At 53.0% G+C, this 57,671-nt stretch carries 53 protein-coding genes and 1 pseudogene (2 of these 54 cut by a window edge); 22 read left to right on the top strand and 32 right to left on the bottom strand.

The features are described from left to right. The 4 genes from rfbD to galU all read right to left on the bottom strand — a co-directional run. Positions 1-382, bottom strand: partial view of a dTDP-4-dehydrorhamnose reductase gene (gene rfbD, locus ACMHLI_RS05555; RefSeq protein WP_413528576.1) — the start only. It extends 518 nt beyond the left edge of the window; the window shows 382 of its 900 coding nt (coding positions 1-382); its start codon is at positions 380-382; its stop codon lies off the left edge, out of view. Next, the gene (gene rfbB, locus ACMHLI_RS05550; protein WP_413528575.1) at positions 382-1,467 is read right to left on the bottom strand and encodes a dTDP-glucose 4,6-dehydratase; all 1,086 of its coding nucleotides are present in this window, start codon (positions 1,465-1,467) and stop codon (positions 382-384) included. The genes rfbD and rfbB overlap by 1 nt, the downstream gene beginning before the upstream one ends. 53 nt (positions 1,468-1,520) lie before the next feature. After that, positions 1,521-2,558 (bottom strand): UDP-N-acetylglucosamine--undecaprenyl-phosphate N-acetylglucosaminephosphotransferase, encoded by a 1,038-nt coding sequence (gene wecA, locus ACMHLI_RS05545; protein ID WP_413528574.1) that lies wholly within the window; start codon positions 2,556-2,558, stop codon positions 1,521-1,523. Between the two features lie 955 nt (positions 2,559-3,513). Continuing rightward, positions 3,514-4,401, bottom strand: a complete 888-nt coding sequence (gene galU, locus ACMHLI_RS05540) for a UTP--glucose-1-phosphate uridylyltransferase GalU (RefSeq protein WP_413528573.1) — start codon at positions 4,399-4,401, stop codon at positions 3,514-3,516. Between the two features lie 462 nt (positions 4,402-4,863). Between galU and ACMHLI_RS05535 the strand changes: the two genes are divergently transcribed. Then, a complete protein-coding gene (locus tag ACMHLI_RS05535; RefSeq protein ID WP_413528572.1) occupies positions 4,864-6,453 on the top strand; it encodes a TerC family protein in 1,590 nt (529 codons plus the stop codon). 70 nt (positions 6,454-6,523) lie between these two features. Here the strand turns inward: ACMHLI_RS05535 and asmA are convergent, their stop codons facing one another. The 4 genes from asmA to apbC form a co-directional block, all read right to left on the bottom strand. Next, positions 6,524-8,374, bottom strand: coding sequence for an outer membrane assembly protein AsmA (asmA, locus tag ACMHLI_RS05530; protein WP_413528571.1), 1,851 nt, complete (start codon positions 8,372-8,374; stop codon positions 6,524-6,526). Between the two features lie 44 nt (positions 8,375-8,418). Beyond that, positions 8,419-9,000: a dCTP deaminase gene (dcd, locus tag ACMHLI_RS05525; protein ID WP_056769537.1), complete on the bottom strand. Its 582-nt coding sequence runs from the start codon at positions 8,998-9,000 to the stop codon at positions 8,419-8,421. 33 nt (positions 9,001-9,033) lie between these two features. Beyond that, entirely contained in the window at positions 9,034-9,675 is a 642-nt protein-coding gene (udk, locus tag ACMHLI_RS05520) for a uridine kinase (RefSeq protein ID WP_056769536.1), read from the bottom strand. 146 nt (positions 9,676-9,821) lie between these two features. After that, positions 9,822-10,934: an iron-sulfur cluster carrier protein ApbC gene (gene apbC / locus ACMHLI_RS05515; protein WP_413528570.1), complete on the bottom strand. Its 1,113-nt coding sequence runs from the start codon at positions 10,932-10,934 to the stop codon at positions 9,822-9,824. 163 nt (positions 10,935-11,097) lie between these two features. Between apbC and metG the strand changes: the two genes are divergently transcribed. Then, positions 11,098-13,131, top strand: a complete 2,034-nt coding sequence (gene metG, locus ACMHLI_RS05510) for a methionine--tRNA ligase (RefSeq protein WP_413528569.1) — start codon at positions 11,098-11,100, stop codon at positions 13,129-13,131. Between the two features lie 200 nt (positions 13,132-13,331). On the opposite strand, the gene ACMHLI_RS05505 is transcribed toward metG, so the two are convergent. Further along, entirely contained in the window at positions 13,332-13,619 is a 288-nt protein-coding gene (locus ACMHLI_RS05505) for a DUF1127 domain-containing protein (protein WP_413528568.1), read from the bottom strand. 168 nt (positions 13,620-13,787) lie between these two features. On the opposite strand from ACMHLI_RS05505, the gene ACMHLI_RS05500 reads away from it, so the two are divergent. Together ACMHLI_RS05500 and ACMHLI_RS05495 are read left to right on the top strand one after the other, a co-directional pair. After that, positions 13,788-15,206 (top strand): PLP-dependent aminotransferase family protein, encoded by a 1,419-nt coding sequence (locus tag ACMHLI_RS05500; protein WP_413528567.1) that lies wholly within the window; start codon positions 13,788-13,790, stop codon positions 15,204-15,206. 24 nt (positions 15,207-15,230) lie between these two features. Continuing rightward, positions 15,231-16,121 carry a LysR substrate-binding domain-containing protein gene (locus ACMHLI_RS05495; protein WP_413528566.1) on the top strand — a complete coding sequence of 297 codons (891 nt, stop codon included), beginning with the start codon at positions 15,231-15,233 and terminating at the stop codon, positions 16,119-16,121. Positions 16,122-16,176: 55 nt separating this feature from the next. On the opposite strand, the gene ACMHLI_RS05490 is transcribed toward ACMHLI_RS05495, so the two are convergent. Continuing rightward, positions 16,177-16,452, bottom strand: coding sequence for a CBU_0592 family membrane protein (locus tag ACMHLI_RS05490; protein WP_413528565.1), 276 nt, complete (start codon positions 16,450-16,452; stop codon positions 16,177-16,179). A gap of 218 nt (positions 16,453-16,670) precedes the next feature. Between ACMHLI_RS05490 and ACMHLI_RS05485 the strand changes: the two genes are divergently transcribed. The 6 genes from ACMHLI_RS05485 (at position 16,671) to ACMHLI_RS05460 (ending at position 24,617) form a co-directional block, all read left to right on the top strand. Next, positions 16,671-18,254 (top strand): ABC transporter substrate-binding protein, encoded by a 1,584-nt coding sequence (locus tag ACMHLI_RS05485; RefSeq protein WP_413528564.1) that lies wholly within the window; start codon positions 16,671-16,673, stop codon positions 18,252-18,254. Further along, positions 18,254-19,201: an ABC transporter permease gene (locus ACMHLI_RS05480; protein ID WP_413528599.1), complete on the top strand. Its 948-nt coding sequence runs from the start codon at positions 18,254-18,256 to the stop codon at positions 19,199-19,201. Before ACMHLI_RS05485 ends, ACMHLI_RS05480 begins: the two co-directional genes overlap by 1 nt. A gap of 13 nt (positions 19,202-19,214) precedes the next feature. Then, entirely contained in the window at positions 19,215-20,042 is an 828-nt protein-coding gene (locus ACMHLI_RS05475; RefSeq protein ID WP_413528563.1) for an ABC transporter permease, read from the top strand. Beyond that, positions 20,039-21,682 (top strand): ABC transporter ATP-binding protein, encoded by a 1,644-nt coding sequence (locus ACMHLI_RS05470; protein ID WP_413528562.1) that lies wholly within the window; start codon positions 20,039-20,041, stop codon positions 21,680-21,682. Before ACMHLI_RS05475 ends, ACMHLI_RS05470 begins: the two co-directional genes overlap by 4 nt. Continuing rightward, on the top strand, positions 21,679-23,706 hold the full coding sequence (locus ACMHLI_RS05465) for a CocE/NonD family hydrolase (RefSeq protein ID WP_413528561.1): 2,028 nt from the start codon (positions 21,679-21,681) through the stop codon (positions 23,704-23,706). Before ACMHLI_RS05470 ends, ACMHLI_RS05465 begins: the two co-directional genes overlap by 4 nt. A 221-nt stretch (positions 23,707-23,927) precedes the next feature. Next, positions 23,928-24,617 carry a fumarylacetoacetate hydrolase family protein gene (locus ACMHLI_RS05460; protein ID WP_413528560.1) on the top strand — a complete coding sequence of 230 codons (690 nt, stop codon included), beginning with the start codon at positions 23,928-23,930 and terminating at the stop codon, positions 24,615-24,617. Between the two features lie 20 nt (positions 24,618-24,637). On the opposite strand, the gene ACMHLI_RS05455 is transcribed toward ACMHLI_RS05460, so the two are convergent. From ACMHLI_RS05455 to bglF, 6 genes are all read right to left on the bottom strand, one after another. Then, complete coding sequence (locus ACMHLI_RS05455; protein WP_413528559.1) at positions 24,638-25,444, bottom strand: hypothetical protein; 807 nt, start codon at positions 25,442-25,444, stop codon at positions 24,638-24,640. After that, positions 25,444-25,641: a hypothetical protein gene (locus ACMHLI_RS05450; RefSeq protein ID WP_413528558.1), complete on the bottom strand. Its 198-nt coding sequence runs from the start codon at positions 25,639-25,641 to the stop codon at positions 25,444-25,446. Before ACMHLI_RS05450 ends, ACMHLI_RS05455 begins: the two co-directional genes overlap by 1 nt. 166 nt (positions 25,642-25,807) lie before the next feature. Continuing rightward, on the bottom strand, positions 25,808-27,289 hold the full coding sequence (gene ansP, locus ACMHLI_RS05445; protein ID WP_413528557.1) for an L-asparagine permease: 1,482 nt from the start codon (positions 27,287-27,289) through the stop codon (positions 25,808-25,810). 231 nt (positions 27,290-27,520) lie between these two features. Next, positions 27,521-28,369 carry a transcriptional antiterminator BglG gene (bglG, locus tag ACMHLI_RS05440; protein ID WP_413528598.1) on the bottom strand — a complete coding sequence of 283 codons (849 nt, stop codon included), beginning with the start codon at positions 28,367-28,369 and terminating at the stop codon, positions 27,521-27,523. Positions 28,370-28,457: 88 nt separating this feature from the next. Beyond that, positions 28,458-29,855: a glycoside hydrolase family 1 protein gene (locus ACMHLI_RS05435; RefSeq protein WP_413528556.1), complete on the bottom strand. Its 1,398-nt coding sequence runs from the start codon at positions 29,853-29,855 to the stop codon at positions 28,458-28,460. A gap of 22 nt (positions 29,856-29,877) precedes the next feature. Then, on the bottom strand, positions 29,878-31,752 hold the full coding sequence (gene bglF / locus ACMHLI_RS05430) for a PTS beta-glucoside transporter subunit IIABC (RefSeq protein WP_413528555.1): 1,875 nt from the start codon (positions 31,750-31,752) through the stop codon (positions 29,878-29,880). 739 nt (positions 31,753-32,491) lie between these two features. On the opposite strand from bglF, the gene ACMHLI_RS05425 reads away from it, so the two are divergent. Then, on the top strand, positions 32,492-32,755 hold the full coding sequence (locus tag ACMHLI_RS05425; protein WP_413528554.1) for a helix-turn-helix domain-containing protein: 264 nt from the start codon (positions 32,492-32,494) through the stop codon (positions 32,753-32,755). A gap of 130 nt (positions 32,756-32,885) precedes the next feature. On the opposite strand, the gene ruvB is transcribed toward ACMHLI_RS05425, so the two are convergent. From ruvB to aspS, 6 genes are all read right to left on the bottom strand, one after another. Beyond that, entirely contained in the window at positions 32,886-33,896 is a 1,011-nt protein-coding gene (gene ruvB / locus ACMHLI_RS05420; RefSeq protein WP_112164421.1) for a Holliday junction branch migration DNA helicase RuvB, read from the bottom strand. Positions 33,897-33,904: 8 nt separating this feature from the next. Then, positions 33,905-34,519, bottom strand: a complete 615-nt coding sequence (gene ruvA, locus ACMHLI_RS05415) for a Holliday junction branch migration protein RuvA (RefSeq protein ID WP_413528553.1) — start codon at positions 34,517-34,519, stop codon at positions 33,905-33,907. Between the two features lie 87 nt (positions 34,520-34,606). After that, entirely contained in the window at positions 34,607-35,128 is a 522-nt protein-coding gene (ruvC, locus tag ACMHLI_RS05410; RefSeq protein WP_056769506.1) for a crossover junction endodeoxyribonuclease RuvC, read from the bottom strand. Positions 35,129-35,236: 108 nt separating this feature from the next. Further along, on the bottom strand, positions 35,237-35,980 hold the full coding sequence (locus ACMHLI_RS05405) for a YebC/PmpR family DNA-binding transcriptional regulator (RefSeq protein WP_112164422.1): 744 nt from the start codon (positions 35,978-35,980) through the stop codon (positions 35,237-35,239). 26 nt (positions 35,981-36,006) lie between these two features. Continuing rightward, the gene (gene nudB, locus ACMHLI_RS05400; protein ID WP_112164423.1) at positions 36,007-36,453 is read right to left on the bottom strand and encodes a dihydroneopterin triphosphate diphosphatase; all 447 of its coding nucleotides are present in this window, start codon (positions 36,451-36,453) and stop codon (positions 36,007-36,009) included. Further along, positions 36,453-38,249 carry an aspartate--tRNA ligase gene (gene aspS / locus ACMHLI_RS05395; RefSeq protein WP_413528552.1) on the bottom strand — a complete coding sequence of 599 codons (1,797 nt, stop codon included), beginning with the start codon at positions 38,247-38,249 and terminating at the stop codon, positions 36,453-36,455. The genes nudB and aspS overlap by 1 nt, the downstream gene beginning before the upstream one ends. 349 nt (positions 38,250-38,598) lie before the next feature. Between aspS and ACMHLI_RS05390 the strand changes: the two genes are divergently transcribed. The 6 genes from ACMHLI_RS05390 to ACMHLI_RS05365 all read left to right on the top strand — a co-directional run bounded on the left by ACMHLI_RS05390 (position 38,599) and on the right by ACMHLI_RS05365 (position 42,787). After that, positions 38,599-39,174, top strand: a complete 576-nt coding sequence (locus tag ACMHLI_RS05390; RefSeq protein WP_413528551.1) for a hydrolase — start codon at positions 38,599-38,601, stop codon at positions 39,172-39,174. Between the two features lie 89 nt (positions 39,175-39,263). Beyond that, the gene (locus tag ACMHLI_RS05385; protein ID WP_413528550.1) at positions 39,264-40,082 is read left to right on the top strand and encodes a DUF72 domain-containing protein; all 819 of its coding nucleotides are present in this window, start codon (positions 39,264-39,266) and stop codon (positions 40,080-40,082) included. A gap of 109 nt (positions 40,083-40,191) precedes the next feature. Then, on the top strand, positions 40,192-40,587 hold the full coding sequence (locus ACMHLI_RS05380) for an MAPEG family protein (RefSeq protein ID WP_112164427.1): 396 nt from the start codon (positions 40,192-40,194) through the stop codon (positions 40,585-40,587). A gap of 123 nt (positions 40,588-40,710) precedes the next feature. Continuing rightward, positions 40,711-41,454: a carboxy-S-adenosyl-L-methionine synthase CmoA gene (gene cmoA / locus ACMHLI_RS05375; protein WP_413528549.1), complete on the top strand. Its 744-nt coding sequence runs from the start codon at positions 40,711-40,713 to the stop codon at positions 41,452-41,454. After that, entirely contained in the window at positions 41,451-42,422 is a 972-nt protein-coding gene (cmoB, locus tag ACMHLI_RS05370; protein ID WP_413528548.1) for a tRNA 5-methoxyuridine(34)/uridine 5-oxyacetic acid(34) synthase CmoB, read from the top strand. The genes cmoA and cmoB overlap by 4 nt, the downstream gene beginning before the upstream one ends. 161 nt (positions 42,423-42,583) lie before the next feature. Then, positions 42,584-42,787, top strand: coding sequence for a hypothetical protein (locus tag ACMHLI_RS05365; RefSeq protein WP_413528547.1), 204 nt, complete (start codon positions 42,584-42,586; stop codon positions 42,785-42,787). A 482-nt stretch (positions 42,788-43,269) separates the two neighbouring features. Here the strand turns inward: ACMHLI_RS05365 and cutC are convergent, their stop codons facing one another. Then, on the bottom strand, positions 43,270-44,028 hold the full coding sequence (gene cutC / locus ACMHLI_RS05360) for a copper homeostasis protein CutC (RefSeq protein ID WP_413528546.1): 759 nt from the start codon (positions 44,026-44,028) through the stop codon (positions 43,270-43,272). A gap of 121 nt (positions 44,029-44,149) precedes the next feature. Here cutC and ACMHLI_RS05355 point away from each other — a divergent pair, with 121 nt between their 5' ends. Next, positions 44,150-45,298, top strand: coding sequence for a MalY/PatB family protein (locus ACMHLI_RS05355; protein WP_413528545.1), 1,149 nt, complete (start codon positions 44,150-44,152; stop codon positions 45,296-45,298). On the opposite strand, the gene ACMHLI_RS05350 is transcribed toward ACMHLI_RS05355, so the two are convergent. Then, the gene (locus ACMHLI_RS05350) at positions 45,295-45,855 is read right to left on the bottom strand and encodes a VOC family protein (RefSeq protein WP_413528544.1); all 561 of its coding nucleotides are present in this window, start codon (positions 45,853-45,855) and stop codon (positions 45,295-45,297) included. The two genes, ACMHLI_RS05355 and ACMHLI_RS05350, sit on opposite strands and share 4 nt — an antisense overlap. Positions 45,856-46,152: 297 nt before the next feature. Here ACMHLI_RS05350 and argS point away from each other — a divergent pair, with 297 nt between their 5' ends. Next, positions 46,153-47,886, top strand: coding sequence for an arginine--tRNA ligase (gene argS, locus ACMHLI_RS05345; protein ID WP_112164435.1), 1,734 nt, complete (start codon positions 46,153-46,155; stop codon positions 47,884-47,886). Between the two features lie 75 nt (positions 47,887-47,961). On the opposite strand, the gene murJ is transcribed toward argS, so the two are convergent. The 4 genes from murJ to rimJ form a co-directional block, all read right to left on the bottom strand. Continuing rightward, positions 47,962-49,497, bottom strand: coding sequence for a murein biosynthesis integral membrane protein MurJ (gene murJ / locus ACMHLI_RS05340; protein WP_413528543.1), 1,536 nt, complete (start codon positions 49,495-49,497; stop codon positions 47,962-47,964). 167 nt (positions 49,498-49,664) lie between these two features. After that, positions 49,665-50,576, bottom strand: a complete 912-nt coding sequence (locus tag ACMHLI_RS05335) for a Gfo/Idh/MocA family protein (RefSeq protein WP_413528542.1) — start codon at positions 50,574-50,576, stop codon at positions 49,665-49,667. Positions 50,577-50,588: 12 nt separating this feature from the next. After that, complete coding sequence (locus ACMHLI_RS05330) at positions 50,589-51,242, bottom strand: DUF480 domain-containing protein (RefSeq protein WP_413528541.1); 654 nt, start codon at positions 51,240-51,242, stop codon at positions 50,589-50,591. Between the two features lie 10 nt (positions 51,243-51,252). Next, positions 51,253-51,840, bottom strand: a complete 588-nt coding sequence (rimJ, locus tag ACMHLI_RS05325; protein WP_413528540.1) for a ribosomal protein S5-alanine N-acetyltransferase — start codon at positions 51,838-51,840, stop codon at positions 51,253-51,255. A 212-nt stretch (positions 51,841-52,052) separates the two neighbouring features. Here rimJ and mdtH point away from each other — a divergent pair, with 212 nt between their 5' ends. The 3 genes from mdtH to ACMHLI_RS05310 all read left to right on the top strand — a co-directional run bounded on the left by mdtH (position 52,053) and on the right by ACMHLI_RS05310 (position 54,773). After that, positions 52,053-53,258, top strand: coding sequence for a multidrug efflux MFS transporter MdtH (mdtH, locus tag ACMHLI_RS05320; RefSeq protein WP_413528539.1), 1,206 nt, complete (start codon positions 52,053-52,055; stop codon positions 53,256-53,258). 155 nt (positions 53,259-53,413) lie between these two features. Beyond that, complete coding sequence (gene grxB / locus ACMHLI_RS05315; RefSeq protein ID WP_413528538.1) at positions 53,414-54,061, top strand: glutaredoxin 2; 648 nt, start codon at positions 53,414-53,416, stop codon at positions 54,059-54,061. 148 nt (positions 54,062-54,209) lie between these two features. Beyond that, the gene (locus ACMHLI_RS05310; protein WP_413528537.1) at positions 54,210-54,773 is read left to right on the top strand and encodes a lipoprotein; all 564 of its coding nucleotides are present in this window, start codon (positions 54,210-54,212) and stop codon (positions 54,771-54,773) included. Between the two features lie 74 nt (positions 54,774-54,847). Here ACMHLI_RS05310 and ACMHLI_RS05305 read toward each other — a convergent pair whose 3' ends face one another. The 4 genes and pseudogenes from ACMHLI_RS05305 to ACMHLI_RS05290 form a co-directional block, all read right to left on the bottom strand. Further along, positions 54,848-55,432: a molecular chaperone gene (locus ACMHLI_RS05305; protein WP_413528536.1), complete on the bottom strand. Its 585-nt coding sequence runs from the start codon at positions 55,430-55,432 to the stop codon at positions 54,848-54,850. A 60-nt stretch (positions 55,433-55,492) separates the two neighbouring features. Continuing rightward, positions 55,493-56,233: a phosphatase gene (locus ACMHLI_RS05300; RefSeq protein ID WP_413528535.1), complete on the bottom strand. Its 741-nt coding sequence runs from the start codon at positions 56,231-56,233 to the stop codon at positions 55,493-55,495. 66 nt (positions 56,234-56,299) lie between these two features. Beyond that, positions 56,300-57,241 (bottom strand): annotated as a pseudogene (gene ghrA / locus ACMHLI_RS05295) (glyoxylate/hydroxypyruvate reductase GhrA). 125 nt (positions 57,242-57,366) lie between these two features. Further along, positions 57,367-57,671, bottom strand: partial view of a peptide MFS transporter gene (locus tag ACMHLI_RS05290; RefSeq protein ID WP_413528534.1) — the 3' portion only. The gene runs 1,177 nt beyond the window's last position; only the last 305 of its 1,482 coding nucleotides appear in the window; its start codon lies beyond the right edge, outside the window; the stop codon is at positions 57,367-57,369.

Raw genomic sequence — 57,671 nt, 5'->3', positions numbered from 1 at the left:
AGGTATTCAATGGTCCTGTTGCATCATCTTCTGACCAGGGTTTATCACCGTCACCTGGGAACACGTAATCAGTAGAATAATGGACTAACCATGCACCTATTAAGGCAGCCTCTTTTGCAATCGCCTCAACACTCGTCGCATTCAACAATTGAGCGAAATCAGGTTCTGATTCTGCTTTATCAACTGCGGTATGTGCAGCAGCATTCACGATAACATCAGGTTTAATACGGCGAACGGTTTCAGCTATCCCTTCTGGATTGCTGAAATCGCCACAGTAATCTTTTGAATGCACGTCAAGGGCAATCACATTTCCTAAAGGAGCCAGAGCGCGCTGTAATTCCCAACCAACCTGACCTGTTTTACCGAACAGAAGAATATTCATTATTTACGTTTTCCATAATTCTGCTCAACCCAAGACTTGTAAGCTCCGCTTTTAACGTTGTCTACCCACGTGTGATTATCTAAATACCACTGAACTGTTTTACGGATACCAGTTTCAAAAGTTTCGAGTGGTTTCCAGCCAAGTGCATGATTAATTTTCCCTGCATCGATAGCATAACGACGATCATGACCTGGACGGTCAGCCACATACGTGATTTGTTCGCGATAGGATTTATCTTTAGGAACCAATTCATCCAGCAGGTCGCAAATAGTGAGAACCACATTGAGATTTTTCTTCTCGTTATGCCCACCAATATTATAGGTCTCCCCAATTTCCCCTTTTATAACCACGGTATAAAGTGCGCGGGCATGATCTTCTACATATAACCAGTCACGAATCTGATCACCTTTACCGTAAATCGGCAGACTTTTGCCTTCTAGAGCATTGAGGATGACCAACGGAATGAGTTTCTCTGGGAAGTGATAAGGTCCGTAGTTGTTAGAGCAGTTTGTAACAATACAAGGCAGGCCATACGTACGTTGCCATGCGCGCACAAGATGGTCACTTGATGCTTTCGAAGCTGAATAAGGACTACTTGGTGCGTAAGGTGTTATTTCAGTGAACAGCGGGAGAATCTCATCATTATTCCATTCATCAGGATGAGGCAAATCGCCATAGACCTCATCAGTTGAAATATGATGAAATCGGAAAATGTCTTTTTTCGGGCCATTGAGTTCTGACCAGTACGCACGCGCTGCTTCGAGTAAGGTGTAGGTCCCTACTATATTGGTCTCAATAAATTCTGCAGGCCCTGAAATAGAACGATCAACATGGCTTTCTGCAGCAAGATGCATCACTGCATCCGGTTGATGCGTCGCAAAAATTTGCTCAAGTGCTGCTTTATCGCAAATATCAGCCTGAACAAAATCATAGCGTTCACTGTCAGATATCATTGATATTGACTCGAGGTTACCTGCGTAAGTCAATTTATCAACGTTAATCACGTAATCTTTAGTATTGTTAATAATATAACGGACGACTGCAGAGCCTATGAAACCGGCACCACCAGTTACTAAAATTTTCATCTTAGGTATCTCTTTACACATCAAATCTAAAAATCTAAAAGACGAGCCCGCTCTTAATTCTTTCTTTCTTTAAGTGAACTCTGTCTAGCCAAGTTATTAATGAACGACACAAACGCACCAAAGCATAAAATAAATAATATCAGAACCGCTAATTGATTGTAGTTATTCAGATCAGCAACAATACCCACTACCGAAAATAAAATAGATATCGCTAACACTATTATCAATGCAGTAGTATGCCTGAATCCGTATTTCAAAAGAATATGATGTAAATGCTCACGGTCCGGTTTAAAAGGACTGTCCCCCCTGCGAACTCTCGAAACCATCACACGGATCATATCCATAAGTGGCACAGCTATGATCCATAGTGCAGTAACCGGATGTAATATTGCTGTAGTCCCCTGCGTTGCAAGAATAATTAACCAGATAACGGTAAATCCGATCAAAGTACTTCCAGCATCCCCCATGAAAACTTTAAATTTACGTCCCCACGGGATGCCTAGGTTCAGCAGGATATAAGGGATACAGGCAATTGTCAGGCAAATACACCACTGCGCAAGTTCAAAGTTATTATGTAGTGAAAAGGCTACGCCTAGCGAGGCAAAACTGACGCAAGATAAAGCACCAAGCAATCCGTCAATCCCATCGACCATATTGAAAGCATTAATTGCACACATAACGGCGAATATTGTCACTACGTATCCCAAAATACCTAAACCTACCGGGTAGCCCAGGAAAATATCACCGAGTGAAGCAAGATGTAATCCACTATACATCATGACTATGGCCACAAATGCTTGCAAAGCTATACGGGGTGTAACAGGCAAATCGTAACGGTCATCCAGGACGCCGACAAGTAATAGCAAGCTGGTACAAATGATGTAATAGCTAAAATTTGGGAACCAATCAGGCTGCAAGAAAAACAATATCCAAATAGATATGTATATTGAAACACCCCCGACCAGAGGAATATGCCCATTGTGATGTTTCCTCGCATTAGGTTTGTCTACCAACCCAACACGACGCGCAATTTTACGAGCAATAAATAATGAAGCTAACGCACTGAAAAATATTATAATATATTCTTGCATGACCGCACCATGTTCAATCGATTAATGTTTTAAATTATTTAAAGCTTTATTAATAACGCTAACTAAGCGGTGAGTTTTAAGAATTTAGTAATTGAATCAATTTTAGATTTATTTAGATTATGTTCTCAACTTAACCGAATATCGTTCTTAAGAAAATTTCCATGTTTACAGAAAACCTATCTATTTTGTTGCTTGCGGTCAGGCGCAAGTGGTTAAAAACCACGCTACCGCCCTTGGCTCACAAGCTACCAATGCACTTATCCGACATACCTAATTGAAACAAATCGTAAACCATGCACAACACCAGGCAACTATCTCGATCAACCCGTCCAACACGACTGGCAATTTTTAACCTATTTATCTTTGATAGTAACATGTAATCATCTTAAAAATCAGGCTGCACGTTGAAACTCATAAGTCAATTATGATTGTAAGCGTTGACGATATCTTCTCCTGATAAGACAAAAAATTTCAACAGAAGAATTTTGTATAATTTATTCAATAGCATATATTAAATAATTACATACATGATTCAAGACAATTTTTGAGAGCATGCGTATCTTTCCACAACAATACCTGATCAGCTACTTAAAAATCGTCAATCAAGAGTGTGATTTTCGAACAAATAGGCCAGCATGAGGATTACTGACATAGCCTAGCTCAATACTCCGCAGAACGCAGCCTTAATCCTATTTTTCGTTGGTAAATGTATGTTTTAACGACATCGTTGCTTAGATAACGTACAAGGCATTTTTGAATTCGATTTAAATGTAAGAAACATAATTACTTATAAACTGGGTAGCCGGTTATTTATTATTCCTGCGCATCATTCGATATTTATAAAGCTGCCTAGGGGGGCATTCTGACCAAGTGTATTCATTGCATAACCACTAATTTCCGCTATAAAAAAGCACCATCCAGATGGTGCTTTCCTTACAACAGGTCTTGAGCGCTATTACTCGCCTGCAAACTCTTTCAACCACGCTTTGAAAGCCTCACCCTGTGAGTTATGACGTACGCCATACTCAACAAAGGCTTTCATGTAACCCAGCTTGTCACCACAGTCATGTGAACGGCCGGTCATCGTGAAGGCTTCGACGGTTTTCTTCTTCATCAACAGGGCAATAGCATCTGTCAGCTGAATTTCGTTGCCTGCACCATAAGGGGTGATTGCCAGCAGTGGCCAGATATCTTCGGAGAAGACATAACGCCCTACTACCGCCAGGTTAGACGGTGCATCTTTACGCTCAGGTTTTTCAACGATTGCGGTCATTGGTGTACTTTTACCAGGCTCACCTTCAACCCCATTACAGTCGACAACGCCGTATTTAGACACGTCTTCTTCCGGCACTTCTTCAACCATAACCTGACTGTTACCTGTTTCTTTGAAACGGGTCAGCATAGCGGCAAGGTTGTCCTTGCGCAGATCGCTGGTGGAATCATCCATCAGGACGTCTGGCAGAATAACCGCAAAAGGTGAATTACCAATCAAAGGTTTAGCGCAAAGAACCGCGTGGCCCAGGCCTTTTGACTGCCCCTGACGCACGTTCATTATCGTCACACCCTTAGGACAGATGGACTGAACTTCTTCAAGCAGCTGGCGCTTAACGCGTGTTTCCAACATGCTTTCCAATTCGAAGGAGGTGTCGAAGTGGTTTTCAATGGCATTTTTTGAGGAATGCGTAACCAGAATGATTTCTTTGATGCCCGCAGCAGCACATTCATTAACGATGTACTGGATCAGAGGCTTATCGACGATTGGCAGCATTTCTTTTGGAATCGCTTTCGTCGCTGGTAACATACGTGTGCCCAGACCGGCAACAGGGATAACAGCTTTTAACATTGTAAAGGATACTCCTTGAAACCTATTGTGTGTAAATCCAGTTGGTTAACGTGATTAATCACAGAGAGTTCACCAGACTGAAATTGAAAATACAAACTTATTGCCGAGCACGATAATTTTCTTTACCGAGTATAGTCCCTGTCGTTTCGTTTAGGGAAACCATACTGCGTACTTCAGAACATCAAGTACATAGCCTGTCTATGTGAATACGATACCAGTAAGCAGCACCAAACGGTAAGCTAAAGACTCAAATTTAGGAATGTTGAACCTGTTCGACGATTTTATCATCACAAATTGCTGCTTTCCAAATCAGATTGATAACTCATATTTATAGATTCCCTTAGCTCACTTTGCTCAACTTATCTTAAAGTACCCTGCTGTTTTAGATTTGAATTTTCCGTGTCTGACGCCCATTATTCACCGTGCGGCAACCGCCGTGTAACTATAGGTGAAAAACGTAATATGGAATGGATCGCCGATCCGTCGATTTGGGCCGGGCTGGCTACCCTGGTAGTACTCGAAATTGTTCTGGGCATAGACAATCTAATTTTTATCGCCATTTTGGCGGAGAAACTTCCGCGCCAGCAGCGTGATAAAGCGCGCGTTACCGGGCTTTTACTCGCCCTGGTGATGCGTTTATTGCTGCTGGCCTGTATTTCGTGGCTATCTACGCTGACTCGTCCCCTGCTTACTGTGCTCGGGCATGCATTCAGCGCCAGAGATATGATCATGCTGACCGGCGGGGTCTTCCTGCTCTTTAAAGCCACCATGGAATTGAACGAACGGCTTGAAGGAAAGGATGAGGAGCAAACCCAACAGCATACGGGAGCCAAATTCTGGGCGGTAGTCGCGCAAATTGTGGTACTGGATGCCGTCTTCTCGCTGGACTCCGTCATCACCGCTGTCGGGATGGTCGATCATTTAGCCGTCATGATGGTCGCAGTTTGTATCGCCATCGGGCTGATGTTGCTGGCAAGCCGGCCGCTTACGCGCTTTGTGAATGCACATCCGACGATCGTGATTTTGTGTCTTAGCTTCCTGCTGATGATCGGCTTCAGTCTGGTCGCAGAAGCTTTTGGTTACGCGATCCCGAAAGGTTATCTCTACGCTGCTATTGGTTTCTCGGTGATTATCGAAGCACTGAACCAGCTGGCACAGTTCAACCGCCGACGCTTTTTATCTTCACGCCGTTCATTGCGTGAGCGTACCGCAGAAACGGTACTTCGCGTTCTTCGCGGTAAACATGAAGAAGCCGAGCTGGATGCCCATTCCTCCAGCATGATTGCTGACAGCGCTAATGAAGAGGATGCGATTTTCAATCAGCAGGAACGCCATATGATTGAACGTGTTCTCGGGCTTGGGCAACGTACCGTCAGCAGTGTCATGACCTCGCGGCATGATGTCGATAACCTTGAATTGAATGACCCGGTGGACGTGCTGACACAGCAAATTGCCAATAACCAGCACACCCGCATGCTGGTGACAGAAGACAGTTCGACTGACGAACCGTTGGGCGTGGTACACGTTGTGGACTTGCTCAAACAGCAACTGCTGAAGAATGAATTAGATCTTAAAGCGCTGATACGTCAGCCGCTGATCTTCCCGGAGCAGCTTTCCCTGTTGATGGCACTGGAACAGTTCCGTCAGGCAAAGACGCACTTTGCATTTGTAGTCGATGAGTTTGGTTCGGTTGAAGGGATCGTAACGCTGACAGATGTTATGGAAACGATCGCCGGTAACCTCCCGGAGTCAGATGAAACGCCAGATGCGCGCCATGACATACAGCAGTTGGAAGATGGCACCTGGATTGCCAACGGCTATATGCCGCTTGAGGATTTAGTGATGTACATCCCCCTGCCGGTTGATGAGAAACGTGAATACCACACGCTCGCCGGGCTGTTGATGGAGCATACGCAGAGCATCCCACAGGTGGGCGCGCAGATTACCATCCACGACTATCTGTTCGAACCGCTGGAAGTCAGCAGCCATCGCATTCTGAAAGTGAAAGTCACCCCGCTCAAATCGGCATCGGATAACGATTACGAAGTCTGATACGACTGCAAAAAGAAAACGGGTGCCTGCTTCAGGCACCCGTTTTTATTCCTAAGACGCTGCTTAATGGTTATTTATTCAGAAATTTTTGCACATCTTCTTTTTCTTTACTGTCTTTACGCTTATCAATCCAGTTCTGAAGTGCGCTGCGGGCGCTTTGTTCCAGCGTGCGTCTCAGTACCTGATCAACCTGCAACTGGTAACCCATTTGCGCCCACGGGCCGTAAACCCGCAAAGGAATGTCCGTCGTTTTGAGCGTATTAATCAGATTGCTGTCACCTTTCCAGCCACCTGTGACGCGGATCAGTAAGTTCATATCCACCTGCTGATCGGCCATGTCGATGCTGCCGTTCCCTTTCGCAGTAACCATCGGCGACTGACCCTCGAGATTAGTCAGCGTCAGCGTGCCATCAGCAAGTTTGCCTTCGGCTTTGAGCGTATCAATCTGGCTATAGTGATCGTAGCGCTCGAGCCCCTGTACCTTGTCGCTGCTGCGCGCAACCGCCTGCTGAATAAGCTGCTGAATATTAATACCATTCAGGTGAGCATTATCCATGGAAAGTTGTCCTTCTCCCTGCCAGCGCCGTGCGAAATCTGCAGCGGAAAGCCCTTTGCCGTTAACATCGCCTTTCAGGGAGAAACTGCCGGTCAGCGCTTTCGGTAAATCATAGGCCGCCAGAACATCACCCAGCTCGATTTTGTTCACATCCGGCACCAGGTGCACCTGAATCTGTTTGCCGGTCACGTCCATATCACCCGGGAGTGAGAATTTCCCGCTGCCCATATTGCCGCTAAAGGTAGATAAGGTGACCTGACCCTGCTGATTTTCTGCATTGAGTGCCAGATTTTGGATCTTCAGACCACGGTAAGTTAAATCAGCGACTTTCAAAGCCAGTTTGGCATTAAAGGCTTTCAAGCTGCTCAGCCCGTTCGGCTGATCGTCAACATCGCGGGCAATCACCGGGGCGGATGTCACAGAAGGCGCATTTCCCGTTGTTTCTGCCTCGGTTTTAGGCTGCCAGCCGCTGAGCGCATCGAGGTCGAGTTTATTAGCGGTTAAATCCAGCTGATAATTCGGACTAGCTCCGAGTGTGGCCGAGGCGGTGCCAGAGACCTGATTATCGTTGGCGGTTAAATCCAGCTGGCTAAGTTTGATAGTGTCGGTATCGCGCTGATAACTGGCTTGCATTGCACCGCTACCCTGCACGCCTTTAACCGGAATATCTGCACCGTTTAGCTGATAGGTAAACTTGCTGATATTCGCTGCAAAGGTCTGCGGATAATGCTGCATATCCAGTTCAGCTTTCATCGTGAAAGCGAGATCGCGCTGATTACGGTTAATGCGGCTTGAAAGCTGAACAGTTGCCTGCCGGTTAGCATCTTTATCCATCTGCATGTTGATATCGCGAACGTTGATGACATCATCATCGCCGCGTTGCCAGATAAGAAGACTGTCGACAATGCTTAATTTATCGATATCAAATTTCCAGCTCGCCTCAAGTGTCGGCGTTACCGGCGCAACAGGCGTTGGTGTGGAGGGCGCGACTGGCGCGTCAGGCTGATTTTCTTCACTATCTGGCGTAAGACGAACGACCGCATTTTTCAGCAGAACCTGCTTCACTGCGAGCTGATGAGAAAGCAGCGGCCAGAGTTTGACGTCCAGCCGCATGTTTTCGGCGCTGACCACCGGCGCTTTGGCACCCGGCGCGGTCAGCGTAGTTTGTCCGGCGATAATGCTCAGCTGAGGCCAGACATGCCAGCGCAGCGAGCCGTTGATCGCCAGCTGATAGCCGCTTTTCAATTCAACCCGTTCCACCATATATTGGCGGAAGTCGTTCGGGTTAATCAGAAACACCAGCGAAGTCATGCCGGCAATGATAACCACCAGTAAAATCACCAGTGTTGTCAGTAGTCTTCTCATGCCTTCCTCACGTTTTTATCCTGCCTGCAGATAAAAAAGCTGAATCAGTCTTCATCAATACGGCTGGCAACCGCACTTTGCTGGTCGCGATATTTCGCATCCTGGCGGCTGTTATAAGGACGCGCTGCCGGGCCGGATAACGGCTCGAAACTCAGTGCGCCAATCAGCATGCCGGGACGAAGTGCTAAGGGCAATTTGCCGGAATTATAGAACTCCAGCACGATGCGTCCCTGCCAGCCCGGATCGATGCGGTGCGCCGTGACGTGGACCATTAATCCCAGACGCGCCAGCGATGAGCGCCCGTCCAGCCAGCCGACCAGATCATCGGGTATAGAAACCGTCTCAAACGTCACCGCCAGCGCCAGTTCACCCGGATGCAGGAAGAATGCTTCACCTTCTGGCAAAACAATTTCATCACTCATCACTTTATCGAGAGAGGCGCTGACTTCGTCCTTCGGGCCACTCAGATCGATAAAACCGGCGTTGTGCCCGAGAAATACGCGAAAGCCATTGCCCAGACGCACATCTACTGTAGCACCGTTAATACGTTCTACAGGCGGACGCGGTGAAATCCCTAATTTGCCACTGTCCAGCCAGGCTTCTATATCTCGATCGCAAAGTCTCATCGTTTCTCCGGTATGTGTTCTACAGCATGGCGATTAATTGAAAAACTGGCTGATTTTTGCCTTTAAAATATCAATCGCAATCCGGTTTTTTCCGCCACGCGGCACAATGATGTCTGCGTATTGTTTGGAAGGTTCGATAAATTGCAGGAACATCGGGCGGACGGTTTTCTGATACTGCGCCATCACTGAATCCATCGAACGGCCCCGTTCGTTGACATCACGCTTCATGCGACGCATAAGGCAAATATCAAGAGGTGTATCGACGAAGATAGAGAAGTTCATTTCCTGGCGCAGACGCACGTCGGTCAGCAGCAGGATCCCTTCAAGAATGATGACTTTTTTCGGTTTTAGCGTCACCGTTTCGGCAAGTCGGGTATGTTCAATAAAGCTGTAGCTCGGCAGTTCAATTGCCTGACCTGATTTCAACGCCTGTAAGTGCTGAAACAGCAAATTGTGATCCATCGCACTCGGATGGTCGTAGTTGGTTTTGACCCGCTCTTCCATGGTCATATGGCTTTGGTCTTTATAGTAGCAATCTTCGGGGATCACCCCGATGTGCTCATCGCCTACCTGATCACGAAGTTCACGGTATAACGTACTGGCGATAAGGCTTTTTCCCGAAGCAGATGCGCCAGCGATACCTACGATGACACACTGATGGAATTTGTCAGACATAAAATTAAAGACCTGATTTGGAAGTTGGAAGGCAAACACAGATATGTGCTTTGAACGCGGCAATTATAAGTTCAAGACACTGCCTGATGCCAGCGTTAAGGCTGTGTAATCGCTGACATCGGGCAATAAATCGCTGAGTTGAGAGATTAAACTGCGCGGAAAGCGATTTCTGTCGGAATTGCATCGCCTTTCCAGAACAGTTGTGACGCCACTTTTGACGCCAGTTCACGATAAATCGTTGTAAATTCGCTCTCAGGATTCGAAACGACCGTCGGCTCGCCGCGATCCAAATCTTCACGCAGCGAGATGTGCAGTGGTAATTGCGCCAGCAGCTCACAGCGATATTTCTCTGCCAGACGCTGTGCGCCACCGGTGCCGAAAATCGGTTCGTGATGGCCACAATTGCTACACACGTGCATGCTCATGTTTTCGATAATGCCCAGCACCGGCACATGCACTTTCTCAAACATCACGATCCCCTTCATGGCATCGAGCAGCGCGATGTCCTGCGGCGTGGTGACAACCACAGCGCCGGTTACCGGAATGTTTTGCGACAGCGTCAGCTGAATATCACCGGTGCCCGGCGGCAGGTCGATCACCAGATAATCCAGATCCGGCCACAGCGTATCCTGCAACATCTGCATCAGTGCTTTGCTGGCCATCGGACCACGCCAGACCATGGCATTTTCATCAGTGACCAGATAACCAATCGAGTTGGTCGCCAGGCCATGCGCCATAATCGGCGACATATGTACGCCATCCGGTGACGTCGGACGCTCATCTTCAGTACCCAGCATATTCGGCACCGACGGTCCGTAAATATCGGCATCCAGAATCCCGACTTTGCCGCCCTCGGCCACCAGCGCCAGTGCCAGATTCACCGCCGTCGTGGATTTCCCGACGCCGCCCTTGCCCGAACTGACCGCCAGAATATTGCGCACACCCTTAATTCCCGGCTGCTCATTCGCCCGTTTCATGGTGGCGATGTCGTGACGCAGGGTCCACTGGACCGCCGATGCACCGGTTACGCGCAGCAGTTCGCCACTGGTTTCCTCTTTCAAAATCTCAAAACCGCTTTTCCAGGCGAAGGGCAGCGTCAGGTCAATATGTAAAACGTCGTCCATTAACACGCAATGATGCAATGCCTTAATGGCGTTGAGATCTTTTTGCAGGGTTGAATGACGAAAGGTGGCCAGTACGCCGGTCACTAGTGCGCGCAGCCCCGCGGGGGTGGTCTGCTGTGGGGATTGAGATGTCATCCCGGCTCCTTGAAACTGGTTATCAGACTATTTATTAAACGACTTATTCTTTAAATAGCATAACAGAAGGTTCATGCAGAGATCCCCCGTTTGTTTACGAGGGGCGGCGCTTTCGGTTAACATCAATCCCCCTGATTTCAACAACAGAAAGCAAGCTCTTACTATGGCTCAAGTCGCGAAAAAAATTTTGGTAACCTGTGCACTTCCGTACGCCAACGGATCCATCCATCTCGGTCACATGCTCGAGCACATCCAGGCTGACGTCTGGGTTCGTTTCCAGCGAATGCGCGGCCATGAGGTGCACTTCATCTGTGCGGACGATGCGCACGGCACGCCGATCATGCTGAAAGCTCAGCAACTCGGTATTAAGCCGGAAGAGATGATTGCTGAAATGAGCCAGGAGCATCAGAAAGATTTCGCCGGCTTTGGCATCAGCTACGACAACTATCACTCCACGCACAGTGACGAAAACCGTGAGCTGTCCGAGCTGATTTATGGTCGTCTGAAAGAAAACGGCTTCATCAAGAACCGCACCATTTCTCAGCTGTACGATCCGGAGAAAGGCATGTTTCTGCCGGACCGTTTCGTCAAAGGCACCTGCCCGAAATGTAAATCACCGGACCAGTACGGCGATAACTGCGAAGTGTGCGGCGCGACCTACAGCCCGACTGAGCTGATCGAGCCGAAATCCGTGGTGTCCGGCGCGACGCCGGTAATGCGTGAGTCCGAGCACTACTTCTTCGACCTTCCAGAATTTAGCGCCATGTTGCAGGCGTGGACCCGCTCCGGTGCTTTACAGGAACAGGTCGCGAACAAAATGCAGGAATGGTTCGAATCTGGTCTGCAACAATGGGATATCTCCCGCGATGCGCCTTACTTCGGTTTCGAAATTCCGGATGCGCCGGGCAAATTTTTCTACGTCTGGCTGGATGCGCCAATCGGCTATATGGGGTCATTCAAAAACCTGTGCGACCGTCGCGGCGATCTGAACTTCGACGAGTTCTGGAAAAAAGATTCCACCACCGAGCTGTATCACTTCATCGGTAAAGACATCGTTTATTTCCACAGTCTGTTCTGGCCGGCGATGCTTGAGGGCAGTAATTTCCGTAAACCGACCAATCTGTTCGTTCATGGTTACGTGACAGTTAACGGCGCGAAGATGTCCAAATCGCGCGGTACGTTCATCAAGGCCAGTACCTATCTGAACCATCTGGATGCGGACTGCCTGCGTTACTACTACACCGCCAAACTGTCTTCACGCATCGACGATATCGACCTGAACCTGGAAGATTTCGTGCAGCGCGTGAATGCAGACATCGTCAACAAAGTGGTGAATCTGGCGTCCCGTAATGCCGGTTTTATCGCCAAACGCTTTGACGGCAAACTGGCTGATAAGCTGGCTGACGAAGTGCTGTACAAAACCTTCACCGATGCCGCTGAAAGCATCGCGCAGGCCTACGACAGCCGCGAATCAGGCCGCGCCATCCGTGAAATCATGGCGCTGGCCGATCTGGCTAACCGTTATGTGGACGAACAGGCACCGTGGGTTGTTGCAAAACAGGAAGGCCGCGACGCTGACCTGCAGGCGATTTGCTCAATGGGCATCAACCTGTTCCGAGTGCTGATGACTTATCTGAAACCCGTTCTGCCATCCCTGGCTGAGCGGACAGAAGCCTTCCTTAACACTGAACTGAGCTGGGATTCCATTGCACAGCCGTTGCTGTCGCATCAGGTGAATCCGTTCAAAGCGCTGTTTAATCGTATCGAACTGGATAAAGTCGCTGCGATGGTCGATGCCTCGAAAGAAGATATTGCAGCGGCGAACGCAACCGTAGTCACCGGTCCGCTGGCGGATGACCCGATTCAGGAAACCATCACTTTTGATGATTTCGCAAAAGTCGACATGCGTATCGCGCTGATCAAAAGCGCTGATTTCGTGGAAGGTTCCGACAAACTGCTGCGTCTGCAACTGGATTTGGGCGGCGAAACCCGCCAGATTTTCTCCGGCATTCGCTCCGCGTATCCAGATCCAAAACTGCTGGAAGGCCGCCTGACCATCATGGTCGCGAACCTCGCACCGCGTAAAATGCGTTTTGGTATCTCAGAAGGGATGGTAATGGCCGCGGGTCCAGGCGGGAAAGACATCTTCCTGCTCAGCCCGGATTCCGGCGCACAACCTGGTATGCAGGTTAAGTAAGAACGTTTTTACTGACAAAAGCCCGATGAAATCATCGGGCTTTTTTTATAACTGTTGAAACATATTTGCTCCAAATACCCTATAGATTTCGGGTGTCAGGAAGGCGGCAAGTGAGAAAGTCCCCGGGAGCTTACATCAGTAAGTGACCGGGGCGCACGAGCGCAGCCAACGCATCTGACGCCCGAAAGATAACGGGTATTTCACTTCGGCCAGTTCGGCCATACGCTGCGTGGATAGTCCCTGTCGATATCCGATTTCGCCAGCCCGATATCTTTGAGTTGATCCGCACTCAGCGAATGCAAAATCTTGCGGCTGACGCGACGCTCATTCCAGCTAAACAATGCGGCATACACTTTCTTCGTCCATCCCGCTTTTTGTACTGGCATCTGTGCCGTACGCAGCGTCGCTACGCTCGTTGCACCTGTAACCTGTTCACAAACCACGTTTTCACAGCCTGCAAACTGACGTTCTTCAATGATATTTTTCATATTCTGCCCCTGTTAACGACCTGACAACAGGATCGGATAAACGGCCAAAACATTACAGATTCAGATTTTTAGTATTTCAACCATACAGATCTGGATTAGATGACAGATACAGGGTTAGATTGATTGCATCTGTACTGTTTTCTTTGCGCAGGAGTTGAGAAAAAGATAATGAATCGTTATGAAAATCTGGCTAACGTATTGAGCGACCGCATCGAGCAGGGCCTGTATCCCGCCGGGATCCGCCTGCCATCGGTGCGCGTACTGAGCAGTGAACACGGCGTCAGTGTGAGTACGGTGCAGCAGGCTTATCGCGTACTGGAGGAAAAACAGCTGGTCGAAGCCCGCCCGAAATCCGGTTATTTTGTGAAAGGTGCTCGCATCCAGGCCGCTCTGCCCTCCGGCTGTCGCCCTGCGCAGCGCCCGGTAGAGATATCCCAGTGGGATCAGGTACTGGATCTCATCACTTCTCCTCACCGGCCGGGCGTAGTACAGCTGGGTCGCGGCTCGCCGGACGTTACAGCGCCCACCCTCAAACCGCTCAGCCGTCTGATGGGTCGCGCGGGTCAGCATCAGAATCTCAACGCGTTTCATTACGACAGCATCTACGGTTCGGAAGATTTACGAGAACAAATTGCCCGTCTGCTGATCGACAGCGGCAGCCACATGGATGCCAGTAATATTCTGATCACCACCGGCTGTCACGAAGCGCTGTCGATTGCCATCCGGTCGGTGTGCGAGCACGGCGATATTGTGGCGGTGGATTCGCCGAGTTTTCACGGCGCGATGCAAACCCTGAAAGGCTTCGGCATGAAAGCGCTGGAAATCCCTACCGATCCGGTCACCGGCATCAGCCTGGAAGCGCTGGAAATGGCGCTGGAACAGTGGCCAATCAAGGCTATTCAGCTGACGCCCAACTGCAATAATCCGCTTGGCTACAACATGCCGGACGAGCGTAAAAAAGGTCTGCTGCGTCTGGCGCAGCGCTACGATATCGCCATCATTGAGGACGATGTCTATGGCGAACTGGCGTATCAGTATCCCCGCCCGGCCACCATTACCTCATTCGATGAAGACGGTCGGGTGCTGCTGTGCAGTTCATTTTCTAAAACGCTGGCGCCCGGCCTGCGCGTCGGCTGGATTGCGCCGGGGCGTTATCACGACCGCGCTATCCATATGAAATACATCACCACTGGCGCATCCGCCACGCTGCCGCAAATTGCTATTGCCGACTTCATTAAACAGGGGCACTACCTGGTGCACATGCGCCGTATGCGCAATCAGTACCAGCGCAATTTATGCACCATGACCGACTGGGTGATGAAATATTTCCCGTGCGGTACACGCGTCAGTCGCCCTCAGGGTGGTTTTCTGCTGTGGATCGAACTTGATGAGCGCGTCGATACATTGCGGTTAAATCGTCTGCTGGAAGAACATAACGTGCAAATCGCCATTGGCTCGATATTCTCCGCGTCGGGGAAATACCGCAATTGCCTGCGGATGAATTACGCCCAGACACTGACCGCCAAAACCGAGCGCGCGGTGCAGCGTGTGGGAATATTAGCGTCGCAAATGCTGGAAAGTTGCTAAACCTCACCCGGAGAGATTGTCATCGTGCAAATAGAACCGTTACCGCCCCTGAACACGCTGGTGGCGTTTGAATGCGTGGCGCGCTATTGCAGCTTTTCCCGCGCCGCCGAAGAGCTGAACCTGACGCAGAGTGCCATCAGCCGCCAGATTATCCAGCTGGAAGAGATGCTCGGCTGTAAGCTTTTTCAGCGTGCGCAGCGCAAAACGACGCTGACGCCGCGCGGAGAGACCTATGCACAACAGGTGCGCAAACTGCTCGGCGACATTTCGCAGTCAACTGCTGAAGTCATGGGCTGGAACGGTCTGCCGCAGGTGACGCTCGCCTGTACCAGCGCGATGAGCGGGCTCTGGCTTTCGTCGCGGCTTTCCGCACTTCGCCAGCTGATGCCTGATTTACAAATCCGCATGAAAATCTCCGACAGCTTTTCCGACCTGAAATCCTCAGAATTCGATCTGGCGATTTTCTACCTGCGCGAACCGCCTGCGGGTTATCACGTTGAGGCACTGTTTGATGAAGTCTGTTATCCGATGTGCTCACCGGAATTCCTCAACCGCCTTCCCCCACAGGCCAGCGCGGAAGATTTGCTGGAGCAAACGTTGCTGATTCAGGATGATCCGCAACGTGAGTGGACCGGCTGGCGGGACTGGTTTGCCTCGCAGGATATCAGCCACGTCTCGCCCCGCCGCACCTGGCGCGCCAACAACTACCCGTTTCTGGTGCAGTCTGCGGTGCTGGGGGACGGCATTTTGCTGGGCTGGGAAGGACTGGTGCAGGATTACGTCAACAGCGGGCAACTGGTCGCTGCGCATCCGGGCAAGCTGACTGCCGCCGGAAAATGCTACATGCTCACCCCGCAGGACAGATTCCTTAAACCGGTGGTGCATAAGGTGATTAACTGGCTGAAAAAACCATGAAACTTAGCCCCCTGCGAAGGGGGGAGTTAAAAATAATAATAATCTTATATGTTAGTTATATATCCGTCGGCGGAATTTTATTCCTTTCCAGATATCTGCGTTTTCTCGCAGAATTCATGCCAATTAATGTGAATAAAAGCCAGAATGACTGCGAAATACAGGAAGCAAGGTTAAAATCATGGCTTAAAGAATACAGCCCGAACACACCGCCGATAATATTAAGATATGCGTAACTATTAGCATCAACCGCTAGTCTGCGCATCTGCACCAACGCATATGCCAGAAGATAGCAAAATACGCCAATTAACCCGACCACCGTATGCAGCTCCACCGGTCATTTCCCTTTGCGAACATTCATTACCCAGAAAAATAAAGCTTTTCAGGGTGTTCTGCCGCGCATTTTTCGCATACCCTCATGATTAATTCTCATGCAAGTAACGCAGAGTGTTTTGATATAAATCAGGCAGGCAAACCATTGCGCCCATTAGATACACCAGGGATATTCACTTGCACCTATAAAATTCCAGCACGCCACCATGGAGAAAATTAATGAAAGATAATAATTCCCCTTTGACGAAATTAATGCAGGATGCACAACTTAGCCGTCGCGGCTTTATTACCAGCGCTTCTGCTGTGGGTATTACCACTGCATGGGGATTATCGCCTTTCTCCGCGTTTGCAGCCGAACCTAAAAAAGGCGGCGTATTAAAACTGGGTATGTCAGGCGGAAATACCAGTGATACGCTCGACCCGACATTATTCAGCGACTGGGTGCCCTTAAATCAGGCATATATGCTGATGAACGGCCTGATTGAAATAGACGAAAATAACAAAGCTACGCCGGAACTTTTCTCTCAATGGGAGGCTAAACCGGGTGCGGCGGAGTGGGTATTTACCGTCCGTGAGGGCGTCACTTTCCACAACGGCAAGAAGCTCGACGCCGACGACATCCTTTACTCCATCAACCTGCATCGCGGCGACAAATCCAAAAGCGCCATCAAAACTCAGCTCGCGCCGATTACCGGCCTCACCAAACAGGGCGACAACCAGATCCTGATCACCCTTGACGGCGGCAACGCCGATCTGCCCTATCTGCTGGCGGATTACCATCTGGTGGTCGTCCCCAACGGCTTTACCGACTGGTCGCACCCGATTGGCACCGGTGGTTTCATTTTTGATCAGTATGAACCGGGCGTACGTTCGCTGTTCAAACGCAACCCGAACTACTGGAAACCGGATCGCGCCTTTGTCGATGCCGTAGAAGTGCTGGTGATCAACGATCCGACCGCGCGCACCAACGCCCTGATCTCCGGACAGGTGCACGCCATTAACCGCGTTGATTTTAAAACCGTCGATTTCCTCAAACGCAGCCCGGCGCTCAATATCATCCGTTCTGCCGGTGGCCAGCACTTCACTTTCCTGATGGATTGCAGCGTTGCGCCGTACAACAATAACGACGTTCGCATGGCGATAAAATACGGCATCGACCGGCAAAAAATTCTCGATACTGTGCTGCGCGGCTACGGCTCATTGGGTAACGACCACCCGATCCCAAAAACCGACCGCTTTTTCAATCACAGCCTTGAGCAGCGCGCTTACGATCCCGAAAAATCAAAGTTTTACCTGAAAAAAGCCGGTCTGACCGATCTCAAAATAGAGCTGTCTTCCTCCGATGCTGCCTTTGCCGGTGCGTTAGACGCCGCCGCGCTGTTCCAGGGACAAGCGCAAAAAGGCGGCATTCAGGTCAACATCAAACGCCAGCCCGCCGACAGTTACTGGGACGACGTGTGGATGAAAGCGCCGTTCAGCATGGGCTATTGGGGTGGCCGACCTACAGCGGATCAGATGTTCTCCACCGCCTATCAGTCCACCGCAAAATGGAACGATACCCACTGGAAAGATGAGAAGTTCGACGCACTGCTCCTTCAGGCGCGTTCGCTGCTCGATGAAAGCAAACGTGCAGAAATCTATGGCGAGCTGCAAAGCATTGTCCGCGACGACGGTGGTGCGATGATCCCGCTGTTTGGTGATTATCTCGACGCCGCCAGCAAAAAAGTCGGCGGTATCAAACCGCACCCGATGTTTAATTTCATGGGTGGTCGTCTGGCCGAGCGCGTCTGGCTGGAGGCATGATGAAGAAGAGGATTTTACAGCGTGTGCTGTTAGGCATTATCACGCTGTGGCTGGTGTCGGTGCTGATTTTTATCGGCACCGAAATGTTACCTGGTGACGTGGCGACGGCCATTTTAGGCCAGAGCGCCACGCCGGAAACCGTGGCGGCACTGCGCCTGCAGTTGGGGTTAGATGAACCGTCTGTGCTGCGTTATCTGCACTGGCTGGCGGGCATCATGCACGGTGATTTAGGGCACTCGCTGGCTAACGGGCGTCAGATAAGCGATGAGCTGCTACCCCGCCTGGCTAACACGCTGTTTCTGGCAGGTTACGCTGCGGTGATCGCCATTCCGCTGGCGGTTGGTTTAGGCATCGCCTCGGCCATCTGGCGCGGTTCGGTTTTTGACCGTCTGGCGAATACCCTGACGCTCATCAGCATTTCCGTACCGGAGTTTTTCGTCGGCTACATTCTGGTGATCGCCTTCGCCATCCGTCTGACCTGGTTTCCGAGTCTGGCGATGGTTGACAGCTCCTCCACCCTGGCCGAACGGCTGTATGTCTGCACCCTGCCGATGCTCACCCTGACGCTGGTGGTGCTGGCGCATATGCTGCGTATGACCCGTGCTTCGGTAACAGCGGTGATGTCCAGCCCGTACATTGAAAGCGCGGTGCTCAAAGGTATCCCACGCTGGCGCATTGTGGTTTCGCACGCCCTGCCCAACGCCCTCGCACCGATCATCAACGTGGTGGCCTTTAACCTCGCGTATCTGGTGGTCGGGGTGATTCTGGTAGAAGTGGTGTTTGTCTATCCCGGCATCGGGCAGTACATGGTGGATGCAGTGACCAAGCGTGATCTGCCGGTGGTTCAGGCCTGCGGTCTGCTGTTTGGCGGTACGTACATTTTCCTCAACACCACCGCCGATTTACTGGCGATCTGGTGCAATCCACGCCTGCGCCATGCGCGCTAAAAAGAGGGACATCATGAACCGATATTTCATCAATATCCCGCTGTCGGCCTGGATTGGCATTGTGATTATTGCGGTGAATTTGCTGGCGGCGGTATTTGCGCCGTGGCTCGCGCCGCACAGCGAAACGGAACAGGTCGGCGATATCTGGCTGCTGCCTTCTGCCGCCACGCCGTTTGGCACCGACAGCCTCGGGCGGGATATGCTCTCCCGCATTCTGTTTGGCGCCCGCACCACCATCGCCATCGCGCTGACCATCACCTTCAGCTCCTTCATCATTGGCATCGTCACAGGCTTTACCGCCGCAATTTACGGCAGATGGGTGGACGTTGTGCTGTCACGCATCGTCGATACCGTGATGTCGATTCCGGTGCTGATTTTCGCGCTGATAGTCCTTTCGGTAATGGGCACCTCGATCCCGGTGCTGGTACTGACCATCGCCCTGCTCGATGCCACCCGCGTGTTCCGTCTGGCGCGCCTGGTGGCGCAGGCGATTGTCTGTCAGGAATATGTTGAAGCTGCGCGTCTGCGTGGTGAAGGCCTGCGCTGGGTGCTGTTTAAAGAGATCCTGCCCAACGCCTTGCCGCCGCTGCTGGCAGAATTCGGGATGCGTTTCTGCTTTACCTTTCTGTTTATCGCGGGCTTGAGTTTCTTAGGATTAGGCATCCAGCCGCCGTATGCAGACTGGGGCAGTATGGTGCGCGACAACGCGCAGGCCATTAACTTCGGCCAGTTCGCTCCGCTGTATCCCGCGGCGGCGATTGCCCTGCTGACCATTGGCGTTAATCTGGTGGTCGACTGGCTGCTGGCCCGCAACAGCCTGCCGCATGGAGATGAAGCATGACCCGTACAATTTTGGAGATGCGCGGACTGCGTATCGAAACCCTCGACGGCTCCCCGCTGGTGCAGGATATTTCGCTGAAACTGGCGGCGGGCGAAGTGCTCGGGCTGATTGGCGAATCTGGTGCCGGTAAATCGACTATCGGGCTGGCAGCGCTGGGCTATGCGCGTCAGGGCTGCCGGATTGCCGGGGGCGAAGTGTTTCTCGACGGCACCGACATCGTTTCACAACCTTCCCACGTTAAACGTCAATGGCGCGGACGCCGCGTGGCATACGTCGCGCAAAGCGCCGCCGCCTCGTTTAATCCTGCGCTGACTATCGAAAAACAGGTCTGCGAAGGCCCGATCCGTCACGCTCTGATGAACAAAGAAGAGAGCCGCCAGTGGGCAATTTCGCTGTTCCGCTCGCTGGATTTGCCGGATCCGGAAAACATCGGCAAGCGTTATCCGCATCAGCTTTCCGGCGGACAACTGCAGCGCGCGATGGCCGCGATGGCGATGTCCTGCAAGCCTGATTTGTTGATCATGGACGAACCCACCACCGCGCTGGACGTCACCACGCAAATTGAAGTGCTGGTGATGCTGCGCAAACTGGTGCGCGAGTTCAACACCGCCGCGCTGTACATCACCCACGATCTGGCCGTGGTTGCCCAACTTGCCGACCGCATTATGGTGTTGCGTCACGGCAAAGAAGTGGAAACCGGCGATACGCAAACCATTCTGGAACATCCGCAGCAGGAATACACCCGCAGGCTGGTGGCCGAGCGTGAACACGCGTTGACGCCGCTGACAGATGGCCATGCGTCCTCAGGCCAGCCGCTGCTATCCATGCAAAAAATCAGTACCGGTTACAACGGGCAGCGCGTGGTGCATGACGTGAGTCTGCAACTGCCGCGCGGCAAAACGCTGGCGATCATCGGCGAATCCGGCAGCGGAAAAAGCACGCTGGCGCGAGCGCTGGTTGGGCTGTTGCCGGATACCGAGGGCGCGACGGATTTCGACGGCATGTCGCTCTCGCACAATTATCAGAAGCGCGACAAAGAGACGCTGCGCCGGATGCAGATGATTTATCAGCTTCCCGACGTGGCGCTCAACCCGCGCCAGACATTACTGGATATCATCGGCCGCCCGCTGACCTTCTATTTTGGCATGAACAAAAAGCAGGTTCGTGAACGTGTGGAAGAGTTGCTGCGTCTGACCGAGCTGCCGGTGAAGCTTCTCGACCGGCGCCCCGGCGAACTCTCCGGCGGGCAGAAGCAGCGAGTGTGCATCGCCCGCGCGCTGGCCGCACAGCCGGAGCTGATTATCTGTGATGAAGCGACGTCAGCGCTCGATCCGCTGGTCGCAGAGGAAGTACTGAATCTGCTGCGCCGGTTGCAGCAACAGTTCGGGCTTTCTTACCTGTTCATCACCCATGATCTGGGGACGGTCAAACGCATCGCCCATCAGGTGGCCGTGATGTATCAGGGCAAAGTGGTCGCCAGCGGCGATACCGATGTGGTCTTTCGCGCGCCAATGCACAGCTATACCGAAAAACTGCTGACCTCCGTACCGGAAATGCGCACCAGCTGGCTGGACGACGTCCTCGCCCTGCGCAATGTTTCGCTTCCGGCGTCAGCCATTCCTTCGACAGGAGTCTTATGAGCACCAAACGCATCGTGACCGAATTCCCTCACGCCGTCACCGTGACCGAACATCTGTGGATCCCGCTCAGCGACGGCACACGTCTCGCCGCCCGCCTGTGGCTGCCGGATGACGCCGTACGCCAGCCGGTTCCGGCAATCCTCGAATACATCCCCTACCGCAAACGCGACGGCACCCGCACCCGCGATGAACCAATGCACGGTTTCTTTGCTGGCAACGGTTACGCGGTGGTGCGCGTAGACATGCGCGGCAGCGGCGAATCCGATGGCCTGCTGGCCGACGAATATCTGTTGCAGGAGCAGGACGATGCGCTGGAAGTGATCGACTGGATCACGCAGCAACGCTGGTGCAGCGGCAACGTCGGCATGATGGGAAAATCCTGGGGTGGATTTAACGGTTTGCAGGTCGCCGCACGCCGCCCTGCCGCGCTGAAAGCCGTCATCACCGTCTGTTCCACCGATGACCGCTATGCCGACGACATTCACTACAAAGGCGGCTGTTTGCTCAACGATAACCTTTGGTGGGGCGGCATTATGCTGGCCTACCAGAGCCGTCCGGCAGATCCGGCGCTGTTGGGTGAAAGCTGGCATAAAGACTGGATCAACCGTCTGGAAAACATGCCATTCTTTCCGGCGCTGTGGATGGAGCATCCGCTGCGCGACGCCTACTGGCAGCACGGTTCGGTGTGCGAAGACTGGTCGGCCATTCGATGTCCGGTGATGGCGGTCGGCGGCTGGGCAGATGCCTACAGCAACGCCGTATTCCGTCTGATGGATAATTTACAGGTGCCGCGCCGCGCCATTCTCGGCCCTTGGGCACATATTTACCCGCAGGACGGTACGCCGGAACCGGCTATCGGTTTTCTGCAGGAAGCGGTTCGCTGGTGGGATCACTGGCTGAAGGGTGAAGACAACGGCGCGATGGACGGCCCGATGATCCAGACCTGGTTGCAGGACAGCCAGCCCCCGTCGGCGATGCGCCCGGTCAGTTGCGGCGAGTGGGTCGGATTTGATCGCGGCACAGCCAGCAATGTGCATCACAGCCCGCGCTGGCTGACGCGCGGACAGCTGAATACCCAACCAGACGCCGACGCGGGCGTCATCAATATCTGTTCACCCCAGAACCACGGCCTGATGGCCGGTGAATGGATGGGCGCAGGCGTACCTGGCGAAATGCCGCCGGATCAGCGCGTCGACGACGGCATGGCCGAGTTTTTCGACGGTGAACCGCTGGCCGAACCGCTGACCATTTTCGGTTTCCCGCAGTTCACCGTTGAGTTGAGCAGCGACAAACCCGCCGCGATGCTGTACGTCCGTCTTTCCGATGTCGCCCCCGACGGTTCGGTCAACCGCGTCACCCACGGCTGGCTAAACCTGTCTCATCTTCAGGGTCATGATAAATCTGTCCCGCTGACTCCCGGCCAAAAAGTGAAAGTATTGGTGCAACTGGACGGCATCGCCCACCGCTTTGCCGCCGGAAACCGGATGCGAATTTCGCTGGCCACCACTTTCTGGCCGATGATCTGGCCGATGGCGGAAGCCGCGACGCTCACCCTCGACTTGCACAGTGCGCAGCTTAGCCTGCCGGTGTGTGCTGAGCCGGTCAGCATTCCGGGGCCGATTGCCGAACCGCAAAGCGCCGCTCCGACGCCGCAAACATTGCTGTCACCGGGCCGCGTGGACCGCAACATCACCTATGATTTCCTCACCGACAGCTGGACCAGCGTCACTCACGGTGTCGGCGGCGTGTTCGGCGAAGGCGTCTATCGGTTCGACGATATCGATACTACGGTGGATCACAGCCTGCGTCGCGAGCTGACGGTCAGCAACAGCGATCCGCTTTCAGCGCGCTATCTGCTCACACAAACCATGAAAATGGGCCGCGAAGGCTGGTGGATGGAAGCCGTCATCACGCTGGAAATGCGCAGTGACCTGACGCACTTTATTGTCAGCGGCGACATGGTGGTGAGTCTGAACGGGGAGGAAGAAGTGAGCAGGTACTGGCATCAGAGAGTGGCGCGGTAAGAGGCTAACCGTTTTTTAAGGTCAACGTCTACACCTTGGACTGCCGCAAGATCCAGCTCAACGGAGCGGCTTTGGGGGATGCTGCAGAACTTCCTGCAATCTCACGCTGCGCCACGTTACAAATCCTGACCGACTGACATTGATCAGTAACAACAATTTGCTGGTCAAGCGTTGTTCGCTTTGCAAATATAACAATACGTTAACTTTGTGAAGTGAATACGATGACCGAATTTGTAATTGCCGTACCCAAAACGCCTTCTCTGGCCGTTGAAGGCCAGAGTGCGCGTTTCCCCTTACGCCGCGTTTACTGCGTAGGTCGCAACTATTCCGAGCACGCCCGCGAAATGGGCCACGACCCCGATCGCGAGCCGCCGTTCTTCTTCTCCAAGCCCGCTGACGCCGTGGTTCCGGCCAGCGGCAGCGTGCCTTATCCGACCCTGACTGAAGATTTGCATTACGAAGTCGAACTGGTCGTGGCGATCGCTCAGGGCGGTAAAAATATCGCTGTCGCCGATGCGCTTTCGCATGTCTGGGGTTATACCGTAGGCGTAGATCTGACCCGTCGCGACCTGCAGGCACAGGCCAAAAAAATGGGTCGTCCGTGGGATTTTGCCAAAGGCTTTGATGCCTCCGCACCCGCCAATCCGCTGCTTCCGGTCAGTCAGACCGGTCATCCGGCAACAGGAAGAATCTGGCTGGACGTGAATGGTGAGCAGCGTCAGCGCGGCGATTTAAGCGATCAGATCTGGCAGGTGGCGGACGTCATCAGTTATCTGTCGCAGGCGGTAGAATTGCAGCCCGGCGATTTGATTTACACCGGCACGCCTGCGGGCGTCGGTGCAGTGCAGCGCGGTGATGTGATCACCGGCGGCATCGAAGGCCTGAGCGATTTCAGCTTTACGCTGGCCTGAGTAATAACGGATGCCTGAACTCAGGCGTCCGTTTCACCGATTTTCTTCTTCATGTCTTCTTCGATCAGCGGGATCAGTTTTTCAAACGCGCACGCGCTGGCCGGGTCAAACAGTGACAGCGTCTCAATCTGGCTGAGCAAAATCACTTTGCGGAAGTTCAACACGTTCACCGGCTCCGATACCGGCGTGATGTCGTGATCCCTATAGTAGCGGGCATAGTTGTGCTCAACCCGCAGCTCCAGGGTGTCTTTATCGCAATAGCCGCTGACCATCGGGATAACCACCACGTTGTCCGAGGAAGACGTTTCACAACGCGCGGTGTGCACCATGCCAATGTAGACGCGGCGCGACTGGAGCGTGATAAACACCATATCGCCCTGCTCCATGCACTGATACAAAATACCCTCTACGCCGTTGGCGCGCGTCAGCTGCTTATAAAGCTTTCTGCGCCCGGCGGTGTTGAGCCGCAGGCCGGCTGACCAGGTGGTACGCACCAGACAAAGCATCACCGACACCGCCAGCATAATCACCACCGGTGCCTGAATACCGAGGAAACTCCAGTTGATGAAATCGCGGTGATAATGCACGTCCTGATGCAAATGCGGCAGCGCGGGCAGCCAGTTAATCACCCCGGAAATGCCCCACAACGCCATGTACACCAACGCGATAACCAGCACGCCCTGCAAGACGAAAATGCAGCCGTAAAGCGCTACCAGAAAATAGACGTCCCAGCCGAAGGTACGTTTGAGTTTGAAACGCGATGAGATGTCGCGGGTGGTGTACCAGTACCCGCAGACCATTAACACCATGAAGACCGCCGTCGCCATTACAGCACGCTCATGCGTTTGACGTGACGGGCGAAGTCTTTCTGCATGTCCACGTTGGCGGGATTTACCGAAGCGGTACCGTTTTCATCAATTAAAATGCGTTCGCCTTCTTCCAGCGTATTTTCAATATCGGCGGCGCTGAACAACCCAAGAAATTGCTCGGGGCTGGAAAAAATTTGTAGCAGGATCCTAAACATGCGGCTCTCTTGTCTTTGCAAAGACCTAAGACTAGTCAACTCAGAAAGAAATGGGGGAAACACCGGGCAGTTTAGGAGTATTTACTTTTATAACGCTGATGCCGCGACATAAAAAAGGGCCGCCTTGTGGCAGCCCTGAGTCTTCATCGTCATAGAGCGGGAAGATTTACTTCACTTCTGCGCCATCGTGATGCGCGTCTTCATGTGCCATCTGAGCTTCTTTGACTTCGGCCGCGCGTTTACGCAGACCAATCCAACCCAGCACCAGCAAAATGATCAGCACCGGAATGGTCGCGATCGTATAGGTGCCGTTCGGGTAGTCAAACGCCATCAGTACCAGCACGCTGGCCAGGAATATCAGCGTCAGCCACGAGGTAAAGGGGGCCCACGGCATCTTAAAGGACACGTCTTTCGCACGGCCTTCTTTGATTGCAGTACGCAGCTTCATCTGGCAGACAATGATAAATGCCCATGAACTGAGGATGCCCAGTGACGCGACGTTCAGAACAATTTCAAACACCTGCGATGGCACGTAGTAGTTCAGCACCACGCCGATGATGTAAATCCCGACGGTTACCAGAATGCCCGCGTAAGGCACCTGCTGCGCACTCATTTTCGACATGAATTTCGGCGCAGATCCGCCCATCGACAGTGAACGCAGAATACGACCGGTAGAATACAGGCCAGAGTTCAGGCTCGACAGTGCGGCAGTCAGCACCACGATGTTCATGATCGTGCCGATATACGGCACACCCAGCTTACTGAAGAAGGTCACGAACGGACTCTGACCTGCCTGATAGGCATTCCACGGCAGCAACAGAACCAACAGCACCACGGAACCGACGTAGAACAAGGCGATACGCCAGATCACGCTGTTAATGGCTTTCGGCAGCACTTTCTCAGGATCTTTAGTTTCGCCCGCCGCAGTACCGACCAGTTCTATCGCCGCGAAGGCAAAGACTACGCCCTGCACAAGCACCAGCGCGGGTAACAGGCCGTGCGGGAATATTCCGCCGTTATCAGTTATCAGGTGTAAACCGGTGGCGTTGCCCGCAAGCTCTTTGCCGGTGCCGAGGAACACCACGCCGACCACCAGGAAAATGGCAATCGCTGCAACTTTAATCAGCGCAAACCAAAACTCCATTTCGGCGAACCATTTCACGCCGATCATATTCATGGTTGCGACAATCGCCAGCGCGCCAAGCGCAAACATCCATTGCGGAACATCACCGAAGGTTCCCCAATAGTGCATATACAGAGCCACTGCGGTGATATCGACAATCCCGGTCATCGCCCAGTTGAGGAAGTACATCCAACCGGCCACGTAAGACGCTTTTTCGCCAAGGAACTCACGCGCGTAGGAAACAAAGCTGCCACTGGTCGGACGGTGTAGTACCAGTTCGCCCAACGCACGCAGGATGAAGAATGAGAAAATACCGCACACCGCATAGACGATGGCCAATGCCGGACCGGCCATCTGCAAACGTGCGCCCGCACCGAGGAACAAGCCGGTGCCGATAGAACCCCCGATAGCAATCATCTGAACCTGACGATTACCCATACTTTTGTGATACCCGTCGTCGTGCGAATCCAACCAGCGTCTTTTAGCAGCGCGTTTAGCCTCTGCCGACTTTTTATGAGACTTCATTCGATCTTGTTCTCCAAAAAATGACCTTCGCCTGACGTCTGACGCTGCAAGCAACCGATTGCAAGCCTCGACGTTTACGTGGTTTATCCACTGTATTTTTTTAAGCCGGAACTGTTTTCAAGCAATAACGGCGAAGGATGCTACCTTTTCTGACTAAGCGAGGCAAAAAAAACGTAATTAAAAATTGTTATCACTCATATTTCGCAGGACGAATTTTGTGTTTCCGTGCGGTCAGGACGGTGCCTTTCGCTGGCTCTCTTTACGTACCCGCTCAATGTTGATTGACAGGTACATCACCTCTTCGGTGGTGAGTTCGCGCTGATACTGCGCGGTCAGGTATTCGCCGATTTTGTCCGCGCAGGCCCATGCCTGCGGATAGTTATCTTTTACCGCAACGTGCAGCGTCATGTCGTCGTCGGCGACCACTGTGCGGTTGAACATCCGCTGGGCAAAGAATTTAAGATGGGTCACAAACCGCTGATAGCTCAGCGCTTCTTCGTCATATTCCAGACGCAGCTGATATTTCACCAGATTGAGGATTTCCTGCATGACGCGGGTGATTTGCGCCACTTCCGGCATTTCGCCGTTAAGCTGAGCGTTGACCAGATGCAGCGCAATGAAGCCCGCTTCGTCCACCGGCAGACGCACGCCAAGACGGGTGTCGATGATGTCCAGCGCTTCCAGCCCCAGCGCATATTCTTTCGGATACAAGCGGCGGGTTTCCCACAGCAGCGCATTGCTGATTGGCACGCCCAGCTTCTGACGCTCTATGGCAAAGTTGCAGTGATCGGTCAGCGCAATGTACAAATTCTCCTGCAATTTTCCCAGACGACTGCGCGCCAGCGAAATGATCAGATCACAGGTGGTCATCACTTCCATCGGAATGTGCGACAGCAGTTCAGTCAGATGCGCGACCAGCTCGTCATTTTGTAAGGCGAAGATTTTCTCGATTTTACTGTCATCAAGCTCATCCCCCGCTTTCTTCATAAACGCCAGCCCGCGGCCCATGACGACCTGCTCGCGCTGCTGCTCGTTTATGACAACCACCACATTATTATTGAGTATTTTGGCGATTTTCATCATGACTCCCTGAAAACAAAAACCTGACCATCCAAAAAAGATGATCAGGTTAAATCAATCGCTCAGCGTATTACACTGATAAATCAGATTACGATTTTAACGAAGCACCGTTGGATTTAATCACATCGGTATACCAGTAGAAGCTTTTCTTACGGCGACGTTCCAGCGTACCGTTCCCCTGATCGTCACGGTCAACGTAAATGTAGCCGTAGCGTTTTGAGAACTCTGCTTTCGATGCGCTGACCAGGTCTATCGGGCCCCAGCTGGTGTAGCCCATAATTTCAACGCCATCTTCAATCGCTTCGCGAACCTGAACCAAATGATCATTAATGTACTGAATGCGGTAATCATCATTGATGCTGCCGTCGGCTTCCACGTTATCGCGGGCACCCAGACCGTTTTCCACAATAAATAATGGTTTTTGGTAGCGGTCATATAATTCGTTCATCAGGAAGCGCAAACCTTGCGGATCAATCTGCCAGCCCCATTCGGAACTTTGCAGATGCGGGTTTGGCACCATATTTAAAATATTGGCGCGCGCTTTAACATTTAACTCTTCGTCGGTGGTCACACAGCCAGTCATGTAATAACTGAAAGAGATAAAGTCGACCGTTTCTTTCAGTGCCTGTTTATCTTCAGCAGTGATATTTATTTTCATACCACGGTCTTTAAAGAAGCGCTGCATATACGCGGGGTACGCACCGCGCACCTGCACATCGCCAAAGAACAACCAGTCACGGTTTTGTTGCAGCGTTTCCATCATGTCAGCCGGTTTGCAGGTCAGCGGATACAACATCCCGCCGAGCAGCATATTACCGATTTTAGCATCCGGAATTATCTCGTGGCAGGCTTTCACCGCTTTGGCGCTGGCCACCAGCTGATGATGGATCGCCTGATAAATCTCCTGCTTGCTGCTGTCTTCCGGCAGGCCGACGCCAGTGAACGGGGCATGCAGCGACATATTGATTTCATTGAAGGTCAGCCAGTACTTAACCTTATTTTTATAGCGACTGAACACCGTACGGGCATAATTTTCGAAGAAACCGATGGTATCGCGGCTGCCCCAGCCTCCGTGTTTTTTCACCAGACCGTATGGCATTTCATAGTGGGAAAGCGTCACCAGCGGCGTGATACCGTATTTCGCCATTTCATCGAACAGGCGATCGTAGAAAGCCAGACCGGCTTCATTTGGCTGCGTTTCATCGCCCTGCGGGAAAATTCGCGTCCAGGCAATCGACGTACGCAGAACCGTAAAGCCCATTTCCGCAAACAGCTTCATGTCTTGCGGATAGCGGTGATAGAAATCGATCGCCACGTCTTTAACGCCGAAATCACCTTCAACACGTTCCTGTACCGGACCGAAAACGCCCTGCGGTTGCAGATCTGACGTGGACAACCCTTTACCGTCGGTCAGGTATGCGCCTTCCACCTGATTGGCAGCGACTGCACCGCCCCATAAAAAACCGTTTGGGAATTGCTTGTTCATATGAACCTCCTGGCTCTGGTCGTTAACGTAATAAAGTTAATAAAGGCATTTGTTCGCTGACGTCCTGACCGACCCCGGCCGGGATGACGTCGAGATAATCGTCGCTGTTGGTAATAAGCACCGGCGTCGTCAGGTCGTACCCTGCATCGGTAATACCCTGTATATCGAACTCAAGCAGTAAATCGCCCTGCTTAACCACCGCGTCCACCGCGACGTGCGGCGTGAAGAATTTGCCGTCAAGCTTCACCGTATCAATGCCGACGTGGATCAGGATTTCAGCGCCGTCCTCGGATTCAATTCCGATGGCGTGATGCGTTTTAAACAGGGAGGCGATGGTGCCGTTGACCGGTGAAACGACGCGCCCGATGGTTGGCACGACAGCCACGCCTTTACCCAACAAACCGCTGGCAAACGTCGGATCTTTCACCTCTTCAAGCGCTACGCACGGGCCGGTCATCGGGCTGCCAATCAGCGTTTTACCGCGCGGTGCCTGTATCGATTCCGCGACCACTTTGGGATCGGCAGGCTGAGCAGCCGCTTCTTCTTTCATGCCGAAGAACCAGGTTGCCAGCGCAGCAAAGAGAAGCGCTACAACGGTACCGACAATCGCGGCAGTCACGCTCTGGTCAAAGCCGGTTGGCGGGATCACCTGGGTGAATGTGAAAATACTGGCGAAACCGAAGGAATAGGCGGTGGTCTGGAAATACCCGAGGATCGCCCCGCCCAGTGCGCCACCGACGCAGCCAAAGATAAACGGGCGACGACGCGGTAAGTTGATGCCGTACACCGCCGGTTCAGTGATGCCGAAAATCCCGGCGCTGATGGCTGAACCCGCCAACGCTTTTGTGCGTGCATCTTTGGCGCGCAGCATCACGCCGATGACCGCGCCAACCTGTCCCATCACCGCAGGCAGTAAAAGTGGCAGCATGGTGTCATGACCGAGAATACTGAAGTTGTTGATCATCAATGGCACCAGCCCCCAGTGCAGGCCGAAGATCACACAGACCTGCCATAGCGCGCCCATAAAGCCACCCGCCACCAGCGGACTGATGTGATAAACGAACTGATAGCCGTTCGCCAGCTGCTGGCTGGCCCACGTGGCCACAGGGCCGATGACCAGGAAGGTCAGCGGGACAATTACCATCAGACAAATCAGCGGGGTGATAAAATTACGTACTGCGCCAGGCAGGATTTTCATCGCCCGTTTTTCCAGCCAGCTGGAAGCCCACGCCGCAAGGATCACCGGGATAACCGATGAGGCATAGTTAATGAAGACCAGCGGAATACCGAAGAAATGCTCGTTATGTGCGCTGGCCTGCTGGGCATCGAAGGCGGCGATCATCAGCGGATGCACCATCGCACCGCCGATCATCATCGTGACAAACGGATTACCGCCGAATTTTTTACCGGCAGTAAAACCAATCACTAATGGGAAGAAATAGAACATGGCGTCGCTGGCTGCGAACCAGACTTTGTACGTCCCGCTCTCCGGCACCAGCCAGCCACAGGCCAGCGACAGCGCCAGAAAACCTTTGAGAATACCCGATGCGGCCATGATGCCGATAAACGGGGTAAAAATGCCGGAGATGATATCAATCGCCCTGGCGAAAAGGCTGCCCTTATCCCCCAAGTCTTCCCCAGCGTCTTCTGAAAGCGAGCTGCTTTTTATCAACGCTTCGTACACTGCGCCAACATGATTGCCAATCACGACCTGAAACTGACCGCCGCTTTCCACTACCATTATCACGCCGGGATTTTTTTTCAGGCCTTCTGCATCGGCCTTATGCGTATCTTTCAGTTTAAAACGTAAACGGGTAGCGCAATGGACCACGCTGTTAACGTTCTCTTTTCCACCGACACCGCGAAGAATTTCTTCGGCTAAGCTTTTATATTCCATGGTGTTATCTCATCAGAGTAATGGCATCGTGCACGACATTGCCGGTATTTTTAACGGGGCGGCCGGCCCCTGAATTCAGGCCAAAAAAAAACCTAAACGTCCGGCCTCTCCGCGTTAGGCGAAGAGACAAGAAGTTTAGGTTTTGCCTGTCAGACAGTAACAATCCTGCTTTCTGACAATGATTCTCAGTCGAATCGTCTACAGAAACAAGCCGTAATAATGGGTAAAACATGGAAATGTGACCCGCTTCCGGTTTTGCGCAGAAGTGTGATGTGGCGCGTTATTTAACAGATGCAGCGACAGACTCCAGACGTTAAATAGCTCATTTAACGTTGAAAATTTAGTGAGCCGGATATCACGGCCTTGGTAACCGTTTACCCGTTACGCTATAATTCATCGTCGCGGCAAAATCCGCGATCGGGATTCTCAACCTGAATGTTCACTGGCGACATGGAATGCGCACTCGCATTTCACGTCTGAGTCTGCGCACACCTATTGCCTGTACAAACAACAAGCAATATCTCAATGGTGGCTCAGGCGGGGCTGACTTAGGTCAGGCCGGTATCCAGTAGAACCGGTGTTGAGAACCCCGTCAGGGCTACCACCAGTGAGATTCTCAACTCCAGTGGTCGCCATAAATCTAATCTACTGGACAATGTTATATGAAAGACAAGCCAAGGCAGGCACCCCCCACTCTTCTGTTTATTCTGCGCCCCTGTTCTCCAAAGGTGGCCGTATTATGATAACCAGAGAAGACTGGCATCCCGCCGATATCATCGCGGCAATCCGCAAGAAAGGTTCAACGTTGACGGCGCTCTCTCGTGAGTCCGGACTGGGTTCTTCCACACTTTCTAACACCCTGTCACGACGATGGCCTAAAGGCGAAATGATCATCGCGCAAATGATTGGTGTTCCGGCCTGGGAAATCTGGCCAAGCCGTTACTACAATGCCAAGGGTGAGTTAGTTGTGCCGAAGTTGCGTACCCCTAAAGCGGAAGCGTAATCCGTGACGCGGTGGAAGCCTGTCTTTCACCGCAATTTGTCCTATGGTATTGATTCCTTTGTGGTGAACTGCAAAAAGCAAAACGGACGCGAAAGCGCCCGTTAGGAATTTTATTGTCAAACGACCGGTTTTATTCTTCCGCGCGAGAAAGTCCAAAGTGCTTATACGCATGATTGGTCGCCATGCGGCCACGCGGCGTCCGCTGAATAAAGCCCTGCTGGATCAGGAAGGGTTCAATCACATCCTCAATCGTTTCCCGTTCCTCACCAATCGCTGCCGCCAGGTTATCCAGCCCCACCGGGCCGCCGGAAAATTTATCAATAATGGCCAGCAATAGTTTGCGGTCCATGTAATCAAAACCTTCGGCATCGACGTCAAGCATATCCAGCGCGCCGTTGGCGACATCACCGTTAATCGTCCCGTCGCCTTTAACTTCGGCGAAGTCGCGCACGCGGCGCAGCAGACGGTTGGCGATACGCGGCGTACCGCGAGAACGGCGGGCAATCTGATGCGCGCCCTCTTCTGACAGTTCCAGCCCCAGGCATAATGCGCTGCGCCCGACGATGTGCTGTAAATCGGCCACCTGATAGAACTCAAGTCGTTGCACAATACCGAAACGGTCGCGCAACGGCGACGTCAGCGAACCGGCGCGTGTAGTAGCACCAATCAAGGTAAACGGAGGTAAATCGAGTTTGATGGAACGCGCGGCAGGCCCTTCGCCGATCATGATATCCAGCTGATAGTCTTCCATCGCAGGATACAGAATCTCTTCAACCACCGGCGACAGACGATGAATTTCATCAATGAACAGCACGTCGTGTGGCTCAAGGTTGGTCAGCATCGCCGCCAGATCGCCAGCTTTTTCCAGCACCGGGCCAGACGTGGTGCGCAGATTCACGCCCATCTCATTGGCCACGATATTGGCGAGCGTGGTTTTACCCAGCCCCGGCGGCCCGAAAATCAGCAGGTGATCGAGTGCATCTTTACGTTGCTTAGCCGCCTGAATAAAGATTTCCATCTGCGAACGGACGTGCGGCTGGCCGACATACTCCGACAGCAGCTTCGGGCGGATCGCACGGTCAATGACTTCTTCTTCCGTAGTGAAGACTTCGGACGAAATCAGGCGGTCAGCTTCGATCATCTCTTACCTCACAGCGCAGCGCGCAGCGCCTCTCTAATCAACGTTTCGGATTCAGCACCCGGTTTGGCAACTTTGCTGATCATACGGCTGGCTTCCGGTGGTTTGTAGCCCAGTGAAATCAGGGCTGCGACGGCTTCGCCTTCGGCATCAGATTCTTTAGTTTTCGACGACGATGCAGGTAGCGTGATATCAGTATGATTGTTAAATAGATCACCGTTTAATCCTTTAAACCGGTCTTTCATCTCGACAACCAGGCGCTCTGCGGTTTTCTTACCCACACCCGGTAACTTAATTAACGCGGTGATTTCTTCCTTTTCCACCGCACTGACAAACTGTTGAGCCGACATGCCTGATAAAATCGCCAGCGCCAGTTTTGGCCCGACACCGTTGACTTTAATCAGCTCACGAAACAGCGCACGTTCTTGTTTGTCATTGAATCCATACAACAGTTGCGCATCTTCGCGGACGATAAACTGCGTGAAGATGATAGCTTCCTGACCCAGGTCCGGCAATTCGTAAAAACAGGTCATCGGCAACTGCACTTCATAGCCCACGCCGTTGGTTTCCAGCAGCACCAAAGGTGGCTGCTTTTCCAGAATAATGCCTCGTAGTCTGCCTATCACGTTCATTTTCCTTATCGGGTCAAAAACTGCGATGTTTATATCATAAAAAAGGCTGGATGGATATCCAGCCTAATGGACTTGCGGCGTCTATCGCATACGCCCGCGCGCCATCTGTAATTTGTCCGTACTAAGACGGATTGCGTTCTGGCTCATATGGCAATGCGTAATAGCAATCGCAAGCGCATCGGCGGCATCCGCCTGCGGATTAGCCGGTAATTTCAGCAATGATCGCACCATATGCTGAACCTGCGATTTCTCTGCGGCACCGGTACCCACAACGGTCTGCTTAACCTGTCGCGCAGCGTATTCAAACACCGGTAAATCCTGATTCACGGCGGCGACAATCGCCGCACCGCGTGCCTGGCCGAGTTTTAACGCGGAATCGGCGTTTTTCGCCATAAATACAGATTCGATGGCAAAAAAGTCAGGCTGGAACTGGGTAATGATTTCCGACACACCGGCGTAAATCAGTTTCAGACGCCCGGGCATATCGTCCACCACGGTGCGGATACAACCGCTGCCGAGATAGCTCAGCTGACGCCCTGTCTGGCGGATAATGCCATAGCCGGTAATACGCGAACCGGGGTCGATCCCCAGAATAATAGCCATAGCCGCTCAACGCCTTGTGTTGTCGTTTTTATTAGAAAGTGGGGAGAGTATAAACTGCTGCGGGATAACAGGATAGCCAGCCGGTGGAAACCACCGGCTGCACGGAAATTACAGAGTTTCTGCAATCTCGTCTGAGATTTCACCGTTGTGGTAAACCTCTTGTACATCGTCACAATCTTCCAGCATGTCGATCAGGCGCAACAGTTTAGGCGCAGTGTCTGCATCCATGTCGGCTTTGGTCGATGGGATCATAGTGACTTCTGCGGAGTCGGCTTTGAAACCGGCCGCTTCCAGTGCGTCTTTCACATCGCCCAGACTTTCCCAGGCTGTGAACACGTCAATCGCGCCATCGTCATAAGAGACGATATCTTCTGCGCCCGCTTCCAGAGCGGCTTCCATCACCACATCTTCATCCAGACCCGGCGCAAAAGAGATCACACCTTTTTTGGAGAAGAGGTAAGAAACGGAACCGTCAGTGCCCAGATTGCCACCGGTTTTATTGAAGGCGTGACGCACTTCAGCCACGGTACGGTTGCGGTTGTCACTCAGGCATTCCACCATGACTGCTGAACCACCAGGACCGTAACCTTCATAAATGATGGTTTCCATGTTGGTATCGTCATCGCCGCCCACGCCACGCGCAACGGCGCGGTTCAGAGTGTCACGGGTCATGTTGTTAGACAGCGCTTTATCGATAGCTGCGCGAAGACGCGGGTTAGCCGCCGGATCGCCACCACCGAGTTTTGCTGCCGTCACCAGTTCACGAATGATTTTGGTGAAAATTTTGCCACGCTTAGAATCTTGCGCCGCTTTGCGGTGCTTGGTGTTGGCCCACTTACTGTGACCTGCCATAACAAATCTCCAAAAAGTCTAAAGTCTTAACAGACCGAATAGTTTACAAATTCTTCAATCGCCTGCTGGTTGCTCGGGGACACCGTCAGCGCTGCCGCTGCCGTTTTGTCGAGCCAACGGTAAGCATGATGCTCGGTAAGTTCCACATCACGCTCCTCCGGTAATGCCAGACAGAACCAGTGCTCTTTGTTGCGGGTCACGCCGGGAGCATAGCGATGGCGCAAATGCGCAAATATTTCAAAATCCACACAGCGATCGCAGTCTTGCAGAGTCAGGTTTTCACCTGCAATGTCGATACCGACCTCTTCCATGACTTCGCGCTGCGTGGTGTCTTTCGGGGACTCCCCGTCTTCCAGACTGCCGGTTACCGACTGCCAGAAATTCGGGTCATCCTTTCGTTGTAGCATCAGCACCCTGCCGGTGTTTCTGGCGTAGATGACGCACAGTATCGACTCAGGACGCTTGTCGCTCATTAGTTATTCTCTGTATTTGTGTCTGGCGTCACTTCTTTTTTCGCCACTACCGCAATACCCAGCTCCAGCAGTGACGCCGGATTAGCAAAGCTTGGCGCTTCAGTCATCAGACAGGCCGCTGCGGTAGTTTTCGGGAAGGCGATGACGTCACGGATGTTGTCGGTACCGGTCAGCAACATCACCAGACGATCCAGGCCAAAGGCCAGACCGGCGTGTGGCGGCGTGCCGTATTTCAGGGCGTCGAGCAGGAAGCCGAATTTCTCGCGCTGTTCGTGCTCGTTAATGCCCAGAATGCTGAACACGGTCTGCTGCATTTCGCTGCGGTGAATACGCACGGAACCGCCGCCGACTTCGTAACCGTTGATCACCATGTCGTAGGCATTGGCGATCGCAGAAACCGGGTTGGCTGCCAGCTCATCTGCGCTCATCTCTTTCGGTGCGGTGAACGGATGGTGCATCGCACTCAGGCCGCCTTCGTCGGTGTCTTCAAACATCGGGAAGTCGATAACCCAGAGCGGTGCCCACACGTCGTCTTGAGTGATTTTCAGGTCACGGCCGACTTTCAGACGCAGTGCGCCGATGGCGTCAGTCACGATTTTCGCGCTGGCTGCGCCGAAGAAGATCATATCGCCGTCTTGTGCGCCGGTACGTTCGATCAGTGCAGAGAGCAAACCAGCGTTGAGGAACTTAGCGACCGGGCTCTGAATACCTTCAAGACCTTTCGCCACTTCGTTCACTTTGATGTAAGCCAGACCTTTCGCGCCGTAGATTTCGATGAATTTCGCGTATTCGTCGATTTGTTTACGGCTCAGTGATGCCCCGCCCGGTACGCGCAACGCGGCCACGCGTCCTTTCGGATCGTTGGCCGGATCGGCAAACACTTTGAACTCGATGTCTTTCATCAGGTCCGCAACGTCAACCATTTCCATCGGGTTACGCAGGTCAGGTTTGTCAGAACCGAAACGACGCATCGCTTCTGCATAAGTCATGATCGGGAAATCGCCCAGATCCACGCCTTTGATTTCCTGCCACAGTTCGCGCGCCAGTTTCTCCATCACTTCACGCACTTGCTCGGCGCTCATGAAGGAGGTTTCAACATCGATCTGAGTAAATTCTGGCTGACGGTCAGCACGTAAATCTTCATCACGGAAGCATTTGACTACCTGATAATAACGGTCGAAACCGGACATCATAAGCAGCTGTTTGAACAGCTGAGGGGATTGAGGCAGCGCGTAGAACTTCCCTTTATGGACGCGGCTTGGCACCAGGTAATCGCGTGCGCCTTCCGGTGTGGCCTTGGTCAGCATCGGAGTTTCGATATCGAGGAAGTCATGGCTGTCCATGAAACGGCGTACGAAACTGGTGATTTTTGCGCGCGCTTTCAGGCGATTGGCCATCTCAGGGCGGCGCAGATCCAGATAGCGGTATTTCAGACGCGCTTCTTCGGAGTTCACGTGATTGGAGTCGAGCGGCAGGGATTCTGAGCGGTTGATGATGTTCAGACCGCTTGCGAACACTTCCACTTCACCGGTTGCCATGTCTTTATTGAACTGGCTTTCAGGGCGCGCACGGACGGTGCCGGTCAGCTGGATACAGAATTCATTGCGCAGCTCAGAGGCCAGTTTGTAGGCGTCGGCCTGATCCGGATCGAAGAAAACCTGCACGATGCCTTCGCGGTCACGCATATCGATGAAAATCAGACCACCCAAATCGCGTCGACGGTTAACCCAGCCACACAATGTCACTTCCTGGCCCACATTGGACGCATTCAGCTTTCCACAATATACAGTACGCATAACGGTATCCTTTTGATCCCACTACCCGGCCTCACTGCGCACAGGTACAGAAACGGTTATTCACTCTGGTCGCCCGCCCGCAAAACACTGCGGCGCGCGGAATAGGTTTGCTTATGTTCTAAATCTAAGCTTCTAAAAAAGGCGGCTATTATAAAGGAATTTCCTTCGCAGGATAAGTGCGAACACGTCACGGCTGGCGCGGAAATTCACTCATGTTGCCTGCTACACATAATTTAACAAAATTATCCCCAAATTGACCCACGCGTTAGCATAGACTCGCGCATTCCCCTTTGTACACGCTGTTCATTATTCCTTTCGCTATTAATGAGATAACCGGGAGCTATACGCCATGAAACTTGACCCTAAAACCACCGCACTGGTACTGATCGATTTACAGAAAGGGATCCTGCCGTTTGCAGGCGGCCCACACACAGCGCAGCAGGTGCTGGATAACGCGACAGAACTGGCAAACCGCTTTCGTAAACTGGGCGCACCGGTCGTCATGGTTCGCGTGGGCTGGTCCGATTCTTTCGACGAAGCGCTGAAACAACCGGTTGATGTCCCGGCGGCTGCTCCTGAAGGCGGTTTGCCTGCCAGCTGGTGGGAATTCCCGGAGCAACTGGCGGTTACCGACAAAGATTTACTGGTGGTGAAGCGCCAGTGGGGCGCGTTCTACGGCACCGATCTGGATCTTCAGCTGCGCCGTCGTGGCATTAAAAGCATCGTGCTGGCGGGTATCTCTACTAACATCGGCGTTGAGTCTACCGCGCGTAACGCCTGGGAACACGGCTATGAGCTGGTGATCGCCGAAGATGCATGCAGCGCGCACAACAATGAACATCATCAGTCCAGCGTGCAGTTTATTTTCCCGCGCATCAGCCGCGTACGCTCCACCGCCGAAGTACTTGCCGCTCTGCCACAGTAACGTTACCCTGCCTCAAGGCATTGTTTTTGATATCCAGACGCCGCCCGCAGAGGCGGCGTTTTCATAAGGAAGAACGGGAGGATACCGGCATGTATATTGGTTTACCGCAATGGCATCACAGCGCCTGGGCACGCATCGGACTGCGCGATTTGGCGGATTACGCGCGGTATTTCAACTGTGTCGAAGGCAACACCACCTTTTATGCCCTGCCAAAACAGGACGTGGTGATGCGCTGGCGTGATATGACACCGGAAACGTTCCGTTTCTGTTTCAAATTCCCCTCGGCCATCAGCCACAAAGCGGCGCTGGCGGACTGTCAGGAAGATGTCGATACTTTTTATCGCACACTCGAACCTCTTGGCGAACGCATCGGACAGCTGTGGTTGCAGTTGCCCGCGACCTTTGCGCCGCAGCATCTGGATCGTTTGTGGCTATTCCTTGATGCCCTGCCTGCCGGTTTTGATTACGGCGTGGAAGTGCGGCACCTGGATTTCTTTGCCAAAGGCGATGCCGAGCGATGGCTGAATCAAGGTTTACGTCAGCGCGGCGTTAACCGTGCCATTCTCGACAGCCGCCCGGTGCACAGTTCGGGCTCCGTGACCGAAGCCGTTCTTGAAGCCAAACGCAAAAAACCTGTTCTGCCGCTGCACGCCTTAGCCACCGCTTCACGCCCCCTCGTCCGCTTCATCGGCGGCGACCAGCTGGAAGCCAACCGTCCTTTATTCGCACAATGGATCAACAAGCTTCAGGCGTGGGAATCCGATGGCCTTTCGCCGTATTTATTCATCCATACGCCCGATTGCACCGATGCGCCTCAGCAGGCGCGCAGCCTGTGGCAACAACTGCGCCAGCAGATGCCGTCAGTTCAGCCGGAGCCAGACTGGCCGTTGCAGGATACGTTGTTCTAAAAAATTCACTTTTTCATGACGACAGGTTTTAGTCAGACCGCTATCATAGCCGGGCAGCGGAGAAGAAAAATATTCCGCCGGATTACCTGGAATAACCAAGGAAGTCATCATGATTAGCGCGTTATACGTCGTGCTTGCCGCCATACTGTTGATCAAACTCTCTTTCGATGTTGTACGTTTGCGCATGGAATACCGTATTGCCACCGGTGACGGGGGATCCTACGAACTGCAGACCGCTATACGCGTGCACGGCAACGCCGTTGAGTATCTGCCGATTGGCTGTTTATTACTGCTGTTTATGGAAATGAACGGTGCCGCCGTCTGGATGGTTCACGCCTGCGGCCTGCTTCTGATTGTCGGGCGCTTATTCCACTATTACGGCCTGAAAAACCGCGAATTTACCTGGCGTCGCAACGGCATGGCGGCGACCTATATTTCGCTGGTGCTGATGGTTGTCGTCAATATTATCTATCTGCCGTGGTCCCAGTTCCTCGCCTTCAACTGACTTCGGCCATTTTTCCGGGCAGTTTGCAGTGAACACCGGTGCGCAGGTATCTGCCTGCGCCAGTATCTGCTAAAATCTGCCCTCACTTTTTACCCACACTCTTTTCTGGCCTGACTCACCACTATGGCAAACCACGATACGCTTTTTTCTGCACCAATAGATAAGCTCGGCGACTGGACGTTCGATGAACGCGTGGCCGAAGTTTTCCCCGATATGATCCAACGTTCCGTACCGGGTTATTCCAATATTATCTCTATGATTGGCATGCTCGCCGAACGTTTCGTTCAGCCGGATTCAAATGTCTACGATCTCGGTTGTTCGCTGGGTGCCGCCACGCTTTCCATGCGTCGCAATATCAAGGTGCCGGGCTGCGAAATTATTGCTGTCGATAACTCCCCTGCCATGGTGGAACGCTGCCGTCGTCATATTGATGCGTTCCGCGCCGAAACGCCGGTAACGGTGATTGAATCTGACATTCTGGACATTGAGCTGAAAAACGCCTCGATGGTGGTGCTGAACTTCACGCTGCAATTCCTCGAGCCTGACGATCGTCAGCGCCTGCTCAATCAGGTGTATCAGGGAATGCGTCCGGGGGCTGCGCTGGTGCTGTCGGAAAAATTCAGCTTTGAAGATACAGACGTCGGCGAACTGCTGTTCAACATGCATCATGATTTCAAGCGCGCCAACGGTTACAGCGAGCTGGAAATCAGCCAGAAACGCAGCATGCTGGAAAATGTCATGCTGACCGATTCGGTCGAAACCCACAAAACCCGCCTGCGTCAGGCCGGTTTCCAGCACACGGAAGTCTGGTTCCAGTGCTTTAACTTCGGCTCATTGATTGCGCTGAAAGCCGGAGAACCCGCATGATCGATTTTGGTGATTTTTACCGCGTCATCGCCAAAGGCCCGTTAAGCCTGTGGCTAAACACCCTTCCATCTCAGCTGACCGCGTGGCAGAAAGAATCCCTGCATGGCAAATTCAAACTGTGGTTTAACTCGGTGGACCGCCTGCCGCTGATTAAGCCGGAACGCCTGGATTTGCTACACAGTGTCACCGCCAATATGGAAACACCGTTGCCGGCCGGCCAGCGCGAAGGGATCGAAAACCTGTTGCGTAATATGATGCCGTGGCGCAAAGGCCCGTTCTCGCTGTACGACGTTGAAATCAATACCGAATGGCGTTCAGACTGGAAATGGGATCGCGTTCTGCCGCATATTTCTCCCCTCACCGGACGCACCATTCTGGACGTCGGCTGCGGCAGCGGTTATCACATGTGGCGCATGATTGGCGCAGGCGCCCATCTGGCGGTCGGTATCGACCCGATGCAGCTCTTCCTCTGCCAGTTTGAAGCCGTGCGTAAATTACTGGGTGGCGATCAGCGTGCGCATTTACTGCCGCTGGGCATCGAGCAGCTGCCAGAGCTGAACGCGTTCGACACCGTATTCTCGATGGGCGTGCTGTATCACCGCCGTTCGCCGCTGGATCATCTGTATCAGCTAAAAAATCAGCTGGTGAACGGTGGCGAACTGGTGCTTGAGACTTTAGTGGTTGAAGGCGACAGCCAGCAGGTACTGGTGCCGGGCGATCGTTATGCACAGATGGGCAATATCTACTTCATCCCTTCTGCCGATGCCCTGAAGGACTGGCTGATCAAATGTGGCTTTGTGAATGTGCGCATTGCTGACGTCAGCGTCACCACCGTTGAAGAACAACGCCGCACAGACTGGATGACCAGTGAATCGCTGGCCGAGTTCCTCGATCCAAACGATCCGACCAAAACCATCGAAGGCTATCCGGCACCCCGCCGCGCACTGCTTATCGCCCGCAAGCCGTAATTCTGCTTTTACTCCCGTCATCAGGCGGGAGTCATCCTCCGATATTTGCCTACACGTTCTGTAACACCATCAGCAACAACTTCAGTGAAAAAGGTCTAACCTTTTATTATTGCTATCCGTTTGTTGTGAAAGAGATCGTCGTTAACGTTTTGGGAGGAAATATGAAGTTCCCTAAAGGCAGTATCGTTAAACATAGATCCGGTGATATCAAAGGTACCGTTATCAATGCGTTTGAATCAGAAAAGGGAAATGTGTCGTACTATGTGACGTGGGGAGACGGCACCAGCAGCATGCATCAGGAAAATGAGCTGCATTGGGCCAATATTGACGTCGCCATCCGCATTAAAAACTTTTATGAGAAGTAGCCTGACTGCCCGTACCGCAACATAAGTGGCGATAAACCCGCCGGATTAACGACACTTTTTTGACATTAACGCGCGCTGCGTTACAGGCCTTTGTAAAGCTTCCGCTTTATGCGCTTAATTGATGGATTGATTACTGCTTTTTCGTGTATAAATTCGGCCAAACTTATTCATCAGTATCGCGATGCTTTCAGCTTCGCGGGGAAAATCATGCGCAGAAAGATCCGCTTCCTTTTAGACAGAGCCTTTATCGTTTTAGGCCTATTTATTATGTGTCTGGTGGTGAAAGCCGGAATGTTTGGCGTAGCGTTGCTGACCTGGGGTTAATGGCGGCCGCCGGCTAAAAGAGTAGCACTAATAAACTGCAATAAATTGCGCGCACAAAAAAAGCCCCGCCAACATGACGGGGCCTGGTACTTGCGCAGGGCGACGCAATAAGGGTCGTGAGACCCAATAAAACTTTTGGCGTAATTAAAACTGCTTAATTACGCCGTGCGTGATATTTCATCGTCGAATTGCAATGTGCTTTTCATTGCAGCAACAATGTCGCCGTCCACGCAATAACGACTGAATTCATCAAAATCTGTATCAGAACTCATGGTGACACCGGCTTTCCGGTAGCGCATAGAAGATTTCACCTGACGCCCCGCCGAACTGTGCAATTCGGTCAGCCCGATATCCACAAACTTTTGCAGATTGGTCAGACGTACTCCCGCACCCGCCATAATGATAGGACCACGAGTGAGCTGATTCAGTTCCCGTAACATCGGTAATCCAACTTCAGCGTTCTGCTGCTGGCCAGAAGTCAGAATGCGCGCCACCCCTAACTGAGTCAACTGCTCCAGCGCAACCTTTGGATTAAGGCACATATCAAAGGCTCGATGAAACGTCACCGCCATCTCGCCGCACAGCGCCATGACTTCCCACATGCGCGGCATATCGATATGCCCTTCCGCATCCAGCATCCCGACCACCACGCCCGGGAACCCCATATCACGGATACAAGCGACGTCACTTTTCAGTACGTCGAATTCACTCTGGCTATAGCAAAAGTCACCACCCCGCGGGCGAACAATCGGATGCACCGGGATCTTCACTTTTTCCCTTGCCAGTTTGAGGGTGCCATAGCTTGGCGTGATCCCTCCGTCGGCCTGACTCGCGCACAACTCGACGCGATCGGCTCCGGCCTGTTCTGCCGTCAGCGCACAATCCACGCTGTAACAACACACTTCTAACTTAGTCATGTGACCTCTCCTGATAACGGCATTATGCTACAACACTTGTTTGTAACCGGCCATGTCGCGTAGGCTCTTACAGATGAGCATCCCCGCCCAATTGCTTATTGCTTACTTAGGAAAACTAACTATGGCACTCAATTTTGATTTACGGGTAGACCGCAGTCACAGTGATAGCGTTAAGTGGAATAAATACCATAATCAGGATGTCATTCCGCTTTGGGTAGCAGATACCGATTTCACTGCCCCGCCGCAGGTCATTAAAGAATTACAACAGCGCGTCGCCGAGGGCGTTTTTGGTTACGGTTTTACGCCACCCGAACTGACTGAGTTAGTGGTCGCACGCATGGCCGAACGCTATGACTGGCAGATCCAGCCCGACTGGATTGTCTGGTTGCCCGGCCTGGTGTGTGGCCTGAACGTCGCCGTACGTGCAAACGTCACGCCAGAGCAAACCAGCCTAGTCCCCATGCCAATGTACCCGCCTTTTATTCAGGCGGCAGAGTCAGAAGGCCGTCAGTACAAAGCCATTGCGGTAAAACAACAGCAACAACGCTGGGTGGCAGATTTTGCTTCTGCACAAAGCCGGCTCGACGGCAGTGAAAGCCTGTTAATGCTGTGCAACCCGTATAATCCGGGTGGCACGGTGTATCGCCGCGAAGAGTTGCTGGAACAGCAGGCGTTCGCCAAACGCCACAATCTGGTGGTCTGCTCAGACGAAATCCACTGCGATCTGATTCTGGAGCCCGGCCTCAAACACATTCCCTTTGCGTCGCTCAATGACGATGCCGCACAGCGTTCAATTACGCTTCTCGCGCCTTCAAAAACTTTCAATCTGGCCGGTCTGGGCGCATCGATGGCGATTATCCCGAATCCGCAATTACGCCGTAAATTCCTCGAAACCAGCAAAGGCATCGTTCCGCACGTCAACATTCTGGCATTCGTCGCTGCAACTGCTGCCTATCGCGATGGCGACGAATGGCTGAGCGCCCAGCTCGATTACCTGCGTGATAACCGTGAACTCGTGAAGCACCGGATCAACGCGATGCCGGGCCTGAAGATGGTTGCACCGGAAGGTACCTACCTCGGCTGGATCGACGCCAGCGCTTTGCCGGTCACAGACCCCTACCGCTTCTTCGTGGAGGCCGGCGTTGGTTTTACTTCAGGCGCGGAATTTGGCGAGCCTAAGTTCGTGCGTATCAATTTCGGTTGCCAGCGCGCGCTGCTGGAAAAAGCACTGGATCGCATGGACATCGCCCTTCAGGCGCTGGCAGATTAATCCTGTTCCCGTTCGCTGGCGACTATCTCCCGCAAGCTATGCGGGTGAAATTTGATAGTCACTGACCCGTCGGTGATCGCCAGCGTCGGGTTGGGCAGGCGTTCGTTCTCACCTTTAGGCGAACTTTGTTTGAGTTTGATACCTGGCATAATTAGCGCGTCATCGGCGATCAGCGCCAGTGCACGGGTATAGAGCTCATCTGCAACGCCCGGCAACACAATCTCGATGTGTTCCCAGCCCTCATGCGGATATCGCTTCTCGCCCGGATACGGCAATTCCACCAAATCGATTTTCAGCGGGCCAACCGTCAGCGGTTCGTTGAGCGTGAACAGACAAATGGGACGCCCGTTGATCTGGGTTTCATTCAGTAACGAACCGCATTTTACCAGCCCTGCACGCCAGCGATCCGCCGTGGTATTTTGATGACAGCGCACGGAGATATGATCAGCATGGAAATCTCCCAAATTTACCTGCAACTTCGCGGCGAATGCCGTCAATACGCGGGCAAAGCGTGGCAGATCATCGACTAAATCTTGTAACTCAGGCACATGTTTCATGACGGGCATCCTAACTCTTTTCAATTTGCAAATCTTCCGGGGCGGGTAATTTACACAGGCTTTCATTCGGTTGCCAGAGACATGCCGCAGAATCGGGTTTTCCACTCTCTGAAAGGTGCGGCGATACTGACTCCCTATGGCTGATATGATATAAACACGCATCATTTTCGGTTAATCCGCTTAAAGCGGATAATCAGTAAACAACTACATTCTTCCCCTCAATCTTTCGGGTTGCATCAAGGCAGCCAACGCAGAGGCAGCACGAAAGATGACGGGGATAACACATAAGGTAATCCGGTGAATATTCAGTCACTTCTTTCAGAAAAAGTCAGCCAGGCGCTGATCGCTGCAGGCGCATCTGCCGACAGCGAAGCGCAAGTCCGTCAGTCCGCCAAAGCACAGTTTGGCGACTATCAGGCTAACGGCGTTATGTCAGTGGCAAAAAAACTTGGTATGCCACCACGACAACTGGCAGAGAAAGTGGTTGAACTGTTGGATCTGAGCGGCATCGCTAATAAAGTCGAAATCGCCGGGCCGGGATTCATCAATATCTTCCTTGATCCTGCCTTTGTAGGTGCACACGTCGACAGCGCGCTGACCGCGCCTAAACTGGGCATCACGCCGGTTGAGCCGCAGACCATCGTAATCGACTATTCCGCGCCAAATGTGGCAAAAGAGATGCACGTTGGCCACATTCGCTCCACCATCATTGGTGACGCGGCGGTGCGTACTAACGAATTCCTCGGCCATAAAGTAATCCGCGCAAACCATGTGGGGGACTGGGGTACGCAGTTCGGCATGCTGATCGCCTATCTCGAAAAAGTGCAGAACGAAAACGCCGGTGACATGAATCTGGCTGACCTTGAAGAGTTCTATCGCGCGGCCAAGAAAAACTACGACGAAGATGAAGATTTCGCCCTGCGCGCCCGTGGTTACGTGGTGAAACTGCAAGGCGGCGACGAATACTGCCGTCAGATGTGGCGCAAACTGGTGGATGTCACCATGGCGCAAAACCAGCTGACCTATAACCGCCTGAACGTGACGCTGACTGAAGACGACGTGATGGGTGAAAGCCTGTACAACGATATGCTGCCGGGTATCGTGTCTGATTTACAGGCCAAAGGTCTGGCAGTGGACAGCGAAGGCGCTGTCGTCGTGTATCTTGATGAATATAAGAACAAAGACGGCGATCCGATGGGTGTTATCATCCGTAAAAAGGATGGCGGCTACCTTTATACCACCACCGATATCGCCTGTGCGAAATACCGCTACGAAACGCTGGGCGCCGATCGCGTGTTGTACTACATCGACTCCCGTCAGCATCAGCACCTGATGCAGGCGTGGACCATAGCGCGCAAGGCCGGTTATGTGCCGGATTCCGTGGCGCTTGAGCACCACATGTTCGGCATGATGCTGGGGAAGGACGGTAAACCGTTCAAAACCCGTTCAGGCGGCACGGTGAAACTATCCGATCTGCTCGATGAAGCCATTGATCGCGCGCGTAAGCTCATCACTGAGAAAAACCCGGAACTGAAAGACGCCGAAGAACTGGATAAGCTGGTGAACGCCGTCGGTATCGGCGCGATCAAATATGCTGATCTCTCGAAAAGCCGTACTACAGACTACATCTTCGACTGGGATAATATGCTCGCGTTCGAAGGCAATACCGCGCCGTACATGCAGTATGCCTACACCCGCGTCGCGTCTATCTTCAAACGTGCCGACATCGACGTGAACAGCCTGACCCAGCCGGTGGTGCTGCGCGAAGAGCGTGAAGCCGCGCTGGCAACCCGCCTGTTGCAGTTCGAAGAAGTACTGACCGTCGTTGCCCGCGAAGGCACGCCACACACCATGTGTGCGTATCTGTATGACGTTGCCGGCCTGTTCTCCAGCTTCTACGAACACTGCCCGATCCTTAATGCAGAAGATGAAACCAGCCGTAACAGCCGTCTGAAGCTGGCTCTGTTAACCCAGCGCACGCTGAAAACCGGCCTGGATACGCTGGGTATCGAAACCGTAGAACGTATGTAATCTGCATTAACTGAATTTCGCAGACAATAAAAAAGGGCGCTCAGCGCCCTTTTCTGTTTCTGTCATCTCAGCCAGTTAATCCAGCCGTCGCGCAAACTCTTTCACACGAAAACCTAACAGGCCGAGCACGGCGAAGTACGCCACCACGCCCGCGGCAACCACTGCCGCAAGACGCGCCAGACGATAAGCCATTCCGCCGACGTCCCAGGCAGGCATCAGCCACATCATGCCGACAAGCGCGGCTGACATCGCGATAACCGCCACAAACAGTTTAATCAGGAAGATTCTCCAGCCCGGCTGCGGCTGGAAGATATCCTGTTTACGCAACTGCCAGTAAAGCAGCGAGGCGTTGAGGCAGGCGGCCAGACCGATGGACAGCGAAAGCCCGGCGTGTTTCAGCGGCCCGATAAAGGCCAGGTTCATCACCTGCGTCATCAGCAACGTAATCATGGCGATCTTCACCGGCGTTTTGATGTCCTGACGTGAATAGAAGCCCGGTGCCAGCACTTTGACTACGATAAGTCCCATCAGGCCGACGGAGTACGCCACCAGCGCGCGTTGCGTCATCGATGCATCGAAGGCGCTGAATTTTCCGTACTGAAACAGCGCGACGGTCAGCGGTTTCGCCAAAATGCCCAGCGCAACGGAGCTTGGCAGCGCCAGCAGGAAACACAGGCGCAGCCCCCAGTCCATCAGGCGATTGTATTCAGCATGATTTCCACTGGAGAAACTGCGCGCCAGCGATGGCAGCAAAATGGTGCCCAACGCCACGCCCAGCACACCGGACGGGAACTCCATCAGACGGTCAGCGTAGTACATCCACGATACCGAACCCGAAACCAGAAACGAGGCAAAAATGGTGTTGATGATCAGTGAAATCTGGCTCACTGAAACACCCAGAATCGCCGGGCCCATCTGACGCATCACACGCCACACACCGGCATCTTTCAAATTCAGACGCGGCAGCACCAGCATGCCAATTTTTTTCAGGTGAGGAAGCTGATAACCCAGTTGCAAAACGCCACCGGCGACCACTGCCCAGGCCAGCGCGAGCACCGGCGGATGAAAGTAAGGTGCGGCGAACAGCGCAAAACCGATCATGCTGACGTTAAGAAACGTCGGGGCAAATGCGGGTATCGAGAAACGGTTCCAGGTATTGAGGATCGCCCCGGCCAGCGAAGCCAGAGAAATCAGCAGGATATAAGGGAAAGTAATACGCAACAGAGAACTGGTCAGCGCGAATTTATCCGGAGAATCGACAAAACCGGGCGCGGTGATATAAATCACCCACGGTGCGGCAAACATGCCGAGTATGGTCACCACCGCCAGCACCAGCGTCAGCAAACCTGACACATAGGCGATAAACGTCCGCGTGGCCTCTTCGCCCTGCTGGGTTTTATATTCGGCAAGTATCGGCACAAAGGCCTGAGAGAACGCGCCTTCGGCAAAGATCCGGCGCAGCAAATTGGGCAATTTAAACGCCACAAAGAAGGCGTCGGTCACCATACCGGCACCAAAAACGCGGGCCACGATGGCGTCGCGCGCAAAGCCTAATACACGTGAAAACATCGTCATGGAACTGACGGCTGCCAAAGATTTAAGTAGGTTCATGTCACTTTTCTTATTTGCCGGTGTTACTTGTAAATCAATGCGTTAAACATCAGAAGTCACCAGCATGGCTTGAAGATGCGCATAGTCTACGCATCCGCCATGCAATAGCCACCGGCAGTTGTTATATATTGTTACCAGACGACCCTGTGCGGTTTTGTCTCTAATGCTTAATTTTCCAGCAATTTCTCGATAAATGCCTGCGCGTAAATTGCCTGCTCACCGCTGGTTTCCGGCGCGGTGTGGTTGCTGACGCAATCGACGAAGTGTTCAATCGCACCGACAAAACCGCGCTGAGTGAGTGTACTTTGCCAGCCTGGCACCGGTGGCTGAGTCAGAACATCCTGCTGTTCTTCTCGCCAGACGCGCATGTCGTCGAGCTGATAGAACGCGCCATCGGTCACGGCCTGCACGCTTTCACGGGACGAGCCCCCGCGACGGTGCATCGAGGTCGTCACCAGCGTTTCACCGCATAGAAAATGGTGCTCGCCGTAAATCATCTGGTTCGATTCATTCACCTGAATCAGCCCGCTTTCCAGACTCGCATTACCGCCCGCCAGCCACAGCGCGGTATCGACCACGTGCAGATAATCATCCAGCAGCGTAAAACGCAGATCGTTCGGACCGACGCTGTCGGTACGGTGCTTATCCATGCGTACGGACGCCGGATTTTGCATCTGCTCTTTCAACTGACGATACAGCGGCGCAAAGCGACGGTTGAATCCGACCATCAGCGCTTTACCCGCTTTATGAGCTTGTTCGACCAGCTGTTCGGCCTGGTCCAGTTCAGCCGCCAGCGGTTTATCGACATAAACATGCACGCCCTGCGCCAGCAACTGGCCGACCACCTCGAAATGGCTGGAGGTGCTGCTGTGTACAAACACCGCATCACACTGGCTGGCCAGTTCGTCGATGCGCGGGAAACAGGCCATGCGATAGCTGTCGCAAACGGCCTGTGCTTTTTGCTGATTCGGCGAAAAGCCGCCAACCAGCGTCCATTTATCCGCGTGGCTGAGCACCGGCAGATAGGCTTTTTGCGCGATGCCACCCAGCCCGATAACGCCTAAACGAAGTTTACTCACGAGAGATTCCTTTTAATCGGCCAGATGTTGCAGCAGGTTTTCCAGACGCTGTTTCAGTTCAGCGACTTCGGCTTCCAGTGTTTCCACCCGCGCTGCCAGACCTGACTCTTCAGCCACGGCGGAGAATGACGGTTCTTCCGTCGCGCTGGCTACATTACTCACTTCACCGCTAAACAGATGCATAAACCGGCTTTCACGTTTACCTGGCTCACGCGCCAGCCGCACGCAGAACGGGCCGTCTTCGCGGACGGTCAGTTTTGTGAGGGTTTGTTCAACTTCGGCGACGTCGGCAAAATCATGCAAACGGTTGGTACGCGTTCGTAATTCGCCCGGCGTTTGCGCACCGCGCAACAGCAGCGTGGTAACCACTGCCACTTCCTGCGGGGAAAATTTGAGATTGCCGAATTCAGAATTACAGAAACGATGTTCATACTTCATGGTGCGCGAACCGCTTAGGGTGCGGATAATGTGTTTTCGCAGCAGCAGATCCAGCGTTTGCTGAACGTCGCTTTCACTCAGATCCATGACCGGTTCACGGTTAGTTTTCTGGTTGCAGGCGGTGGTCAAACCGTTGAGAGTCATCGGATATTGCTCTGGCGTCGTGAGCTGTTTTTCCAGCAAACAGCCCACAACACGGGCCTCCCGGGCACTGAGTTCATGTTTCATCTTGCTCTCCTTATCGGGACGGGGGTGTCCATTCTCGCCAGGTTAACGCAGTCAGTACGTGATCCTGCCATTTACCGTCGATCAGCAAATAGTCTTTCGCATACCCTTCGCGCTCGAAACCGAGACGCTCCAGCAACTGGCCGCTGCGTTTATTGTGCGGCATGTAATTGGCCATAATACGGTGCATTTTTTGCTGACGTTGCATATAACGGATTAGCGACTGCAACGCCTCCTGCATCAACCCCTGCCCCTGCCATTCCTGACCCAGCGAATAACCGAGGAAACAGGCATGGAATGAGCCGCGTAATACATTGCTGAAATTCGCCACGCCCATCACGCGATTTTCATCAGGATCGAGCAAAATGAAATAATAAGCGCTGCCCTGTTTCTGCATTTCGGTAATTAAGCTCAGACGTGCCTGCCACCCCGAAGGATAACAATGACTTTCGTCCCTGACCGGCTCCCAGGGTTTCAGAAATGCCCGGTTCTCCGCATAGTACTCCGCCAGCCGGTGCGCATCGCGATCGTGCACCAGTCGCAGAACCATCCGGTCAGTGGTAAGCCGTACTTTTGGTACGGCAGATTTATAGCCAAACATCCCTTCCCTCCACATCCCGCATGGGTCGATAAATAGAATTTATAGGAAACCATAAAACATGCCTAATTCTGCCAGTCAGAACGCGGCTTGACGATAAAAAAATATTATCTATAGCGCCCTATCTAAATGCCTGTTTCCGGTTCAGACTGGAACGGTCTTTTCTCCTTTCTGTATCCGCCGGACAGGATACAAATAATCGCTCATGGTGAAGCATGTCTCTGGTATCACAAGCTCGGAGCTTGGGTAAGTATTTTCTGTTATTAGACAACGCGCTGGTTATTTTAGGCTTTTTCGTGGTTTTTCCGTTGATCTCGATTCGATTTGTTGATCAGTTGGGATGGGCCGCGATGATCGTCGGTCTGGCGCTGGGTGTCCGGCAGTTAACGCAACAGGGATTAGGGATATTCGGCGGTGCCATCGCCGACCGCTTCGGTGCCAAGCCAATGATCATCACCGGCATGCTGTTACGCGCCGCCGGTTTCGCCACCATGGCGATGGCCGACCAGCCGTGGATTTTAATCTGCTCGTGCATTCTCTCCGGGCTTGGCGGCACGCTTTTCGACCCGCCGCGCACTGCGCTTGTCATCAAACTCACCCGCCCGCATGAGCGCAGCCGCTTTTTCTCACTGATGATGATGCAAGACAGCGCCGGTGCGGTAATTGGCGCGCTGATCGGCAGCTGGCTGCTGCAATATGATTTCCATTATGTCTGCTGGGCCGGTGCGGCAATCTTTGTTCTGGCCGCCGCCTGTAACGCCTGGTTGTTACCCGCCTACAGGATTTCCACGATGCGCACACCGATGCGTGAAGGCATGATGCGCGTACTGCGCGATCGCCGTTTTCTGGCCTACGTGCTGACGCTCACCGGCTATTACATGCTAACCGTGCAAGTCATGCTGATGTTGCCGATTGCGGTAAACGACGTCGCGGGCAGTCCGTCAGCGGTGAAATGGATGTATGCCATCGAAGCCGTGCTTTCTCTGACTTTGCTCTATCCGATCGCCCGCTGGAGCGAAAAACGTTTCCGCCTCGAGCAGCGCCTGATGTTTGGCCTGCTGATCATGACTCTGAGCCTGCTGCCGGTCGGGCTGGTGACATCAATCAACCCGCTGTTGCTGCTCATCGGCTTCTTTTACATTGGCTCAATCATCGCGGAACCGGCGCGCGAGACGCTGAGCGCATCACTGGCCGACGCCCGCGCACGCGGCAGTTATATGGGCTTCAGCCGTCTGGGGCTGGCGCTGGGCGGCGTTATTGGTTATACCGGCGGAGGCTGGATGTATGACACTGGCCGCGCCCTCGAACTGCCTGAATTACCGTGGTTATTACTCGGCGTAGTCGGCTTTATCACCCTCACCGGATTGTACTGGCAATTTAATTTTCGCCGTATTGAACCGGCGATGCTCAACGGCAATTAGTCTGCTTATTAAAACGGCGGTCACAGTATCGCCGTTTGATCTCGCTACCATCTATACCCATACTGGTTTTAACACGTCGATAAAATCCGAACCTACATCCGGCAATTTTCACGCACCCTACAGGTCAACGCCGGCGAAAACAGGAGCTATGAAATATGAAACTTTACGTTTACGAACATTGCCCTTTTTGCGTTAAAGCACGCATGATTTTCGGTCTGAAGAACATTCCCGTTGAGATTAAAGTTCTGCCCAACGACGACGAGAAAACCCCGATTTCGATGGTGGGTAAAAAGATGGTGCCGATCCTGCAAAAACAGGATGGCAGTTTCATGCCAGAAAGTATGGATATCGTGAATTTCATCGATAAAAGTGACGGCAAACCGCTGCTGACCGGCGCGACCAACGCCGCCATTGCGACCTGGCTGCGCCACGTCTCTGAATATACCGGCCGTCTGTTACTGCCACGCTTTGCCGCTGCGCCACTGGAAGAGTTTGCCACGCCGGAAGCGCGTAAGTATTTCTCCGATAAAAAACAGGCCGCCAGCGGGGATTTCCAGGAGCATCTGAAACACTCCGACGGTCTGGTGAAAAAAATCAGTCAGGATCTGCGCGCCCTCGACAAACTGATCGTCGAGCCTAATGCGGTGAACGGCGAACTGTCCGAGGATGACATCCATCTGTGGCCATTGCTTCGTTCGCTTTCCATTGTTCAAGGCATCGACTGGCCATCCCGCGTGCAGGCGTACCGCGACAATATGGCAAAACAAACCCAGGTCAATCTGTTCACCGGCATCGCCCGCTGATCCTTCCTCACTCTGCCGGAAGCTCGCTTCCGGCTCATTTTCCTTTTCTTCTGCGCCCCCAGCACTTAGGCTAATCAGCGTTGTCTGATTGGAGTCATGCCGTTTCGCGGTCATGCTGACAAAATAGTGTTCATGTAATGAGGGAAGAATGACTAAACGAATTCTCGGTGCCGCATTTATGCTGTGCGCCACTCTGCTGACCGGCTGTAACCAGCTCACGCAGTACACCATCAGCGAACAGCAGGTGAATGATTATCTGCAAAAGAACAATAATTTCCAGAAGCAGCTCGGCGTGCCGGGGCTGGTAGATGCGAAAATCGTTCTGACCAACCTCAGCAGCCAGATTGGTCGCGCTGATCCTGGCGTTGTGACACTGACCGGCGATGCCAGCGTGGATATCTCCTCGCTGTTCGGCCCGCAGAAAGCCGATATGCACCTGACGCTGAAGGCCAATCCTTCGTTTGACCGCGAGAAAAGCGCCATTTTCCTCAAAGATATGCAGGTGGTGGATTACACCATCAAGCCGGAAAAAATGGACAGCGTGATGAAAGGCCTGATGCCGTATCTGAACAACTCGCTGAAAACCTACTTTGACCAGCGTCCGGCCTACGTGCTGAACGCCGATCGTAGTAAAGGCGAAGCGATGGCCAAAAAACTGGCGAAAGGTATTGAAGTGAAACCGGGGCAACTGGTGATCCCGTTCACTGACTGATTTAGCCATACGCATGTCAATAGAAAGCCCGGCGCATCTTCATGGCCGGGCTTTTCGCATTTCAGGAGAGTCGATTACTGATCGTCTTCCTCGTCATCTTCCAAATCGTCCGGGAGTTGCTCTTCCAGTTCGTCACGCATTGCCTGCAAGGCTTCGCGGCTGATTTCAGACAGCGTGCGGTAGAAACCGCTGGTCGCATGGGCTTCTACTTTGCCGAGGAACTTACCGCACCACGGGAACAGGAATTCATCGAACAGCGTAATTTGCGCCGTGACTTCATCTTCCGTTGACTGATCTTCCAGCCATGACGCGGCCAGCAGCATCGCGCCGAAATGGTCGGCCGGTCCGTCGCCCAGCGGCATTCCGCGGTGTTGCAGGAAAGTCCGCACATCCATCTCATTCGCGCCTTCGACGTAATCACTGCGGAAAGGCGAAACAGCGCATTCGGCACCGACAAACAGATGGTTAAATTCTGCGGCCAGGGTTTCCGGGTTGGCGCTTTCCTGCAAACGGATCAGCAGCGCGTTCTGCTCCAGCGGCCAGTGCTCACGCAGCTTACCGTCCTGAATCAGGCCAAAAAGTGGAACCAGTAACGGATCCTGCGGCTGGCGGTAAAACAGCGTGCCGAGTACGCGACAAACAATTGAAAATTCATTCATAACAGTAACCTGATCAGACGGTGTAAAGGGTTAAACCCCTGCGAATTGGCGGCGACAATGTCACAGTTCGCTGAGTTCTGCAATTGGCGCGCGACCGCGCTTCTCAAGAAAATCAAGGAAGCGTCGCGGGCTGACGTTTAGAATACGATCTTCAGGGAAATCAATTTCCTGCAAAATACGTTCGCAGTGTTCGAATCCGCCGAGGGAATAGGCAATATGCGAATCCGATCCCAGCGCCAGCCAGCCACCGGCTTCTTTTACCGCCAGCGCAATCGCACGGCAATTCGGTTCACTGCCTTTTCGTGAATGAATGAAGGAGGAATTATTCAGTTCCAGCGCCACGTCATATTTCGCCGCTGCCGCCGCTACGGCAGGAATATCTATCGGGTATTTCGGGTTGCCGGGATGGGAAATAATGTGAACCTCGCCGCCCGCCATCGCGGCAATCATCGCGGCGGTGTGCGTTTCTTTATCGACCGGCAGCATCACCGGCTCATGGAAACCGGCAATGATTACGTCGATTTCATCGAGCATCGGACCGGTGCAGTCGATATCACCGTTGATGTTTTTGATGTTCGATTCTATCCCGCGCAGGATGCCGATGCCGTTCACCAGTCGCGGCCAGACCCGCATATTCATAAAGTGCCAGTAATGCGGTGCATCGGCCATATCCGGGCCGTGGTCGGTGATGGCAAACAGCTTAATGCCCTTTTCGGCTGCTTCATCAATGTAATCATGCAGCGTGCTGTAGGCGTGGGTGCTGGCGACGGTGTGCATATGTAAATCGACCGGGTACGGCATGTGCTCTCCTTGAGAAGGTTCCGCTGCGGCGCAATAACCGCAGCTTTAATAATGTTAGCAGATGAGTCAGTAACCTCGCTCAAGATCGACGCGCCCTGCCGGTTCGCGCCCCGCCTCCATTGCCAGAATATTCCTGACAATGCTATCCATCGCCTCTTCAGGCAGCGTATCAGCTGCCACGTGCGGCGTAATACTGACGCGCGGGTGCGACCAGAACGGGTGCATGGCCGGTAACGGTTCTTCGACGAAGACATCGAGCTGGGCAGCGGCAATTTGCCCGCTGTCCAGCGCGCGCAGTAAATCCCCTTCCACCAGATGACTGCCACGACCGAGGTTAATCAGGTACGCATTATGCGATAAGAATGTGAACAGTTGATGATTGAGCGTCCCGGCGGTGTGCGGCGTATTGGGCAAAAGGTTAATCAGCACTTTGCAGCCGGTAGCAAATGCGGCTAACTGATCGTCGCCGTAGAAACTGTGCACGCCCTCAACGGATTTCGGGCTACGGCTCCAGCTGCGCACGGAAAATTGCATTCCCACCAGCGCCTCGGCCACCCGGCTGCCGAGTACCCCCGCGCCGAGAATACCGATGGTGAAATCACTGCGGGAATGCGGCGTAAGCGGACGCCACTGTTTTTGCTGCTGGAACAACTGATATTCATCCATGCGGCGAAAATAGCGCAACACGCTCGCCAGCGCATATTCCTGCATCTGCAACGCCATGCCGGTGTCTTCGAGGCGGATCAGCGGCACGCCTGCGGGCAGCGTGCCGGGCTGACGCTGTTCCTGCGTGAGAATGGCATCGACGCCCGCCCCCAGCGCAAAAATGCCTTTAAGCTCCTTGCGCGGCGCCAGCATCGCATGCGGCGGACGCCAGACCAGCGCGTAGTCGGCGGGCTGATGGTCGGCGGCGTTCTAGGCGCGGACGCTGGCCTGCGGCAATCTTTTTGTTATTCCATCAATCCAGAGTTTTGCATCAAATGTAGGGTGGTAAAAAATTATGTTCATCTTTGTGACCTCCGTTGTCCTGATAGATTTCCCTGAATATCATCAGGATGCAACCCTGAGGCTGAAAAAAGAACAGGCCCCGAAATTTGGAGCCTGTGAGATGAGACATTGATGCGATAAATCACTCAGACAGCAGCGGGTTCGCGGCTGATCATTTTGCGTAACAGAGGGATCAGCACCAGCAGCACTACGCCGGTGGCGACAGAGCCCCAGCCCAGTGCGTTGAACACCTGACTGTAGCCCGGATTGGTCAGTACTGGTGTGCTGCCAGCGTTCTGCGGCATCAGTCCCGAGATGTAACTCGCCAGCACCGAGGCTACACCGGTAACCATCATCCAGCAGCCCATCATCACGCCCTGATAACGGGCCGGAGCCAGTTTACCGATCATCGCGTAACCGATTGGTGAAATCAGCAGCTCGCCGATGCTTT

The organism is Rahnella inusitata (genome assembly GCF_965118895.1).
In the GTDB taxonomy this organism is placed as follows: domain Bacteria; phylum Pseudomonadota; class Gammaproteobacteria; order Enterobacterales; family Enterobacteriaceae; genus Rahnella; species Rahnella inusitata_A.
This window is presented reverse-complemented; position numbering and strand designations above follow the sequence as displayed.

Coding starts and splice junctions, on each gene's coding strand:
- ACMHLI_RS05450 (WP_413528558.1), bottom strand. CDS start 25,641: ATGTTTAGGATCCTGCTACAAATTTTTTCCAGCCCCGAGCAATTTCTT.
- ACMHLI_RS05305 (WP_413528536.1), bottom strand. CDS start 55,432: ATGAATGAATTTTCAATTGTTTGTCGCGTACTCGGCACGCTGTTTTAC.
- ruvB (WP_112164421.1), bottom strand. CDS start 33,896: ATGATCGAAGCTGACCGCCTGATTTCGTCCGAAGTCTTCACTACGGAA.
- ACMHLI_RS05355 (WP_413528545.1), top strand. CDS start 44,150: ATGGCACTCAATTTTGATTTACGGGTAGACCGCAGTCACAGTGATAGC.
- ACMHLI_RS05475 (WP_413528563.1), top strand. CDS start 19,215: ATGAACCGATATTTCATCAATATCCCGCTGTCGGCCTGGATTGGCATT.
- bglG (WP_413528598.1), bottom strand. CDS start 28,369: ATGAAAATCGCCAAAATACTCAATAATAATGTGGTGGTTGTCATAAAC.
- nudB (WP_112164423.1), bottom strand. CDS start 36,453: ATGAGCGACAAGCGTCCTGAGTCGATACTGTGCGTCATCTACGCCAGA.
- ACMHLI_RS05380 (WP_112164427.1), top strand. CDS start 40,192: ATGATTAGCGCGTTATACGTCGTGCTTGCCGCCATACTGTTGATCAAA.
- ACMHLI_RS05390 (WP_413528551.1), top strand. CDS start 38,599: ATGAAACTTGACCCTAAAACCACCGCACTGGTACTGATCGATTTACAG.
- ACMHLI_RS05460 (WP_413528560.1), top strand. CDS start 23,928: ATGACCGAATTTGTAATTGCCGTACCCAAAACGCCTTCTCTGGCCGTT.
- mdtH (WP_413528539.1), top strand. CDS start 52,053: ATGTCTCTGGTATCACAAGCTCGGAGCTTGGGTAAGTATTTTCTGTTA.
- ACMHLI_RS05405 (WP_112164422.1), bottom strand. CDS start 35,980: ATGGCAGGTCACAGTAAGTGGGCCAACACCAAGCACCGCAAAGCGGCG.
- ACMHLI_RS05455 (WP_413528559.1), bottom strand. CDS start 25,444: ATGGCGACGGCGGTCTTCATGGTGTTAATGGTCTGCGGGTACTGGTAC.
- asmA (WP_413528571.1), bottom strand. CDS start 8,374: ATGAGAAGACTACTGACAACACTGGTGATTTTACTGGTGGTTATCATT.
- rimJ (WP_413528540.1), bottom strand. CDS start 51,840: ATGTTTGGCTATAAATCTGCCGTACCAAAAGTACGGCTTACCACTGAC.
- galU (WP_413528573.1), bottom strand. CDS start 4,401: ATGTTAAAAGCTGTTATCCCTGTTGCCGGTCTGGGCACACGTATGTTA.
- bglF (WP_413528555.1), bottom strand. CDS start 31,752: ATGGAATATAAAAGCTTAGCCGAAGAAATTCTTCGCGGTGTCGGTGGA.
- ACMHLI_RS05300 (WP_413528535.1), bottom strand. CDS start 56,233: ATGCCGTACCCGGTCGATTTACATATGCACACCGTCGCCAGCACCCAC.
- apbC (WP_413528570.1), bottom strand. CDS start 10,934: ATGACATCTCAATCCCCACAGCAGACCACCCCCGCGGGGCTGCGCGCA.
- ACMHLI_RS05485 (WP_413528564.1), top strand. CDS start 16,671: ATGAAAGATAATAATTCCCCTTTGACGAAATTAATGCAGGATGCACAA.
- ACMHLI_RS05470 (WP_413528562.1), top strand. CDS start 20,039: ATGACCCGTACAATTTTGGAGATGCGCGGACTGCGTATCGAAACCCTC.
- ansP (WP_413528557.1), bottom strand. CDS start 27,289: ATGAAGTCTCATAAAAAGTCGGCAGAGGCTAAACGCGCTGCTAAAAGA.
- ACMHLI_RS05480 (WP_413528599.1), top strand. CDS start 18,254: ATGAAGAAGAGGATTTTACAGCGTGTGCTGTTAGGCATTATCACGCTG.
- wecA (WP_413528574.1), bottom strand. CDS start 2,558: ATGCAAGAATATATTATAATATTTTTCAGTGCGTTAGCTTCATTATTT.
- udk (WP_056769536.1), bottom strand. CDS start 9,675: ATGTCTGACAAATTCCATCAGTGTGTCATCGTAGGTATCGCTGGCGCA.
- dcd (WP_056769537.1), bottom strand. CDS start 9,000: ATGAGACTTTGCGATCGAGATATAGAAGCCTGGCTGGACAGTGGCAAA.
- cutC (WP_413528546.1), bottom strand. CDS start 44,028: ATGACTAAGTTAGAAGTGTGTTGTTACAGCGTGGATTGTGCGCTGACG.
- ruvC (WP_056769506.1), bottom strand. CDS start 35,128: ATGGCTATTATTCTGGGGATCGACCCCGGTTCGCGTATTACCGGCTAT.
- ACMHLI_RS05425 (WP_413528554.1), top strand. CDS start 32,492: ATGATAACCAGAGAAGACTGGCATCCCGCCGATATCATCGCGGCAATC.
- ACMHLI_RS05500 (WP_413528567.1), top strand. CDS start 13,788: ATGAATCGTTATGAAAATCTGGCTAACGTATTGAGCGACCGCATCGAG.
- ACMHLI_RS05505 (WP_413528568.1), bottom strand. CDS start 13,619: ATGAAAAATATCATTGAAGAACGTCAGTTTGCAGGCTGTGAAAACGTG.
- ACMHLI_RS05435 (WP_413528556.1), bottom strand. CDS start 29,855: ATGAACAAGCAATTCCCAAACGGTTTTTTATGGGGCGGTGCAGTCGCT.
- cmoA (WP_413528549.1), top strand. CDS start 40,711: ATGGCAAACCACGATACGCTTTTTTCTGCACCAATAGATAAGCTCGGC.
- murJ (WP_413528543.1), bottom strand. CDS start 49,497: ATGAACCTACTTAAATCTTTGGCAGCCGTCAGTTCCATGACGATGTTT.
- ACMHLI_RS05365 (WP_413528547.1), top strand. CDS start 42,584: ATGAAGTTCCCTAAAGGCAGTATCGTTAAACATAGATCCGGTGATATC.
- ACMHLI_RS05535 (WP_413528572.1), top strand. CDS start 4,864: ATGGAATGGATCGCCGATCCGTCGATTTGGGCCGGGCTGGCTACCCTG.
- aspS (WP_413528552.1), bottom strand. CDS start 38,249: ATGCGTACTGTATATTGTGGAAAGCTGAATGCGTCCAATGTGGGCCAG.
- ACMHLI_RS05465 (WP_413528561.1), top strand. CDS start 21,679: ATGAGCACCAAACGCATCGTGACCGAATTCCCTCACGCCGTCACCGTG.
- ACMHLI_RS05330 (WP_413528541.1), bottom strand. CDS start 51,242: ATGAAACATGAACTCAGTGCCCGGGAGGCCCGTGTTGTGGGCTGTTTG.
- ACMHLI_RS05310 (WP_413528537.1), top strand. CDS start 54,210: ATGACTAAACGAATTCTCGGTGCCGCATTTATGCTGTGCGCCACTCTG.
- grxB (WP_413528538.1), top strand. CDS start 53,414: ATGAAACTTTACGTTTACGAACATTGCCCTTTTTGCGTTAAAGCACGC.
- rfbB (WP_413528575.1), bottom strand. CDS start 1,467: ATGAAAATTTTAGTAACTGGTGGTGCCGGTTTCATAGGCTCTGCAGTC.
- ACMHLI_RS05350 (WP_413528544.1), bottom strand. CDS start 45,855: ATGAAACATGTGCCTGAGTTACAAGATTTAGTCGATGATCTGCCACGC.
- ACMHLI_RS05385 (WP_413528550.1), top strand. CDS start 39,264: ATGTATATTGGTTTACCGCAATGGCATCACAGCGCCTGGGCACGCATC.
- cmoB (WP_413528548.1), top strand. CDS start 41,451: ATGATCGATTTTGGTGATTTTTACCGCGTCATCGCCAAAGGCCCGTTA.
- metG (WP_413528569.1), top strand. CDS start 11,098: ATGGCTCAAGTCGCGAAAAAAATTTTGGTAACCTGTGCACTTCCGTAC.